The 57,671-nt window shown below is 60.7% G+C and carries 46 protein-coding genes and 3 pseudogenes (1 of these 49 running past the window's edge); 27 read left to right on the forward strand and 22 right to left on the reverse strand.

The features are described 5' to 3' along the window. Positions 1 to 136 precede the first annotated feature (136 nt). The 4 genes from ACF8EA_RS17685 to ACF8EA_RS17700 all read left to right on the forward strand — a co-directional run bounded on the left by ACF8EA_RS17685 (position 137) and on the right by ACF8EA_RS17700 (position 5,032). Positions 137 to 1,156 carry a DUF4917 family protein gene (locus tag ACF8EA_RS17685; protein ID WP_392522797.1) on the forward strand — a complete coding sequence of 340 codons (1,020 nt, stop codon included), beginning with the start codon at positions 137 to 139 and terminating at the stop codon, positions 1,154 to 1,156. An 836-nt stretch (positions 1,157 to 1,992) separates the two neighbouring features. Continuing rightward, positions 1,993 to 3,405: a saccharopine dehydrogenase C-terminal domain-containing protein gene (locus ACF8EA_RS17690; protein WP_392522799.1), complete on the forward strand. Its 1,413-nt coding sequence runs from the start codon at positions 1,993 to 1,995 to the stop codon at positions 3,403 to 3,405. Then, complete coding sequence (locus ACF8EA_RS17695) at positions 3,393 to 4,124, forward strand: hypothetical protein (RefSeq protein ID WP_021785764.1); 732 nt, start codon at positions 3,393 to 3,395, stop codon at positions 4,122 to 4,124. Before ACF8EA_RS17690 ends, ACF8EA_RS17695 begins: the two co-directional genes overlap by 13 nt. Beyond that, entirely contained in the window at positions 4,121 to 5,032 is a 912-nt protein-coding gene (locus ACF8EA_RS17700) for an EamA family transporter (protein ID WP_021785765.1), read from the forward strand. The genes ACF8EA_RS17695 and ACF8EA_RS17700 overlap by 4 nt, the downstream gene beginning before the upstream one ends. A 56-nt stretch (positions 5,033 to 5,088) precedes the next feature. Here the strand turns inward: ACF8EA_RS17700 and ACF8EA_RS17705 are convergent, their stop codons facing one another. Both ACF8EA_RS17705 and ACF8EA_RS17710 read right to left on the reverse strand, forming a co-directional pair. After that, complete coding sequence (locus tag ACF8EA_RS17705) at positions 5,089 to 6,303, reverse strand: SAM-dependent methyltransferase (RefSeq protein ID WP_021785766.1); 1,215 nt, start codon at positions 6,301 to 6,303, stop codon at positions 5,089 to 5,091. An 88-nt stretch (positions 6,304 to 6,391) separates the two neighbouring features. Further along, positions 6,392 to 7,009: a TPM domain-containing protein gene (locus ACF8EA_RS17710; protein ID WP_274119043.1), complete on the reverse strand. Its 618-nt coding sequence runs from the start codon at positions 7,007 to 7,009 to the stop codon at positions 6,392 to 6,394. A gap of 186 nt (positions 7,010 to 7,195) precedes the next feature. On the opposite strand from ACF8EA_RS17710, the gene bglX reads away from it, so the two are divergent. The 4 genes from bglX to ACF8EA_RS17730 all read left to right on the forward strand — a co-directional run bounded on the left by bglX (position 7,196) and on the right by ACF8EA_RS17730 (position 14,276). Next, positions 7,196 to 9,487: a beta-glucosidase BglX gene (gene bglX, locus ACF8EA_RS17715; protein ID WP_392522802.1), complete on the forward strand. Its 2,292-nt coding sequence runs from the start codon at positions 7,196 to 7,198 to the stop codon at positions 9,485 to 9,487. A gap of 130 nt (positions 9,488 to 9,617) precedes the next feature. Then, positions 9,618 to 11,375: an ATP-binding protein gene (locus tag ACF8EA_RS17720; RefSeq protein ID WP_392522804.1), complete on the forward strand. Its 1,758-nt coding sequence runs from the start codon at positions 9,618 to 9,620 to the stop codon at positions 11,373 to 11,375. After that, positions 11,369 to 12,703: a sigma-54 dependent transcriptional regulator gene (locus ACF8EA_RS17725; protein ID WP_103469436.1), complete on the forward strand. Its 1,335-nt coding sequence runs from the start codon at positions 11,369 to 11,371 to the stop codon at positions 12,701 to 12,703. The genes ACF8EA_RS17720 and ACF8EA_RS17725 overlap by 7 nt, the downstream gene beginning before the upstream one ends. Before the next feature lie 253 nt (positions 12,704 to 12,956). Beyond that, positions 12,957 to 14,276, forward strand: coding sequence for an MFS transporter (locus ACF8EA_RS17730; protein ID WP_028697504.1), 1,320 nt, complete (start codon positions 12,957 to 12,959; stop codon positions 14,274 to 14,276). A 128-nt stretch (positions 14,277 to 14,404) separates the two neighbouring features. Here ACF8EA_RS17730 and ACF8EA_RS17735 read toward each other — a convergent pair whose 3' ends face one another. Beyond that, positions 14,405 to 15,157, reverse strand: coding sequence for a hypothetical protein (locus tag ACF8EA_RS17735; protein ID WP_084850828.1), 753 nt, complete (start codon positions 15,155 to 15,157; stop codon positions 14,405 to 14,407). A 341-nt stretch (positions 15,158 to 15,498) separates the two neighbouring features. On the opposite strand from ACF8EA_RS17735, the pseudogene ACF8EA_RS17740 reads away from it, so the two are divergent. Both ACF8EA_RS17740 and ACF8EA_RS17745 read left to right on the forward strand, forming a co-directional pair. Next, positions 15,499 to 15,822 (forward strand): annotated as a pseudogene (locus ACF8EA_RS17740) (heme utilization protein); the annotation flags it as partial. A gap of 239 nt (positions 15,823 to 16,061) precedes the next feature. Then, positions 16,062 to 16,667 carry a flavin reductase family protein gene (locus tag ACF8EA_RS17745; RefSeq protein WP_010952506.1) on the forward strand — a complete coding sequence of 202 codons (606 nt, stop codon included), beginning with the start codon at positions 16,062 to 16,064 and terminating at the stop codon, positions 16,665 to 16,667. Here the strand turns inward: ACF8EA_RS17745 and ACF8EA_RS17750 are convergent, their stop codons facing one another. Both ACF8EA_RS17750 and ACF8EA_RS17755 read right to left on the reverse strand, forming a co-directional pair. Next, a complete protein-coding gene (locus ACF8EA_RS17750; protein ID WP_014859143.1) occupies positions 16,668 to 16,934 on the reverse strand; it encodes a hypothetical protein in 267 nt (88 codons plus the stop codon). A 16-nt stretch (positions 16,935 to 16,950) separates the two neighbouring features. Further along, positions 16,951 to 17,244, reverse strand: coding sequence for a putative quinol monooxygenase (locus tag ACF8EA_RS17755; RefSeq protein WP_021785773.1), 294 nt, complete (start codon positions 17,242 to 17,244; stop codon positions 16,951 to 16,953). A gap of 202 nt (positions 17,245 to 17,446) precedes the next feature. On the opposite strand from ACF8EA_RS17755, the gene ACF8EA_RS17760 reads away from it, so the two are divergent. Then, on the forward strand, positions 17,447 to 18,367 hold the full coding sequence (locus ACF8EA_RS17760) for an AraC family transcriptional regulator (protein WP_021785774.1): 921 nt from the start codon (positions 17,447 to 17,449) through the stop codon (positions 18,365 to 18,367). 123 nt (positions 18,368 to 18,490) lie between these two features. On the opposite strand, the gene ACF8EA_RS17765 is transcribed toward ACF8EA_RS17760, so the two are convergent. Next, positions 18,491 to 20,128, reverse strand: coding sequence for a 5-guanidino-2-oxopentanoate decarboxylase (locus ACF8EA_RS17765; RefSeq protein ID WP_392522807.1), 1,638 nt, complete (start codon positions 20,126 to 20,128; stop codon positions 18,491 to 18,493). Positions 20,129 to 20,242: 114 nt separating this feature from the next. Here ACF8EA_RS17765 and ACF8EA_RS17770 point away from each other — a divergent pair, with 114 nt between their 5' ends. Beyond that, positions 20,243 to 21,118: a LysR substrate-binding domain-containing protein gene (locus ACF8EA_RS17770; protein ID WP_021785776.1), complete on the forward strand. Its 876-nt coding sequence runs from the start codon at positions 20,243 to 20,245 to the stop codon at positions 21,116 to 21,118. Positions 21,119 to 21,272: 154 nt separating this feature from the next. On the opposite strand, the gene ACF8EA_RS17775 is transcribed toward ACF8EA_RS17770, so the two are convergent. Continuing rightward, positions 21,273 to 22,142 (reverse strand): oxaloacetate decarboxylase, encoded by an 870-nt coding sequence (locus ACF8EA_RS17775; RefSeq protein ID WP_021785777.1) that lies wholly within the window; start codon positions 22,140 to 22,142, stop codon positions 21,273 to 21,275. Between the two features lie 383 nt (positions 22,143 to 22,525). On the opposite strand from ACF8EA_RS17775, the gene ACF8EA_RS17780 reads away from it, so the two are divergent. Beyond that, a complete protein-coding gene (locus ACF8EA_RS17780; protein WP_103469439.1) occupies positions 22,526 to 23,977 on the forward strand; it encodes an MDR family MFS transporter in 1,452 nt (483 codons plus the stop codon). Positions 23,978 to 24,094: 117 nt separating this feature from the next. Here the strand turns inward: ACF8EA_RS17780 and ttgR are convergent, their stop codons facing one another. Continuing rightward, positions 24,095 to 24,727 (reverse strand): efflux transport transcriptional regulator TtgR, encoded by a 633-nt coding sequence (gene ttgR / locus ACF8EA_RS17785; protein WP_021785779.1) that lies wholly within the window; start codon positions 24,725 to 24,727, stop codon positions 24,095 to 24,097. 257 nt (positions 24,728 to 24,984) lie between these two features. Between ttgR and ttgA the strand changes: the two genes are divergently transcribed. The 5 genes from ttgA (at position 24,985) to ACF8EA_RS17810 (ending at position 33,175) form a co-directional block, all read left to right on the forward strand. Next, a complete protein-coding gene (ttgA, locus tag ACF8EA_RS17790; protein WP_176682646.1) occupies positions 24,985 to 26,139 on the forward strand; it encodes a toluene efflux RND transporter periplasmic adaptor subunit TtgA in 1,155 nt (384 codons plus the stop codon). A 3-nt stretch (positions 26,140 to 26,142) separates the two neighbouring features. Beyond that, complete coding sequence (gene ttgB, locus ACF8EA_RS17795; RefSeq protein WP_021785781.1) at positions 26,143 to 29,295, forward strand: multidrug efflux RND transporter permease subunit TtgB; 3,153 nt, start codon at positions 26,143 to 26,145, stop codon at positions 29,293 to 29,295. Next, complete coding sequence (locus tag ACF8EA_RS17800; RefSeq protein ID WP_392522810.1) at positions 29,292 to 30,746, forward strand: AdeC/AdeK/OprM family multidrug efflux complex outer membrane factor; 1,455 nt, start codon at positions 29,292 to 29,294, stop codon at positions 30,744 to 30,746. The genes ttgB and ACF8EA_RS17800 overlap by 4 nt, the downstream gene beginning before the upstream one ends. Before the next feature lie 407 nt (positions 30,747 to 31,153). Continuing rightward, a complete protein-coding gene (locus ACF8EA_RS17805; protein WP_021785783.1) occupies positions 31,154 to 32,410 on the forward strand; it encodes an OprD family porin in 1,257 nt (418 codons plus the stop codon). 240 nt (positions 32,411 to 32,650) lie between these two features. Next, on the forward strand, positions 32,651 to 33,175 hold the full coding sequence (locus ACF8EA_RS17810) for a DUF962 domain-containing protein (RefSeq protein ID WP_103463026.1): 525 nt from the start codon (positions 32,651 to 32,653) through the stop codon (positions 33,173 to 33,175). Positions 33,176 to 33,257: 82 nt separating this feature from the next. Here ACF8EA_RS17810 and pcaC read toward each other — a convergent pair whose 3' ends face one another. The 8 genes and pseudogenes from pcaC to pcaR form a co-directional block, all read right to left on the reverse strand. Further along, positions 33,258 to 33,650, reverse strand: a complete 393-nt coding sequence (gene pcaC / locus ACF8EA_RS17815; protein ID WP_010952489.1) for a 4-carboxymuconolactone decarboxylase — start codon at positions 33,648 to 33,650, stop codon at positions 33,258 to 33,260. Between the two features lie 10 nt (positions 33,651 to 33,660). Beyond that, a complete protein-coding gene (gene pcaD / locus ACF8EA_RS17820; protein WP_021785785.1) occupies positions 33,661 to 34,452 on the reverse strand; it encodes a 3-oxoadipate enol-lactonase in 792 nt (263 codons plus the stop codon). 11 nt (positions 34,453 to 34,463) lie between these two features. Next, the gene (locus ACF8EA_RS17825; RefSeq protein ID WP_392522811.1) at positions 34,464 to 35,816 is read right to left on the reverse strand and encodes a 3-carboxy-cis,cis-muconate cycloisomerase; all 1,353 of its coding nucleotides are present in this window, start codon (positions 35,814 to 35,816) and stop codon (positions 34,464 to 34,466) included. Positions 35,817 to 35,825: 9 nt separating this feature from the next. After that, positions 35,826 to 37,115, reverse strand: a complete 1,290-nt coding sequence (locus ACF8EA_RS17830; RefSeq protein WP_392522813.1) for an MFS family transporter — start codon at positions 37,113 to 37,115, stop codon at positions 35,826 to 35,828. A 187-nt stretch (positions 37,116 to 37,302) separates the two neighbouring features. After that, the gene (gene pcaF / locus ACF8EA_RS17835; RefSeq protein WP_392522822.1) at positions 37,303 to 38,508 is read right to left on the reverse strand and encodes a 3-oxoadipyl-CoA thiolase; all 1,206 of its coding nucleotides are present in this window, start codon (positions 38,506 to 38,508) and stop codon (positions 37,303 to 37,305) included. Beyond that, a pseudogene (locus tag ACF8EA_RS17840) lies at positions 38,505 to 38,600 on the reverse strand (CoA-transferase subunit beta); the annotation flags it as partial. The pseudogene ACF8EA_RS17840 and the gene pcaF, both read right to left, overlap by 4 nt. A 229-nt stretch (positions 38,601 to 38,829) precedes the next feature. After that, positions 38,830 to 40,176: an MFS transporter gene (locus tag ACF8EA_RS17845; protein ID WP_021785789.1), complete on the reverse strand. Its 1,347-nt coding sequence runs from the start codon at positions 40,174 to 40,176 to the stop codon at positions 38,830 to 38,832. A gap of 320 nt (positions 40,177 to 40,496) precedes the next feature. Further along, on the reverse strand, positions 40,497 to 41,372 hold the full coding sequence (pcaR, locus tag ACF8EA_RS17850; protein WP_021785790.1) for a pca regulon transcriptional regulator PcaR: 876 nt from the start codon (positions 41,370 to 41,372) through the stop codon (positions 40,497 to 40,499). A 478-nt stretch (positions 41,373 to 41,850) separates the two neighbouring features. Between pcaR and ACF8EA_RS17855 the strand changes: the two genes are divergently transcribed. Together ACF8EA_RS17855 and ACF8EA_RS17860 are read left to right on the forward strand one after the other, a co-directional pair. Beyond that, positions 41,851 to 42,051, forward strand: coding sequence for a hypothetical protein (locus tag ACF8EA_RS17855; protein WP_021785791.1), 201 nt, complete (start codon positions 41,851 to 41,853; stop codon positions 42,049 to 42,051). Between the two features lie 313 nt (positions 42,052 to 42,364). Beyond that, positions 42,365 to 43,837: an inorganic phosphate transporter gene (locus ACF8EA_RS17860; protein WP_028697497.1), complete on the forward strand. Its 1,473-nt coding sequence runs from the start codon at positions 42,365 to 42,367 to the stop codon at positions 43,835 to 43,837. A gap of 122 nt (positions 43,838 to 43,959) precedes the next feature. On the opposite strand, the gene ACF8EA_RS17865 is transcribed toward ACF8EA_RS17860, so the two are convergent. Then, positions 43,960 to 45,435 (reverse strand): helicase HerA-like domain-containing protein, encoded by a 1,476-nt coding sequence (locus tag ACF8EA_RS17865; RefSeq protein WP_084850839.1) that lies wholly within the window; start codon positions 45,433 to 45,435, stop codon positions 43,960 to 43,962. 169 nt (positions 45,436 to 45,604) lie between these two features. Here ACF8EA_RS17865 and ACF8EA_RS17870 point away from each other — a divergent pair. From ACF8EA_RS17870 to ACF8EA_RS17890, 5 genes and pseudogenes are all read left to right on the forward strand, one after another. Beyond that, positions 45,605 to 46,621: pseudogene (locus ACF8EA_RS17870) on the forward strand (cache domain-containing protein); the annotation flags it as partial. Between the two features lie 93 nt (positions 46,622 to 46,714). After that, positions 46,715 to 47,479: a methyl-accepting chemotaxis protein gene (locus ACF8EA_RS17875; RefSeq protein WP_373604725.1), complete on the forward strand. Its 765-nt coding sequence runs from the start codon at positions 46,715 to 46,717 to the stop codon at positions 47,477 to 47,479. Positions 47,480 to 47,641: 162 nt separating this feature from the next. After that, positions 47,642 to 48,763, forward strand: a complete 1,122-nt coding sequence (locus ACF8EA_RS17880) for a glycosyltransferase family 4 protein (protein ID WP_392522814.1) — start codon at positions 47,642 to 47,644, stop codon at positions 48,761 to 48,763. Further along, a complete protein-coding gene (locus ACF8EA_RS17885) occupies positions 48,756 to 49,520 on the forward strand; it encodes a DUF2334 domain-containing protein (protein WP_392506637.1) in 765 nt (254 codons plus the stop codon). Before ACF8EA_RS17880 ends, ACF8EA_RS17885 begins: the two co-directional genes overlap by 8 nt. Then, a complete protein-coding gene (locus ACF8EA_RS17890; protein WP_028697494.1) occupies positions 49,517 to 50,509 on the forward strand; it encodes a lysylphosphatidylglycerol synthase transmembrane domain-containing protein in 993 nt (330 codons plus the stop codon). Before ACF8EA_RS17885 ends, ACF8EA_RS17890 begins: the two co-directional genes overlap by 4 nt. 231 nt (positions 50,510 to 50,740) lie before the next feature. Here ACF8EA_RS17890 and purU read toward each other — a convergent pair whose 3' ends face one another. Further along, positions 50,741 to 51,592 (reverse strand): formyltetrahydrofolate deformylase, encoded by an 852-nt coding sequence (gene purU, locus ACF8EA_RS17895; RefSeq protein ID WP_003251921.1) that lies wholly within the window; start codon positions 51,590 to 51,592, stop codon positions 50,741 to 50,743. Positions 51,593 to 51,876: 284 nt separating this feature from the next. Here purU and mvaT point away from each other — a divergent pair, with 284 nt between their 5' ends. Further along, positions 51,877 to 52,254, forward strand: coding sequence for a histone-like nucleoid-structuring protein MvaT (gene mvaT / locus ACF8EA_RS17900; protein WP_003251920.1), 378 nt, complete (start codon positions 51,877 to 51,879; stop codon positions 52,252 to 52,254). A gap of 72 nt (positions 52,255 to 52,326) precedes the next feature. Here mvaT and sbcB read toward each other — a convergent pair whose 3' ends face one another. The 3 genes from sbcB to ACF8EA_RS17915 form a co-directional block, all read right to left on the reverse strand. Continuing rightward, a complete protein-coding gene (sbcB, locus tag ACF8EA_RS17905; protein WP_021785798.1) occupies positions 52,327 to 53,760 on the reverse strand; it encodes an exodeoxyribonuclease I in 1,434 nt (477 codons plus the stop codon). A 57-nt stretch (positions 53,761 to 53,817) separates the two neighbouring features. Next, entirely contained in the window at positions 53,818 to 54,177 is a 360-nt protein-coding gene (locus tag ACF8EA_RS17910) for a PilZ domain-containing protein (protein ID WP_012053641.1), read from the reverse strand. A gap of 123 nt (positions 54,178 to 54,300) precedes the next feature. Then, positions 54,301 to 54,687, reverse strand: coding sequence for a tol-pal system YbgF family protein (locus tag ACF8EA_RS17915; RefSeq protein ID WP_392522816.1), 387 nt, complete (start codon positions 54,685 to 54,687; stop codon positions 54,301 to 54,303). Between the two features lie 180 nt (positions 54,688 to 54,867). Between ACF8EA_RS17915 and pyk the strand changes: the two genes are divergently transcribed. After that, complete coding sequence (pyk, locus tag ACF8EA_RS17920; RefSeq protein WP_021785800.1) at positions 54,868 to 56,322, forward strand: pyruvate kinase; 1,455 nt, start codon at positions 54,868 to 54,870, stop codon at positions 56,320 to 56,322. Between the two features lie 126 nt (positions 56,323 to 56,448). Here the strand turns inward: pyk and groL are convergent, their stop codons facing one another. Further along, on the reverse strand, positions 56,449 to 57,671 hold the 3' portion of the coding sequence (gene groL / locus ACF8EA_RS17925) for a chaperonin GroEL (protein ID WP_021785801.1). It continues 418 nt past the right edge of the window; only the last 1,223 of its 1,641 coding nucleotides appear in the window; its start codon lies beyond the right edge, outside the window; its stop codon occupies positions 56,449 to 56,451.

Raw genomic sequence — 57,671 nt, forward strand, 5'->3', positions numbered from 1 at the left:
GGACCTGTAGGAGCGGGTTTACCCGCGAAAGGGCCAGCACAGACAACACAAGACCATCGCCTTGACACCAACCCTCGCACACCTCGCACGACATGCTAAAGTCGCCCCCGTTCCCGCACCACCCAACGGATCCAGCATGCCCGCACTCGATGCCACCCTTACCCCCTGGCCAGAACTCGCCGCCCGCCACCCCTGCGACGCCCTGCTGCTGGGCAATGGCGCCAGCCGCGCAGTATGGAAGCCGTTCGGCTACTTCTCGCTGTTCGAGCAAGCGCAACGCGCAGGCCGCAAGAAAGGCCTGGCGGTCAGCGACCAGGCACTGTTCAAGTCCTTGGCCACGGAACTGTTCGAGCCGGTGCTCAGCGCCCTCAACACCACGGTGCGTACCAATGCCGCCCTGGCCATCAACTCCACCGCACCGCTGAACCGCTACTACTCGATCAAGGAAGCGTTGATCCACGCCGTGCGTACGGTGCATCTGCCCTGGCAACTGCTGCCGCCGGCCACCTTGGCAACCCTCAATCAGGCGCTGCGCAGCTATCGAAGCGTCTACACCAGCAACTACGACCTGCTGCTGCCATGGGCCGTGCAGCACGCCCCGAATGGCTTCGCCGAGCTGTTCGACGAACAGGGCTATTTCGACGTGCGACGCACCGGCAGCGAAGGTACCCGGGTGATGCACCTGCATGGCGGCCTGCACTTGCTCAAGCTGCCCGACGGCACCACCCGCCAGCGCAGCGCTGAAAGTGCCGAACTGCTCGATGGGTTTGCCGTGAACATCCCGGGTGAAGTACCGCTGTTCGTCAACGAAGACCGCAGCGACGAGAAACTGCGCGCCATCCGCAACTCGGACTATCTGAGCTGGTGCCTGGGGCAACTGGCAGAGGAAAGCCAGGGGCTATGCCTGTTCGGGCAGCACCTGGACAGCAGTGACCGGCACCTGCTCGACGCTGTGCGCCAAGCACGTCCGCAACAGTTGTCCATTGCCATTCGGCCGCTGGGCGAGGCGTCGGTGATTAATCAGAAGCAGCATTTTGCAGATCGTTTCGGGGATTTGCCGGGGACGACGCTGCATTTCTTCGATGCCAGCACCCATCCGCTGGGGCAGGTAGCATTGGCTGTCGAAGTGCCGTCCAGCCTTGAACGAGGGGCTTGAGCAGAAGCTCAATAGGTTGAGTCACAAGCACCAAACACTCGCTCATACGCACTTGAGACATTTACAGCAACGCTCTGCGAGCCAGCTCCAAGGTGCCCTGAGCAAGCCAGTAGTTGCCTTAGGCTCTGTACGAAAAGCCTTTATACTTGTTCATCCTGCGTTGAAAACAGCCTTGGAATGCTCATGTACTCCAGTACACTCCGCTTCCTCGGTTGTTTTCGCCTTGCCTGACCTGCGCCCCAAGACTTTCGTACAGAGCCTAAGAGACCAGATGTCGCTTCGATGAGACGAGCGCTGGTCACAACACTGCAAACGCCTTTCAGCGCGCTCTTGATCGCTTCTTTCGCAGAGGTAGATTCGCGGATAAATACTAGCGCCAATCGAATTGGCTGTCCTAAACCGACCAGCGCAAACTACACCCGCCTTCGGCCAGATGTTCCAATATCGCATCGGTGCCTACTTTTTCGCTCAACTGATACTTGAGCGTTAACCCATATTCCATCGCTACTTCTCCTTCCCAGCATTTGGCGCAACTTTCACCGCTTTGCTGCCCAAGCCGTTATCGACCACACGCCTTAACTGGCGCGCAAAATTGCCAGGACGCAGAGGGATGCAATCAGAATACCAACTTCCAAACTCCGAGCAAGACCAGAAATATCCTACAAGCCATTAGGATCGCTCCGTAGTACTTACTTTAAAATGCAACTGCACCTGCAAAAAATCTTGACCGCTCATACGTCTGATGATTCTATCAAGTGCGTCTTATATGTACCGCGCACCATCGCGCCGGGCCTTGACCTGATTCATCAACAGATAAAATAACAGGAAGTTACCCGATGAAATTTATAATTATAGGGTACGGAGCGACTGCAACCGCACTTCTCCCCATACTCTTCGATGAGTTTGGCGACCAGATATCTTCACTTACTGTCATTGACCCACTCCCAAAAGACGACAACAGTCACCCCACCGTTTCCCCCAAAACTTTTGTTTGCACGCGCCTGACGATCGAAAACTACAAAGACATCCTGATAGACCCGAATGACAATACATTCTTGATAAATCTATCCGTCGACGTCTCAAGCCTAGACTTGGTCGCCTATTGCCAAGAGCGGGGAGCAAAATATTTAGACACCTGTATCGAGCCGTGGGCAGGATACTATACAAACACCACCATAGACCTCAAGTACAGGACCAACTACCATCTACGAGAAAGTATGCTCGCCCTTAAACGAGCGTGCAAAGGTGGCCCCACAGCCGTTATCGCACATGGGGCAAACCCTGGGTTGGCATCCCACTTTGTCAAACAAGCACTACTTCACCTTCGGCATGATCTGTACGGCGCGAACGACCACGTACCAACCACACGCCAAGAATGGGCGCAGCTAGCATGCGACCTGCACATCAAAACCATTCACATCGCTGAACATGACACTCAAATAGCTAAAACACCTAAAACAATCGGGGAGTTCATCAACACTTGGTCAGTCGACGGTTTTATCGCTGAAGGATGCCAGCCTTCGGAATTAGGCTGGGGGACTCATGAGCTAAAACTACCAATTGGAGCACATTTTCATGAGTCCGGCTGCAAGAGTTCAATATATTTGACTCAGCCGGGCGCATCGGTTCGAATAAAAACGTGGACACCTGCTGCCGGCCCTTGCTTGGGATTCTTGATCACTCACAACGAATCCATATCCCTGTCGGATTACTTGACAGTTCATGATGAGAACGGCGTCTCCTATAGGCCAACCGTCAATTACGCCTATCATCCTTGCAATGACGCCATTCTCTCACTTCATGAACTAATCGGAAATTCATGGCAGCCACAGCAGCGAAAACGTGTCATTAGTGGCAATGATATCCTTGAGGGCGCTGACTATCTCGGCGTTCTCTTGATGGGGCATGAGAAGAATGCATATTGGTACGGCTCTGCCCTTAAAAACTGTGCAGCTCAAGCTTTGAACCCCCAAAGTTCTGCCACCACCTTACAAGTAGTTGCAGGTGTAATAGCTGGCATCAGATGGGCCTTAGAAAACCCAAGACATGGAATTGTGGAGGCGGAGGAAATCGATTTCCAGTTCATACTCGGCATTGCACAACCCTATTTGGGAGAGCTGGTCGGCGCATACACAAACTGGTCACCTGATTACAACGCAAAGGATAGCCTTTATCCCTCAACCTACCTCTCATGGCAGTTTGAGAAATTCCTTGAACACGTACAGGACGTACAAACATGGGCTATATAAAGACGGCAATCGGCCTGAAGTGCCATGACTGGTCATCAGTCGAACTATTGAAAGAACTTTCACCTGCTACCATTACCAAAAATAAGAAAGACATCAAGCGTCGCCAAGAAAATTTATGGCACGACATGAGTTCCGAGTTCGATTCGAAGCACTTTCTTCTCTATCTCCTGAAACGTAAAGACCTTAATCTAAGCGATGAATTTCTGGAGTTTACATGCCTTTGGCATCTCGACGAACAAAACCACTACAGAGGCCTGCGCAAGATAAACAGCGTTCTTTACGGACAAAGCGAAGAGCTCATCGAACGCCAGTTGAATGCCAGAGAGCCAGACTTTGGGGCCATTGAAAAATTTCTGACTGATGAATTCACCATTCTGCTCTCTATTGCATTCGATGAAATAACAAGCACAAGAGCCTACAAGCAAGACTTTGATTTTTTTGATAGCTTGGGACCTTCATGCCTGTCAACCTGGATACGTAACGCCGCTAGGGATGAAGCTGCACACTATGGAAACACAATAACAATCTTGAAACTTCGCCACTCATCAAGATTAAAGGAGGCGCCAACTATACTGGACAACATTTTGGCACATGAAACCTCACAATCATTCACCTACAACAATACATTCCTTTTTGATCATAACACTGACGATTTTTCCCATGAACTATTACAACATAGCAAAAGCACGATCATCGGTGCCCTGGAGCGTCACCCATGACTTGGATATACTTATCTCTAATGGCACCATTACTATGGAGCCTATCCAACATACTAGACAAATTCGCCATTGAGCATATAACATCAAATTATATACCCTTTATTTTTCTTCTCAGCATAGGTAATATATTTTTTGCCGCAGCCATACTTACTTTTCTTGATGTCTCTGAAATCGACCCCTTATTCGCCAGCCTTAATATACTTTCTGGGCTTGCTATATTCCTTCAGTATTTCGCATATAGCTACTCCCTGGAGGACATGGATGTTTCGGTAGTGATACCTATCCATCAGTCAGAGCCACTATTTGTTCTGGCGGCATCCATATTAATATTTCACGCTTTCCCCACGCACGAGCAGTTTTTAGGATTTTTCTTGATCACCGGGGGTATTTTATCGCTCTGCCTGTCAAAAAAAACAATTCTTGGGCTAGGAGAAAGAAGGCATGTTGCGATGGTATTTGTATCCGCATTTTTTGGCGCTATATCAACCATCATTTCCGACGAAATACTAAAAAGCAAAAACCTTGAGTTCGTTCTGCTTTTCAACTTTTCAGGGTATGCATTCGGTGGGCTTCTACTGCTGCTTAACCCTGCCTGGAGAAGGCTAATAATTCAGGACCTGAAAGTTCTTAACGCCAGGCAATTTAGCATTTTCGCCGCCACCAATCTATTCGATGTAGGAGGCTACGTATTTTTCATGGCCGCATTGGCAGTAGGCGGCGGCGCGGCCTTGGTCTCAGTCGTTGTTAGTATTCACCCTGTGTTTGTACTTATTTTTGGAATCATCGCCACCCGGTTCTTTCCGAACTTCATTAGCGAAGATATCGCACCCTCTGGCATCCTGAGGAAGTCCATCTCAATCCTGATCATCATATCAGGCATATCGATAGCGGCATTTAATGACATGTAAAAAGCATGAAACTGCAAGAGCCTGGGGGCGCGCCAACATTCACGCAAAGATGACCATCAAAGCAATCCATCCGCGCGCAACAATGTTTCCAGGCAATGCTCCTGCACCCCATAGAACGCCTTGAGCTGGGCAATTTTCTCCAGCAACGCCCCGTTATCCCCCGCCTGGCGCCGCTTCACCGCAAGAATCATCTTGTTCTTGTTGGTGTGCTCCAGCGAGATGAACTCGAACACCTTGGTTTCATAGCCACAGGCTTCCAGATACAGCGCGCGCAGGCTGTCGGTGAGCATTTCGGCCTGCTGGCCCAGGTGCAGGCCGTACTGCAGCATGGGTTGCAGCAACCCCGGGCTGTGCAGTTGCGGGCGGATCTGTTTGTGGCAGCACGGCGAGCACATGATGATTGCGGCGTTGCAGCGGATGCCGGTGTGGATGGCGTAGTCGGTGGCGATGTCACAGGCATGCAAGGCGATCATCACCTCGATGGCCTCAGGCACCACGCTGCGTACATCACCACACTGGAACTCCAGGCCCGGGTGGTCCAGGCGTGCGGCTGCGGTGTTGCACAGGTCGACCATGTCCTGGCGCAGTTCCACGCCAGTCACCTGTGCGTCGCGGCCCAGGCTGTTGCGCAGGTAATCGTGCATGGCAAAGGTCAGGTAGCCCTTGCCCGAACCGAAGTCGGCCACCCGCAGCGCCTGTTCCGCCGACACCGGTGCATTGGCGAGGGCGTGATCGAAGACCTCGATGAATTTGTTGATCTGCTTCCACTTGCGCGACATGGACGGGATCAGTGCGCCTTGTGCGTCGGTCACACCGAGGTCGCGCAGAAATGGCCGCGACAGTTCCAGATAACGCTTCTTCTCGCGGTCATGCCCGCTGCCCGCGTCGGCCACACGCGGCGCCTGGGCACCGTGGCGCTGGAGCATCGGTTTGCCCTTCTTGCTGAAGGTCAGCTGCACTTCGCCGTCAGCATCGAACAGGTGAGCATTGCGGAAGCTGTCCGGCAGCAACTCGGCAACCAGCACCTGGGCCTGGTCCAGCGGCAGGTTGCGGGTGATGTCGCGGGTCTGGTGGCGGTAGACCAGCGACAGGCACGGCTGGCCCTTGACCTGCAGCGGCTTGGCAATGATCCGTTGCAAGGTCTGGTCGGCACCGACATGGCGCGCCAGCACCAGCTTGACCAGGGTTTCGCCGTGCAGGGCGGCGTTCAGCAGGTCGAGAAACTGAGCGCGCGCATCCGGCGCGCAAGAGGCAGAAGTACTGGCGGACATGAAAAAGGGGGCCTTGGGTAGCGGAACGCCTATTCTAACGTGCCCCAAGCACCCTGTGGGAGCGCTCTCCAGAAACGCTGGTGCTCCTTCAGTCGAGAATCACCAAACGGTTGGGCAATTCGTTGCGGGCATGGGTTGGCGGCACGTGCTGGCTAAGCAGCTCGCCACACGCCTCGATGCACTCGACAAAGCCCTGGAACGTTCGCCCCTGGCGCACCTGCTCGGCAAAGCGGGCACCGATGGCCGCGCGGGCTTCGGCATCCAGGCAGTGTTCAATACCCCGATCGACCAGTATTTCCACATGCCGCTCCGCCTCGCTGACAAAAATCAGCACGCCCGTGGCGCCTGCTGTGCGCTGCAGGTTCTGCTCGCGAAACTGCTGGCGGGCCAGGCGCGAGGCGCGCCAGCGGCGCAAGGCACGGGGGATCAACCAATCGGCCAGGCGCGGGTTGCGCAGAAGCAGGCACAGGCCGACGAACAACAGCACGTTGCCCATCAGCACACCGCGCACGCTGGGCCAAGCCAGCAGCCAGTGCAACAGACCGGGTACGGCCAGCGCCAGCACGGCGGCCCAGAGCAACGGCCAATAGGCATAATCGTCTGCACGGCGGGCCAGCACCGTCACCAGTTCGGCATCGGTACGCCGTTCGGCACGGGCAATGGCTTCGGCAATCTGCCGCTGATGGTATTCGTCGATGGGGGTCATGCCGTCGGTCTCTTGAGCGTTCTTATAGTTGTTATCCCGGCATTCGGGGCTTCATCCGCAGGCGATATATTCAGGCATAATCCGCCGCTGGAAGAATTGCCCGCAAATCGTACAACAATAGCCGCCTGAAAACTTCGGTCGCGCACCTATCACCGTGGATACGGCAGCGGCCCCATAACGGAATTGATGATGAAACTGTCTTTGCTGGGCCTGGCCATGGGCCTTGCCAGTCAGGCGGCCCTCGCCGCCCCCTCCGCCCCGCCCCTGCAGGACAAGCAGGCATTCATCGAGCATCTGATCAGCCAGATGACCGAAGCCGAAAAAATCGGCCAGTTGCGCCTGATCAGCATCGGCCCGGAAATGCCCCGCGACAAGATCCGCGAGGAGATCGCCGCCGGCCGCATCGGCGGCACCTTCAACTCACGCACTGCCCCCGAAAACCGGCCAATGCAGGACGCGGCCATGCGCAGCCGCCTGAAGATCCCGATGTTCTTCGCCTACGATACCGTCCACGGCGAGCGCACCATCTTCCCGATCGGCCTGGGCATGGCCGCTACCTGGGACATGGAGGCCGTCGCCAAGGTCGGCCGCACCGCCGCGATCGAAGCCTCGGCCGACGCCCTGGACATGACGTTCGCGCCAATGGTGGATATCGCCCGTGACCCGCGCTGGGGCCGCACCAGTGAAGGTTTCGGCGAAGACACCTACCTGACCTCGAAAATCGGCCAGGTAATGGTGCGCTCGTTCCAGGGCAGCAGCCCGGCCAACCCCGACAGCATCATGGCCATCGTCAAGCATTTCGCCTTGTATGGCGCCGTGGAAGGCGGGCGCGACTACAACACGGTCGATATGAGCCTGCCGAAAATGTACAACGACTACCTGCCACCCTATCGCGCCGCGCTCGATGCAGGTGCCGGTGGCGTGATGGTCGCGCTGAACTCGATCAACGGCGTACCGGCCACCTCCAACACCTGGCTGATGAACGACCTGCTGCGCAAGGAGTGGGGCTTCAAGGGCGTGACCATCAGCGACCACGGTGCCATCCAGGAACTGATTCGCCACGGCGTCGCCCGTGATGGCCGTGAAGCTGCCAAGCTGGCGATCAAGGCCGGCATCGACATGAGCATGAACGATACCCTGTACGGCGAAGAGCTACCGGGCTTGCTGAAGTCCGGCGAGGTGACCCAGCGCGAACTGGACCAGGCGGTACGTGAGGTGCTTGGTGCCAAGTACGACATGGGCCTGTTCAAAGACCCATACGTGCGTATCGGCAAGGCTGAAACCGACCTGAAAGACTACTACAGCAACGACCGCCTGCACCGCGAAGCTGCGCGTGACGTGGCACGCCGCAGCCTGGTGCTGCTGGAAAACCGCAACCAGACCCTGCCGCTGAAAAAGGCCGGCACCATTGCCGTGGTCGGCCCGCTGGCCGATGCCCCGATCGACATGATGGGCAGCTGGGCCGCCGACGGTAAACCCGTCCACTCGGTGACCGTGCGCGAAGGCTTGCGCCGCGCCGTGGACGGCAAGGCCAAGCTGGTCTACGCCAAAGGCTCCAACGTCACGGGTGACAAGGCGATACTCGACTACCTGAACTTCCTCAACTTCGATGCCCCGGAAATCGTCGACGACCCACGCCCGCCTGCCGTGCTGATCGATGAAGCAGTCAAGGCGGCGAAGCAATCCGACGTCGTGGTCGCCGTGGTCGGCGAGTCCCGCGGCATGTCCCACGAGTCGTCAAGCCGTACCACCCTGGAGATCCCGGCCAGCCAGCGCGAGCTGATCAAGGCGCTCAAGGCCACCGGCAAACCGCTGGTGCTGGTGTTGATGAACGGCCGGCCGCTGTCGATCAGCTGGGAGCGCGAGCAGGCCGACGCCATCCTGGAAACATGGTTCGCCGGCACCGAAGGCGGCAATGCCATCGCCGACGTGCTGTTTGGCGACTACAACCCCTCCGGCAAGCTGGCCATTACCTTCCCACGGTCTGTGGGCCAGATCCCGATGTACTACAACCACACCCGCATCGGCCGGCCGTTCACGCCGGGCAAGCCGGGCAACTACACCTCGCAATACTTCGAAGAACCCAACGGGCCGCTTTACCCGTTCGGCTATGGCTTGAGCTACAGCAGCTTCGAGCTGTCGGGCCTGAACCTGTCGGGCAAGGATCTCAAGCGCGGCGATACGCTGGAAGCCAAGGTAACGGTCAAGAACACCGGCAAGGTTGCAGGCGAGACGGTGGTGCAGTTGTACCTGCAGGATGTGTCGGCGTCGATGAGCCGCCCGGTGAAAGAGCTGAAAAACTTCCAGAAGCTGATGCTTGAACCGGGCGAAACCCGCACGTTGACCTTCCGCATCAGCGAGGACGACCTGAAGTTCTACAATGGCCAGTTGCAGCGGGTTGCCGAACCAGGGGAGTTCAATGTCCAGGTAGGTCTGGACTCCCAGGCGGTGCAGCAGCAGAGCTTTGAATTGCTTTGACTGAAAAAGGCCGCCTGTTCCGGCCTCTTCGCGGGTAAACCCGCTCCTACAGGTGCTGCAGAGTACCTGTAGGAGCGGGTTTACCCGCGAAGAGGCCGGCCCCGATATCCCACCACCGGATCCGCCCCCAATGCCCTTTTCCTTTCGCGCCCTGCGTCTGGGGCTGATCACCCTGCTGATCGTGCTGGGTACCGCACTCAGCGCCGGCTGGGCCATGCACCAGGCCAAGCGCCAGGCCATGGAAGACGACGCCAAGCGTGCCAGCCAGCAACTGGGCCTGTACGCCAACGCACTGCACACCCTGATCGACCGCTACCGTGCCCTCCCCGCCGTGCTGGCGCTCGACCCGGAACTGATCGCAGCCTTGCGCGGCCCGGTCGACGAAGGCGTTCAGAACGCCCTGAACCACAAGCTCGAACGTATCAATGGCGCCGCCAATTCCTCCACCCTCGAACTGCTCGACCGCACCGGCCTGGCCATTGCCGCCAGCAATTGGCGGCTGCCCAGCAGCTACGTCGGCTCCAACTACGGTTTCCGTCCCTACTTCAAGCAAACCCGCAGCCAGGGCAGTGGCCGCTTCTATGCCGTGGGCGTGACCAGTGGCGTGCCGGGCTACTTCCTCGCCAGCGCGGTGAACGACGAGCACGGCCGATTCCTTGGTGCCATGGTGGTGAAGCTGGAATTCCCCGAGCTGGAACGCGAATGGCGACAGGGCAACGATATCCTGCTGGTCAGCGACGCCCGCGGCATTACGTTCATCGCAAACCAGGATGGCTGGCGCTACCGCGAGCTTCAGCCGCTCAGTGGCGCCGACCGAGCCGAGCTGGCCGAAACCCGTCAGTACGACAAGCAACCGCTGGTGCCGCTACAGCATCAGGTACTGACGCGGTTTGCCCCCTACAGCACCCTTAGCCGCGTGCAAGGCCCCGAGGGTAGCACCGAGTACTTGTGGGAAAGCCTGCCGCTGGAAGGCGAAAACTGGACCTTGCACCTGCTGCGCAAACCGCAGGTCGCTGCAGACGGCCTTAATGCAGCGCTTGGCGCCGCCGCCGTCTGGCTGAGCCTGGTGTTCGCCGCCCTTTTCGTCAGTCAACGCCTGCGCCTGGCACGCCTGCGCCAGCGCAGCCGGCAAGAACTCAAACGCCAGGTCGAGGAGCGCACCCGCGAGCTGCGCACTGCCCAGGAAGGCCTGGTGCAATCAGCCAAACTGGCCGCACTCGGGCAAATGTCAGCGGCCATGGCCCATGAAATCAACCAGCCGCTGACCACCCAACGTATGCAACTGGAAACCCTGCGCCTGCTGCTTGACCATGGTCGCCATGACGAAGCGCGGCAAGCGCTGGAGCCGCTGGAACAGATGCTCACGCGCATGGCAGCACTTACCAGCCACCTGAAAACCTTTGCCCGCAACAGCCCGATGGGCCTACGCGAACGCCTCGACCTGGCAACCGTGGTCGACCAGGCCTTGCACCTGCTGGAAGCGCGCATTCGCAGCGAGGAAGTGGAGGTGGCTCTGTACCTGGCACGCCCGGCCTGGGTACGCGGCGATGCCATCCGCCTGGAGCAGGTGCTGATAAACCTCCTGCACAACGCGCTCGACGCCATGATCGACAAGCGGTACAAACGCCTGGAGATCCGCATCGAACCCGACGGGGAGCTATGGCGCCTGAGTGTGCTCGACTCGGGTGGCGGCATTGCCGAAGCCGACCTGGCCAAGGTCTTCGACCCGTTCTTCACCACCAAACCGGTGGGGGAAGGGCTAGGGCTGGGCCTGGCCATCTCTTACGGCATCGTCCATGAGGCCGGCGGCCAGTTGCGGGCCGAAAACCTGCCTGGCGGCGCGCGCCTGAGCCTTACCCTGCCCCGCGACCTGGAGCCTGTATGTTGAATTCGGTGATCGTCGTCGATGATGAAGCCAGTATCCGCACTGCTGTAGAGCAATGGCTGAGCCTGTCCGGCTTCAGCGTGCAGTTGTTCGCTCGCGCCGAAGAGTGCCTGGCACACCTGCCGCAGCACTTCCCTGGGGTGATCATCAGCGATGTACGCATGCCGGGTATGGATGGCCTGCAATTGCTCGAACGCCTGCAAGCGAACGACCCCGACCTGCCCGTGATTTTGCTGACCGGTCACGGTGATGTACCGATGGCGGTAGAAGCCATGCGCAGCGGGGCCTATGACTTCCTGGAAAAACCCTTCACGCCGCAAGACTTGCTGGGCAGCCTGCGTCGCGCCCTGGAAAAGCGCCAGCTGGTGCTGGAGAACCGCCGGCTCCACGAGCAGGCCGACCTCAAGTCACGCCTGGAAGTCACGCTGCTGGGCATGTCCCAGGGCCTGCAACAGCTGCGCCGGCAAGTCCTGGACCTGGCCAGCCTGCCGGTAAACGTGCTGATCCGCGGTGAAACCGGCAGTGGCAAGGAGCGGGTGGCCCGCTGTCTGCACGACTTTGGCCCCCGTGCCGCCAAGCCCTTTGTAGCCCTTAACTGCGCGGCCATCCCCGAGTCGTTGTTCGAGGCCGAACTGTTCGGCCATGAGAGCGGCGCCTTCACGGGCGCCCAGGGTAAACGGATCGGCAAGCTGGAGTATGCCAACGGTGGCACCGTGTTCCTCGACGAAATCGAGAGCATGCCACTGGCCCAACAGGCCAAGCTGTTGCGGGTGATTCAGGAGCAGAAGTTGGAGCGCCTGGGGGCCAACCAGAGCATCAGCGTCGACCTGCGCATCATTGCTGCGACCAAGCCCGACCTGCTCGAGGAGGCGCGTGCCGGGCGCTTCCGAGAAGACCTGGCCTACCGCCTGAACGTCGCCGAATTGCGCCTGGCACCGCTGCGCGAGCGGCGAGAGGACATTCCGCTGCTGTTCGAACACTTTGCCCGTGCTGCCGGTGAAAAGCTTGGTCGCGCGGCCCCGCCGCTATCGGGTGCACAGCTGGCGCAGCTGCTGTCACATGACTGGCCTGGCAACGTGCGTGAGCTGGCCAATGCGGCGGAGCGGCATGCGCTGGGGCTGGGTTCGCCAAACATCGAGGTGGCACCTGCCGGGCAGTCGCTGGGCGAGCAGATGGAAGCATTCGAGGCGCAATGCCTGCGTGCGGCCTTGCGTCAGCATGGGGGCGAGATCAAGTCGGTGATGGAGGCTTTGCAACTGCCGCGGCGCACGCTTAACGAGAAGATGCAACGGCATGGGCTGGTGCGCGAGGATTTTATTGGGCAGGCATGAGCGGAAATCCGCTTATGACCAGGACCGGGTAGGCGAAAAACCGCTCATCTCGTCGAGATTTCAGACTGCTTTGCAGCCCTTCGCGGTCAGGCCCGCTCCTGCAGAGGGCGGCGCAACACCCACTACTGTGCCGGCTTGGGATATTTGACGCCCTCAAATGAATCAGCCTGCACCCATTTGGCACACCTTCTGCAATTGCCTTGGCAAGCTGCGCCACGGCGCGCTCCACAAAAACAACGAGAAGGTATCCCTGATGGATAACGCCACCTCCCTGCCCGCCGGGGCGGCCACCGCGCCTGCCGCAGAAAAAACCACCGCCAGCCGCTTGAAGTCGATTTTCAGCGGGTCCATCGGCAACATGGTCGAATGGTACGACTGGTACGTCTACGCCGCATTCTCGCTGTACTTCGCCAAGGCCTTCTTCCCGGCCGGCGACTCCACCGCACAACTGCTCAATACCGCCGCGATCTTCGCCGTGGGCTTCCTCATGCGCCCGATCGGTGGCTGGCTGATGGGCCTGTACGCCGACCGCAAGGGCCGCAAGGCCGCGCTGATGGCGTCGGTACTGCTCATGTGCGCGGGCTCGCTGGTCATCGCCCTGACCCCCGGTTATGAAACCATCGGCGTCGCCGCGCCAGTCCTGCTGGTCATCGCACGCCTGCTGCAAGGCCTGTCGGTGGGTGGTGAATACGGCACCTCGGCCACCTACCTCAGCGAAATGGCCAGCAAGGAGCGCCGTGGTTTCTTCTCCAGCTTCCAGTACGTGACCCTGATCTCCGGCCAGCTCATCGCCCTGGCGGTGCTGATCGTCCTGCAACAGACCCTGACCACCGAGCAATTGTACGCCTGGGGCTGGCGCGTGCCGTTCGTGATCGGTGCGCTGTGCGCCGTGGTGGCCCTGTACCTGCGTCGCGGCATGGAAGAAACCGCCTCGTTCACCAAGAAGGAAAAGGCCAAGGAAAGCCTGATGCGCACGCTGCTGCGTCACCCCAAGGAGCTGATGACCGTCGTCGGTCTGACCATGGGCGGTACCCTGGCCTTCTACACCTACACCACCTACATGCAGAAGTACCTGGTCAACTCCGTAGGTATGAGCATCAGTGACTCGACCACCATCTCGGCCGCCACGCTGTTCCTGTTCATGTGCCTGCAGCCGGTGATCGGTGGTCTGTCCGACAAAATCGGCCGCCGTCCGATCCTGATCGCCTTCGGTGTGCTCGGCACCCTGTTCACCGTCCCAATCCTCAGCACCCTGCACACCATCCAGAGCTGGTGGGGGGCGTTCTTCCTGATCATGGCAGCGCTGATCATCGTAAGCGGCTATACCTCGATCAACGCCGTGGTCAAAGCCGAGCTGTTCCCTACCGAGATTCGCGCCCTGGGCGTGGGCCTGCCGTATGCCCTGACCGTGTCGATCTTCGGTGGCACCGCCGAATACGTGGCCCTGTGGTTCAAGAGCGCTGGGATGGAGAGCGGCTTTTACTGGTACGTCACCGCCTGTATCGCCTGCTCGCTGCTGGTTTACGCGACCATGAAGGACACCAAGCAGCACTCGCGGATTACCACTGAGTGAATGTGAAGCTGCCGAAATGAAAAGGGCGCACCGTCTCAGGTGCGCCCTTTTCATTTGTTCGATCAGCACTCATCTCGCTGAGAACCGACTAAACATTCCATTCGGATCACTCGTACCTGAAAGCAGGATCAGGACATCTCAAGTGCCTGTCGCGGATCACGACGCTGGTACCGGTTGGCCAGCAGCACCAGCACCAGCAGCACCCCGCCCAGCACAGCCGAAGAACCGACCGTGCCGAAGTCCAGGCCACCCTTTTCATAGGGTTTGGTGAGGAAGTCGCCCAAGGTGGCGCCAAACGGCCGAGTGAGCACGAACGCGACCCAGAACAACATCACGCTGGGAATACGCGTCCAGTAGCGGGCGACCACCACCAGCGCAATGGCACTGCCAATCAACAGCGCGCCGCCGGCAAAGCCCAGCCCCGAGTCATCGGCCAGGTAGTCGCCCAGCGCGGTGCCGAGGGTGTTGGAAAACAGAATTGCCACCCAGTAGAACAGCTCGCCCGTTCGGTTCTTGATGCGGTTGACATCCAGCGGGTTGCCGCTGAGGCGCCAGGCCAGGAAGGTCACCAGCAGGATGCCGATCAGGAGGGCCGAACCCGCGGCATAACCCAGGCCCAGGGTGCGGTCCATGAAGTCGGAGATGGTGGTACCAGCGGTACTGGTGGAAAGAATCACCAGCCAATACAGCATCGGGTGGTAGCGGCGCGAGTAGAGCTGGCCGACCAAGGTCAGCAGGAACACGCTGATCAGCATCAACGAGCTGAGTGCATAGCCGATGTTCAACGTCATCGACAGCAAGTCGCCTGCCGTTTCGCCAAGAGTGGTTGCGCAGATCTTCATGACCCAGAAGGCCAAGGTGATTTGCGGGAGTTTGTTCATTGTTGTGCCGCTCCAGTCTGAGGTGCGGCGATGTTGCTGAGCAGCATCTGAAAAAACGGTTGGTGGTACATGAAAAAAGCGTCGATCGAACTTTGAAACAAGAAATTTCATTCTTAACGCCCCATTAATTCGCGCCCGTCAAGCTGCAGTGGCTGACAAAACGACTACGTGAGTGCTCGCGGCTAGTGGATGACACCACTGCCTGACTCACGCGAAGCACGCACAAACACATCTATTAATTCGATTTTTAAGCGCTATTTTTTGCGCTTTTTAATCAATTTATTAGGCGTAGGATTAAACCCATAGAAACAAACAACTCACAAACCCCTGGAGCAACCATCATGAAAAACAAACTGATCCTTACCCTGGCCCTCTCGGTTTTCGCAGCGGGCGCCTTCGCCGAAGATGGCTTCGACCGGACCGACGCTCACACCTTTGCCGCGGCTCAAACCCAGCCCGCCAGCTACGCTGAAGACGGCTTCGATCGCACCAACGGCCAGCGCTTCGCCGAAGACGGCTTCGATCGCACCAACGGCCAACGCTTCGCCGAAGACGGCTTCGATCGCACCAACGGCCAACGCTTCGCCGAAGACGGCTTCGATCGCACCAACGGCCAACGCTTCGCCGAAGACGGCTTCGATCGCACCAACGGCCAGCGCTTCGCCGAAGACGGCTTCGATCGCACCAACGGCCAGCGCTTCGCCGAAGACGGTTTCGACCGCACCGGCGGCCAGCACTTTGCCGAAGATGGCTTCAACCGCACCAACGCGCACCGCATCAGCTGATACCTGATTGCGAGCACCCAGCCCGGCTTCGGCCGGGCTTGATCATTTGCAGGCGAGCTCAGGCTTGGCACACTAGGCACCTTGTCCACCAGGAGGTAGGGCCAACAAGCCCAGCACAGATGTATTACTACGAACCCGCCAAAGGCCACGGCCTGCCGCACGACCCGTTCAATGCCATCGTCGGTCCCCGCCCTATCGGCTGGATCTCCTCTCAGGACCGCGAAGGCCGCCTGAACCTGGCGCCTTACAGCTTCTTCAATGCGTTCAACTACATCCCGCCGATCATCGGTTTCTGCAGCGTCGGGCGCAAAGACAGCCTGAACAACATCGAGCAGACCGGTGAGTTCGTCTGGAACCTGGCCACCCGCCCTCTGGCCGAGCAAATGAACCTGAGCTGCGCACCGGTTGCTGCCGAAGTAAACGAATTCGAATTGAGCGGCCTCACTGCCGCACCCTCGAGCATCGTCAAGGTGCCGCGCGTGGGTGAAACGCCGGTAGCCTTCGAGTGCAAGGTCAGCCAGATCGTCCAGCTCAAGCGGGCCGACCAGGAACAGGTGCCCAGCTGGCTGATCCTTGGGGAAGTGGTGGCGGTGCACATTGCCGAGCACCTGCTGAACAACGGCATCTACGATACCGCTGCCGCCGAGCCTATCCTGCGGGGGGGTGGCCCGGCGGACTATTTCGAGCTGGGCAACCTGTTCAAGATGGCCCGGCCGCCGGCCTGATCACCAGACCAGCTCACCCTCTTCGCTGACGCCCTGCAGGCGTTGCAGCTCAGCGGTGGCCGCTTCGTCGGCGGCCACGGCGCCCTTGAACACCTGCCCGTCGAGAACCTTGTGAAAGCGCGGCGCGCCGCCCATGCCCAAGGCTTTGACCGCGATGGCGGCGTTGTAGCCGCCACCTTCCACCGGCACCATCGCCGATACCGCTTCGAAATGAGTGAATTCCCTACGTGCCATATTGCTGTCCGCGTGATTGAACAAAGGCGTCACTTTACCTCATCAACACTCAATCGAAGGTATGCAAGTCCAGGCTGCTGACCACCTGGGCCTGCACCAGCTCACCAAACACCTCCAGTGTCGGCGAAGCAAAGTAACCACTCATCGCCTGCTGGTCCTGCCAGCTTCCGCTGAGCAACCACAGGTCAGCATCAGCCTGCGAACGCTGCACGGTAAAACTCAGGCAACCCGGTGTACGCAGCGAAGGCTCAAGCATGTCACGCAGGCGCGCGCCCAGCTCTGCCGAGCGCCCGCTGCTGGCACGGATGAAAGCAAGGTGGGTGACCGGTTGTTTAAGGGTCATTGCACAATCTCCTTGAAGCAGGCGGACGGAAAAGCCAGGCTGCCAAGGTTAGGCGCTCACCCGCGCGGCGCGTTAGGCCATTACTGCACGCCGATTGCCTGATCCTGCAGCGCGGCAGGATCAGGCAATCGGCGTGCAGCTTTCGACTAGCGCCCGTCTTTGCCCAAACCTATGCTGCGTCGGTCAGCAGAGGAAAGCCATCATGACCACCGCCACGTCCACCGAACCGACCCTGGAACTGCAGCGCCTGGAGCTGGCCGAGCTGATCAACCGCCACGCGGGCGAGCCCTATGGCCCAGCATCGGCCATCGATGACCTGTACCTGGTGCGTCACACCGAAAATGTGCGTTCTGTACCCACCCTGGCGCAACCTGCCCTGTGCATCCTTGCCCAGGGCAGCAAAAGCCTGTTCCTGGGTGACGAGCAGTACGCCTACGACCCACTGCATTACATGGTCGTTTCGGTGACCTTGCCACTCAGTGCCGTGAGGCTGGATGCCAGCCCCGAGAACCCAAGCCTGGGCCTGCGCATGGACCTGGACCCAGCCGAGATCAGCCAGCTGATCGCCGAGAGCGGGCCGATGCTGGTACCCAATCGACCTTCCGGCCGTGGTTTGTATGTGGAAAGGACAGATGCCGCATTACTCGATGCCCTGCTGCGGCTACTGCGCCTGCTGGACACCCCCCGCGACATCGCAATGCTGGCGCCGCTGTTCCGCCGCGAGATTCTCTACCGCCTACTGCGTGGTCCGCAGGGTTACCGGCTGTATGAAATTGCCTTGGCCAACAGCCAGACCCACCGGGTGTGCCAGGCCATCACCTGGCTCAACAACAACTACCAACAGCCGCTGCGGATCGAGGACCTGGCCCGTGAGGTCAACCTCAGCACCTCGACCTTGCACCACCGCTTCAAGGCCGTGACCTCGATGAGCCCGCTTCAGTACCAGAAGCAACTGCGCCTGCAGGAAGCGCGGCGGCTGATGTTGAACGACGGGCTGGAGGCGGCGGTGGCGGCTTATCGGGTGGGTTATGAAAGCCCGTCGCAGTTCAGCCGTGAATACAGCCGGCTTTACGGCGCGCCGCCGATTCGCGATGTGGCTCGGTTGAGGGCTACTGCGGTCTGAAGCTCAACATTCGCCTGCAGCGGCGCTTTCGCGGGTAAACCCGCTCCTACAGGTTTTTGCACAGATGCGAAAATTGCGCGCTGCCTGCAGGCGCGAGAGGCCGATACAGGCAATCGCAATGCTTCAACCCAACACCGCGGCCTGCCACTGATTCTGGTCCACCTGAATCAAGGTCGGCCCCTTGCGCTCCGCCGCTTGCCCGAGCACGGCCTGCAATTGGGCGATATCGGCCACGTTCTCTGCTGCCGCGCCCAACGCCCGCGCCACGCCGATGAAATCCGGGGTATGGATATCCACCCCGACCGGCTCGATCGCCCGATTGACCATGTATTTCTTGATTTCCTCGTACCCCTGGTTATTCCACAGCAGTACGATCAGCGGGACCTGCGCCTCCACTGCACTGGCCAGTTCCGGCAGGGTGAACTGCAAACCTCCATCACCAATCAGGCACACCGCCGGGGCGCGTTCGACGGCCTGCTCGGCACTGCCCAACCAAGCGCCCATGGCTGCTGGCAACGCGTAACCCAAGGTACCGTAGCCGGTCGAGGCGTTGAACCAGCGGCGTGGCTGCTCCATGTCGAGTGTCAGGTTGCCGGTGTACACAGGTTGGGTCGAGTCGCCCACCAGAATCGCATTCGGCAGGCGCTCCAGTATGGCGCTCAGCAAACGCGTCTGGCTCAGGGTGGGCTGGTCCCAGTCTGCCGCCAGGACCTTGCGCAGATTGGCCACGCGGGCCACGCCCCAAGTGCTTTCGTGCACTGGCTGCGGCTGGGCTTGCAGGGCACCGAGCAGCGCTTCGGCAGCCAGCTCGGCATCGGCTACCAGCGCCAGCTCCGGCAGATAATTGCGCACGGTCTGGTCCGGGTCGATGTCAATACGCAACAGCCTGCCCGGGATCTCGAAACCACCCTTGAAGGTCACGTCATAATCGGTTTCGGCCAGTTCGGTGCCGATCGCCAGCACCACGTCGGCCTCGGCAACCAGCGCCCGTGTGGCGGGTAACGACTGGGTCGAGCCGATCTGCAATGGGTGGCTGGCAGGCAGCAAGCCTTTGGCATTGATGGTCAGCGCCACCGGGGCCTGAAGGTGTTCGGCCAGGCGCGCCAGCGCAGCGCCCGCAGCCAACGCCCCGCCACCGGCCAGAATCAGCGGCCGACGTGCACTGGCCAGTCGCTCAGCCATCTGCGCCACGGCCTGCGGTGCAGCCCCTGCCCGACTACCACGTACGGGGCGGCCCGGCAGCAGGAAGTCGGCCGGCTCAACCAGCACATCAAGCGGGATTTCGATATGCACCGGGCGTGGCCGGGCACTGTCGAACACGGCAAATGCCCGGGCCAGCACCTGCGGCAAGTCGGCTGCACTCATCAAGGTGTGGGAAAACGCCGCCACACCCGATACCAGCGCGGCCTGGTTGGGTAGCTCGTGCAGCTTGCCACGGCCACCGCCCAGCTGGTCACGGGACTGCACGCTGGAAATCACCAGCATCGGGATCGAGTCGGCATAGGCCTGGCCCATGGCAGTGGTGATATTGGTCATGCCCGGGCCGGTGATTATGAAGCACACCCCGGGTTTGCCGCGGGTGCGCGCATAGCCGTCAGCCATGAACCCGGCACCTTGCTCATGACGTGGGGTGATGTGGCGAATGGAAGAGCCCGCAAGGCCACGATAGAGCTCCACGGTATGTACACCGGGAATGCCGAAGACATGATCGACGCCATAGCCTTCAAGGAGTTTGACCAGTACTTCGCCGCAGGTTGCCATCAGGGATCACCATGAATCTTGTTGGGGTATGCCCTTATTGGACCCAAGCCACGGCTATCGCCACAATGTAAAAAAACACATACTAGCCATGTCCTGTGATCATGGCTTACTGCAATGAAACGCCTCCCACCCCTGCCTGCCCTGCACACATTTTTGGTCACCGCCCAGCACTGCAACTTCACCCGCGCAGGGCAGCAGTTGCACATCACCCAAGGCGCTGTCAGCCGCCAGATTGCAGCTCTCGAAGAACACCTGGGTTATGCCCTGTTCAAGCGCGAGGCCCGCGGATTGAGCCTGACCCGTGAAGGCCTGGACTGGCTGCCGCGGGTGCAGCAGGTGTTCGCGCTGATCGAACAGGGGGTGCGCGAAGTGGGTGAGCACAGCACTACCTTGCAGCTCAAGGCACCCACCTGCGTGATGCGTTGGCTGCTACCGCGCCTGATGGAATGGCAGGCACTGCGCCCGGACGTACCGGTGGAGCTGACCACGACCGTGCAGCACGGGGTGGATTTGCGTCGCGAGGGCTTCGATGCAGCGGTGGTCTATGGCAATGCACCAAACCACGGGCTACATGTGCGCAAACTGTTCGATGAGCAACTGACCCCAGTGTGCGCGCCATCACTGCGTGAAGGGCCAGTGCCGTTGCAGCAGGTGGAAGACCTGGCCAGGCACATGCTGCTGCACCCCTCGCGAGATGAACACGACTGGCGGTTGTGGTTGCAGGCGGCTGGAGTGACGCTGGCCACACATGGACCCAAACAGCATTTCGAGACACTGGACATGGCGATGGCCATGGCTTCGCAGGGCACAGGGGTGGCGATCGGTGACTGGTCGCTGATTGGCGATGACCTGCGCGGTGGGCGGTTGTGCATGCCGTTTGCGCTGAAGGTGCTGACGGGCAAGGGGTATTACCTGGTGAGCCAGGCCAGAAGCTTGCCGCCGGGGTTGCTCGAATTACTGGACTGGCTGGAAGGCCAGGCCAGCCTGTGACAGCCCTTTCTCGGGGTCGCCCACAGGTATGCACATGCCTTGGGATCTGCGCGGTCCCAGTGGGAGCGGGCATGCCCGCGAAGCAGGCGACTCAATGGCCGACTGTGGAGTGCAAACTTGAGCGCCGTCCGTTGAATGGACGGCGCTCTGCCGATCACTCCTCGACGCTCATGTATTCCTTGGCCCAGCGAATGTAGTCTTCAGGCTGGGTGTAGGTGTGCGACAGCTCGGTGGCACTGAGGTTTTCCGACTTGTTCTGCCGACCACGCTGCAGCCGCAGGCAGTCGTAAGTGGCCTTGATTGCGGCAAAGTAAGCCGCATGGCCATCGACTACGATGCGCACGCCCAGACGCGCCAGGCGTTCGTCATCGCGCAGGTTCGGGTTGCCATAGGTGACCAGCATCAGCGGCACCGTCAGGTGCTCGGCAATCTGCTCGAGCTGCTCGAAGTCTTTGACCCCGACCATGCAAATGCCATCAGCGCCCGCTTTCTGGTAGCTCTGCGTACGCACGATGATTTCTTCGGTGCTGAGTACGCCCGCGTTGGTTCGGGCAATGATCGACAGGGACGAGTCGACCCGTGCCTCCAGCGCCGCACGGATCTTGCCAACACCCTCATCGACCGGAATCAGGTCGGTGGACTTGCGCCCGAACTGGGCGGGCAGCAGGGTGTCCTCGATGGTCAGTGCGGCCACACCGGCGCGCTCCAGTTCGATCACCGTACGCATCACGTTCAGTGCGTTGCCATAGCCGTGGTCGGCGTCCGCCAGTACCGGCAGTTGCGCAACCCGACCAATGCGGGTGGCCTGCTCGACGAACTCGCTGAGGGTGATCAGAGCGAAGTCCGGAGCAGCCAGCACCTGCAACGAAGCGACCGAACCGCCGAGGATACCGACTTCGAAGCCCAGGTCTGCGGCAATGCGTGCCGACATCGGGTCGAACACCGAGGCAGTGTGGAAACAGGAACCTGAAGCGAGCAGCTCGCGGAAGGCAAAACGCAGATCTTGGTGGGAAGCCTTGGGCATGATCACTCCGCAAAAAAAGTTGAAATTTGAACGGTAACTACCGACCCCTGTAATCGGGTCTACCTGACCTGTTCCAACCGTCGCCATCTGGGCGGTCATGCTCGACATGCAGGCAGAGGAATAAAAGGTGTGGGAGACAGCGGACTGAAAAACCTGCGGCAAAATGTTGCACCAAGCTGGTGCAAGCCCCGAATTTCAGCCTCTGTGGCATACCAACGATATCACGCAGCCATGCCTCGCTGGATGAATGCGCCAATGCCGATCTTGCATAGGGGATGCAGATAGTACATAGGAAGCTACCTAACTCAGGGTACAATTCGGGGGCTTCTCTGAGAGCAGGCTTGCCCGCGAAGGGGCTGCCGTAGACAAAACAAGGTATTCCCGTGACCGCCGCCCTGCCCCCTACCTCCCTGCGCAACGTGCTCACCGCCCTCATGCTGGCCATCTTCCTTGGCGCTCTGGACCAGACCATCGTCGCCGTCTCGCTGCCCGCCATCTCGGCACAGTTCAGCGATGTCGGCATGCTGGCCTGGGTCATTTCCGGGTACATGGTGGCAATGACCGTGGCTGTGCCGATCTACGGCAAACTGGGCGACCTTTACGGCCGGCGCCGGATGATCCTCACCGGCATCAGCCTGTTCACCCTGGCTTCCATTGCCTGTGCAATGGCCCAGGACATGCAGCAACTGTTGCTGGCCCGGGTACTGCAGGGTATTGGCGCAGGCGGCATGGTCTCGGTGAGCCAGGCAATCATTGGCGACTTCGTACCCCCACGCGAACGCGGCCGCTACCAGGGCTACTTCAGCAGCATGTACGCCGCGGCCAGCGTGGCCGGGCCAGTGCTGGGCGGCTGGTTGACCGAGTACCTGTCGTGGCGCTGGGTGTTCTGGATCAACCTGCCGCTGGGGCTGGTCGCCTTGTGGTTCATACACCGAGCCCTCAGTGGCATGCCGCTGCAGCGTCGCGAGGCACGGGTAGACTACCTTGGCGCCGTGCTGTTGATCCTTGGCCTTGGCAGCCTGCTACTGGGCATCACCTTGGTGGGCCAGGGCCACGCCTGGGCCGACCCGGCCGTGCTGGCGCTGTTCGGCTGCGCCCTGCTGGGCCTGACGCTTTTCATCGCCCACGAACGCCGCTGCACAGAGCCGCTGCTGCCGCTCAGCCTGTTCAGCAACCGGGTGGCGGTGCTGTGCTGGGCAGTGATCTTCTTCGCCAGTTTCCAGTCCATTTCCCTGACCATGCTCATGCCCTTGCGCTACCAAGGCATCACCGGCGCAGGTGCCGACAGCGCCGCCCTGCACCTGCTGCCGCTGGCCATGGGGCTGCCCTTGGGTGCCTTCACAGGTGGCCGCATGACCAGCCGGACCGGGCGCTACAAGCCGCAGATCCTGGCCGGTGCACTGCTGATGCCAGTGGCCATTTTCGCGATGGCACTGACTCCGCCGCAATCAGCGTTGCTCGGTGCGCTGTTCATGCTGCTTACCGGTATTGCCTGTGGGCTGCAATTTCCGACCTCGCTGGTGGGCACACAAAGCGCGGTGGCCAGCAAGGACATCGGCGTGGCCACCAGCACCACCAACCTGTTCCGCTCGCTGGGCGGAGCCATGGGCGTGGCGTGCATGTCCAGCCTGTTGCTGGCCCTGCTGCATCAGGGTGGTTTCGAACTGTCGGGTAATCCGTTGCTGGGGAGCTTGAAGGCCGCGGAGGTGGACCTGGTGACTCAGGGGCGGTTGCTGGACACGTTCAGGCAGTTGCTGATGGGGAGTGCACTTGTCGCGGTGCTGGGGCTGTTTGCGGCATTGGCTTTGCCCGACCGGCAATTGCGCGGCCGCTGAAGGCTACGCAGTCGCTGCAAGAGCCGCCTTGTGCTGCGCACAGCCGCAAGGCAGCCGCGCCCTTAATCCCCCCTTAACACAAAGGGGAAACACTCCCTCACAATCCTTAACAAAGTGTTATTTGCGCAGAGCCGGGCTCAAGCGCAGCATATCCAGCCCGGTGTCGACCCATTTTTCGACATCACCCAACAGATCGACACTGTCAGGCAGCAAGAGCCAGCGCCCGATCAGGCCATCGACATAGGCAAACATGGCCACCGCCGCGCGCTCGACATCCAGCTCGCCAGGCAACTGGCCCCGGCGCACGGCATTGGCCAGCGCCAGGGTGATGCCCTTGTGGCAATCCAGCACCGCACCCTGGCGCTGCTGGCGAATTTCACACATGTCATCGGTGAACTCGCACTTGTGATGCAGGATTTCATTGATACGGCGGGTTCGGGCATCGAGCACCAGCTCGTTGAACACCTGCAACAGCAGCTTGCGCATGCAGCCAAGCGGGTCGACTTCATCCTCGCTTTCGCTCGCGCGCGCCAAATGGTCATGGGTCTCGTGCAGGCTGTCGAGCAACGCCTGCACCAGCTCGGCCTTGTTGTTGAAGTGCCAGTAGATCGCCCCCCGCGTCACACCCGCCAGTTCGGCGATGTCGGCCAGGGTGGTTCGCGCAACCCCGCGCTTGTAGAAGGCCTTTTCCGCCGCCTCGATGATCTGGGCGCGGGTTTCCTGGGCTTCTTCTTTGGTTCGACGGACCATGGCAGTACAACCTCATCTGGCCCGAACGCGCAGCGCGTGCGGGGAACGCTCCGGGGAACCTCTGCTGGGGGCCTCTCGGATGAACTAATCAAGCGCTGAGGCAGTACCTGAGTACAGCCCAGCAGTATTTACAAACAACCATGAATGTAAGTATATTCCTTAGCAAGCTATTTATCCACCGGATAGCATTTTTTCCAGATCAAGATCTCTTCCATTACTCTTGAGCGTCTCCCTGCTCCAGCGACCCGAGGATCCTCATGCAATTCAAGCCAGCCGTTACCGCTCTGGTTTCCGCCGTCGCCCTGGCAACCTTGCTCAGTGGCTGTAAGAAAGAAGAAGCAGCGCCAGCGGCGCAGGCTCCTCAGGTCGGCGTCGTGACCATCCAGCCGCAAGCCTTCACCCTCACCTCGGAATTACCGGGGCGTACCAGTGCCTACCGCGTCGCCGAAGTGCGCCCGCAGGTCAACGGCATCATCCTCAAACGCCTGTTCAAGGAAGGCAGTGAGGTCAAGGAAGGCCAGCAGCTGTATCAGATCGACCCTGCCGTATACGAAGCCACCCTGGCCAATGCCAAGGCCAACCTGCTGGCTACACGCTCACTGGCCGAACGCTACAAGCAACTGATTGACGAGCAGGCCGTCTCCAAACAGGAATATGACGACGCCAATGCCAAACGATTGCAGGCCGAGGCTTCGCTCAAGAGCGCACAGATCGACCTGCGCTACACCAAGGTTCTGGCGCCGATCAGCGGCCGTATAGGCCGTTCTTCGTTCACCGAAGGTGCACTGGTAAGCAATGGTCAGACCGATGCCATGGCCACCATCCAGCAGCTCGACCCTATTTATGTCGACGTTACCCAGTCCACCGCCGAGCTGCTCAAGCTGCGCCGCGACCTGGAAAGCGGTCAGTTGCAGAAGGCTGGCGACAACGCCGCCTCGGTTCAGTTGGTGCTGGAGGACGGCAGCCTGTTCAAACAGGAAGGCCGCCTGGAATTCTCCGAAGTCGCGGTCGACGAGACCACAGGCTCTGTGACCCTGCGCGCCCTGTTCCCCAACCCCGATCACACCCTGCTGCCAGGCATGTTCGTGCATGCGCGGCTTAAGGCCGGTGTCAACGCCAACGCCATCCTGGCACCGCAACAAGGCGTGACCCGCGACCTCAAGGGCGCACCAACCGCCCTGGTGGTCAACCAGGAGAACAAGGTCGAACTGCGCCAGCTCAAGGCGAGCCGCACCTTGGGTAGCGACTGGCTGATCGAGGAAGGCCTCAACCCGGGTGACCGCCTGATCACCGAAGGGCTGCAGTACGTGCGCCCGGGCGTCGAGGTGAAGGTCAGCGAAGCCACCAACGTCAAGAAGCCGGCCGGCCCTGTTCAGGCCAACGCGGCGAAAGCAGACGCCAAAGCGGAGTAAACCATGTCGAAGTTCTTTATCGATCGCCCGATCTTCGCCTGGGTGATCGCGTTGGTGATCATGCTGGTCGGGGCCTTGTCGATCCTGAAGCTGCCGATCAACCAGTACCCCAGTATCGCGCCGCCGGCCATCGCCATCGCCGTAACCTACCCGGGCGCCTCGGCGCAAACCGTGCAGGACACCGTGGTGCAGGTGATCGAGCAGCAGCTCAACGGTATCGACAACCTGCGTTATGTGTCGTCGGAAAGTAACTCCGACGGCAGCATGACCATTACCGCCACCTTCGAACAGGGCACCAACCCCGACACCGCGCAGGTACAGGTACAGAACAAGCTGAACCTGGCTACCCCGCTGCTGCCGCAGGAAGTGCAGCAACAAGGTATCCGCGTCACCAAAGCAGTGAAGAACTTCCTGCTGGTGATCGGCCTGGTCTCCGAAGACGGCAGCATGACCAAGGACGACCTGGCCAACTACATCGTCTCGAACATGCAGGACCCGATCTCGCGCACTGCGGGTGTGGGTGACTTCCAGGTGTTCGGTGCGCAGTACGCCATGCGTATCTGGCTCGATCCGGCCAAGCTGAACAAGTTCCAGCTGACCCCGGTCGACGTCAAGACAGCTGTGGCCGCACAGAACGTGCAGGTGTCTTCCGGCCAGCTCGGCGGCCTGCCAGCCCTGCCGGGCACCCAGCTGAACGCCACCATCATCGGCAAGACCCGCCTGCAAACCGCCGAGCAGTTCGAGAACATTCTGCTCAAGGTCAACAAAGACGGTTCACAGGTACGTCTGGGTGACGTCGCCCAAGTGGGCCTGGGGGGTGAAAACTACGCAGTCAGCGCCCAGTTCAACGGCAAGCCGGCTTCCGGCCTGGCGGTAAAACTGGCAACCGGCGCCAACGCCCTGGACACCGCCAAGGCACTGCGCGAGACCATCAAAAGCCTGGAACCGTTCTTCCCGCCGGGGGTCAAGGCGGTATTCCCGTATGACACCACCCCAGTGGTCACCGAATCGATCAGCGGTGTGATCCACACCCTGATCGAAGCCGTGGTGCTGGTGTTCCTGGTGATGTACCTGTTCCTGCAGAACTTCCGCGCTACCATCATCACCACCATGACCGTACCGGTCGTATTGCTGGGTACCTTCGGTATCCTTGCCGCCGCGGGCTTCAGCATCAACACCCTGACCATGTTCGCCATGGTATTGGCCATCGGCTTGCTGGTGGACGACGCCATCGTCGTGGTGGAGAACGTCGAGCGGGTAATGTCCGAGGAAGGCCTGCCGCCCAAGGAAGCTACCAAGCGCTCGATGGAACAGATCCAGGGCGCCCTGGTGGGTATCGCCCTGGTGCTCTCGGCCGTACTGCTGCCCATGGCGTTCTTCGGCGGTTCCACGGGTGTCATCTACCGGCAGTTCTCCATCACCATCGTCTCGGCCATGGGCCTGTCGGTGCTGGTTGCGCTTATCTTCACCCCGGCGCTTTGCGCAACCATGCTCAAGCCGCTGAAGAAGGGCGAGCACCACACCGCCAAAGGCGGGTTCTTCGGCTGGTTCAACCGCAACTTCGACCGCAGCGTCAATGGCTACGAGCGCAGTGTCGGCACCATCCTGCGCAACAAGGTGCCATTCCTGCTTGCCTATGCACTGATCGTGGTCGGCATGATCTGGCTGTTCGCCCGCATCCCTACCGCGTTCCTCCCGGAAGAAGACCAGGGCGTACTCTTCGCCCAGGTGCAGACCCCGGCCGGCTCCAGTGCCGAACGCACGCAGGCCGTGGTCGATCAGATGCGTGAATACCTGCTCAAGGACGAAGCCGATACCGTATCGTCGGTATTCACCGTCAACGGCTTCAACTTCGCAGGCCGCGGCCAGAGCTCGGGCATGGCATTCATCATGCTCAAACCATGGGATGAGCGCTCGAAGGAGAACAGCGTGTTCGCCCTGGCACAGCGTGCCCAGCAGCACTTCTTCACCTTCCGTGATGCAATGGTGTTCGCCTTCGCCCCGCCAGCGGTGCTTGAACTGGGTAACGCCACCGGCTTCGACGTGTTCCTTCAGGACCGCGGCGGTGTCGGCCACGAGAAGTTGATGGAGGCGCGCAACCAGTTCCTGGCCAAAGCCGCGCAGAGCAAGATCCTCAGCGCCGTGCGACCGAACGGCCTGAACGATGAACCGCAGTACCAGCTGACCATCGATGACGAACGTGCCAGCGCCTTGGGCGTGACCATTGCCGACATCAACAACACCCTGTCGATTGCCTTGGGTGCCAGCTACGTCAACGACTTCATCGACCGTGGCCGGGTCAAGAAGGTGTACATCCAGGGCGAACCCAGCGCGCGGATGAGCCCGGAAGACCTGCAAAAATGGTACGTGCGCAACGGCGCAGGCGAGATGGTGCCGTTCTCCTCCTTCGCCAAAGGCGAATGGACCTACGGTTCGCCGAAGCTGTCGCGTTACAACGGTGTCGAAGCGATGGAAATCCTCGGTGCACCGGCGCCTGGCTACAGTACCGGTGAAGCCATGGCCGAGGTCGAACGCATTGCTGGCGAGCTGCCAAGCGGTATCGGCTTCTCCTGGACCGGCATGTCCTACGAGGAAAAACTCTCCGGCTCGCAGATGCCGGCGCTGTTCGCCCTCTCGGTACTGTTCGTGTTCCTGTGCCTGGCAGCCCTGTACGAAAGCTGGTCGATCCCGATCGCTGTGGTGCTGGTAGTACCGCTGGGTATCATCGGTGCACTGATCGCCACCAGCCTGCGCGGCCTGTCCAACGACGTGTACTTCCTGGTTGGTCTGTTGACCACCATCGGTCTTGCGGCGAAAAACGCCATTCTGATCGTCGAGTTCGCCAAGGAGCTGCACGAACAAGGCCGTAGCCTGTACGACTCAGCGATCGAAGCGTGCCGCATGCGTCTTCGCCCGATCATCATGACCTCGCTGGCGTTCATCCTGGGCGTGGTACCGTTGACGATCGCCAGCGGCGCCGGCGCCGGCAGCCAGCACGCCATCGGTACTGGCGTGATCGGCGGCATGATCAGTGCGACCGTGCTGGCTATCTTCTGGGTACCACTGTTCTTCGTCGCAGTGTCGTCACTGTTCGGCAGCAAAGAGCCGGAAAAAGACGTCACCCCTGAAAATCCACGTTATGAGGCTGGGCAATGACCAAGTCTTTGTTGTCCCTGGCGGTAACCGCTTTCATTCTTGGCGGCTGCTCGCTGATCCCTGATTACCAGACCCCGGAGGCGCCGGTGGCTGCGCAGTGGCCGCAAGGCCCTGCCTATTCGCCGACGCAATCGGCGGATGTTGCCGCTGCTGAACAGGGCTGGCGCCAGTTCTTCCACGACCCGGCGCTGCAACAGCTGATCCAGACCTCGCTGGTCAATAACCGCGACCTGCGGGTCGCGGCGCTGAACCTCGACGCCTACCGTGCGCAATACCGCATTCAGCGCGCCGACCTGTTCCCGGCGGTTTCGGCCACCGGCAGCGGCAGCCGCCAGCGTGTCCCGGCAAACATGTCGCAAACAGGCGAATCTGGCATTACCAGCCAGTACTCGGCCACTTTGGGTGTCAGCGCCTACGAGCTGGACCTGTTCGGCCGTGTGCGCAGCCTGACCGAGCAGGCCCTGGAAACCTACCTCTCCAGCGAGCAGGCGCGTCGTTCCACGCAAATCGCCCTGGTAGCCAGCGTGGCAAACGCCTACTACACCTGGCAGGCCGATCAGGCCCTGTTCAAGCTGACCGAAGAAACGCTGAAGACCTACGAGGAAAGCTACAACCTCACCCGTCGCAGCAATGAAGTCGGCGTGGCCTCGGCCCTGGACGTCAGCCAGGCGCGCACCGCCGTGGAAGGCGCCCGGGTCAAGTACTCGCAGTACCAGCGCCTGGTCGCCCAGGACGTCAACAGCCTGACTGTGCTGCTGGGTACCGGCATTCCTGCCGACCTGGCCAAACCGCTGGCGCTCGATGACGACCAACTGGCCGAAGTACCGGCCGGGCTGCCATCGGATATCCTCCAGCGTCGCCCGGACATCCAGGAAGCCGAGCACCTGCTCAAGGCCGCCAACGCCAACATTGGCGCAGCCCGCGCAGCGTTCTTCCCAAGCATCAGCCTGACCGCCAACGCCGGCAGCCTGAGCCCCGACATGGGCCACCTGTTCTCGGGCGGCCAGGGCACCTGGCTGTTCCAGCCGCAGATCAACCTGCCGATCTTCAACGCCGGCAGCCTGAAAGCCAGCCTGGACTACTCGAAGATCCAGAAGGACATCAACGTCGCCAAGTACGAAAAAACCATCCAGACGGCCTTCCAGGAAGTCTCCGATGGCCTGGCGGCACGCAAGACCTTCGAAGAGCAGTTGCAGGCCCAGCGCGACCTGGTGCAGGCGAACCAGGACTACTACCGCTTGGCCGAACGCCGTTACCGCATCGGGATTGACAGCAACCTGACCTTCCTCGATGCCCAACGCAACCTGTTCAGTGCCCAGCAAGCGCTGATCGGAGACCGCCTGTCGCAGCTGACCAGCGAGGTCAACCTGTACAAGGCGCTTGGCGGTGGCTGGTACGAGCAGACCGGGCAGGCCAACCAGCAGGCATCGGTGGAAACACCGAAAGGCTGATCGGCCTTGTTACAAAAGTAGAAAGCCCACCCTTAGAGGTGGGCTTTGCTTTTTTACTGCCTGTGCTGGCCAGTATCCCCTGGCGATTCAGCGTCGCAGCCACCACCGTATTCGCGGGTGAACCCGCTCCTACACGGATCGTGTGGCGGACACATACGGTGGTTGGGCGCAAGCCGTCGTAGGAGCGGGTTCACCCGCGAAGAGGCCGCCCCAGGAGAGTTATTAACCAACCGGAACATTCCGTTCGATTATCGCCCCGTTCCGTTTGCGGCGAATTGCCTCACCCCCGCACTACCCCGCACCATCCCCCCACGCAACGTTACCCAAGTTCATCAAAAACACCCGCACCTGCAGGCCCGATCCTGCAGTGCACTGGCTCGACCATAAAAACAAGAGATCCACGACAGATGAGCATTTCGCTACCCGCACGCCAGCTGCTGCCCGGCCTGTTGGCCATGTCCTGCGCCCTCCCCGTGTTCGCCGCCAACGAAGGTGGTTTCATCGAGGACGCCAAGGCCACCCTCAACCTGCGCAACTTCTACATCAACCGCAACTTCGTTGACCCGGCCCACCCACAGGGCAAGGCCGAGGAATGGACGCAAAGTTTCATCCTCGATGCCCGTTCCGGTTTCACCCAGGGCACGGTCGGCTTCGGCGTGGACGTACTGGGGCTCTACTCGGTCAAGCTCGACGGCGGCAGAGGCACCACCAACACTCACTTGCTACCTGTGCATGACGACGGGCGCCCGGCCGATGACTTCGGCAGGCTGGGTGTGGCGCTGAAAGCCAAGCTGTCCGAAACCGAGCTGAAAGTCGGTGAATGGATGCCGGTACTGCCAATCCTGCGTTCAGACGATGGTCGCTCGTTGCCGCAAACCTTCCGCGGTGGTCAACTGACCTCCAGGGAAATCGCCGGTCTGACCCTGTATGCCGGCCAGTTCCGCGGCAACAGCCCGCGCAACGATGCCAGCATGGAAGACATGTCGCTCAACGGCAAAGCTGCCTTCACCTCCGACCGTTTCAATTTCGGCGGCGGTGAGTACAGCTTCAACGACAAGCGCACCATGATCGGCCTGTGGGATGCCCAGCTCAAGGACATCTACCGCCAGCAGTACCTCAACCTGACGCACAGCCAGCCGCTGGGCGACTGGACGCTGGGCGCCAACCTGGGCTACTTCATCGGCAAGGAAGATGGTGCCGAACGGGCCGGCAAGCTGGACAACCGCACCGCCTCCGCCTTGCTTTCGGCGCGCTACCAAGGCCACACCTTTTACGTTGGCCTGCAGAAGGTCAGCGGCGACGATGCCTGGATGCGGGTCAATGGCACCAGTGGCGGTACCCTGGCCAACGACAGCTACAATTCAAGCTTCGACAATGCCAAGGAGCGTTCCTGGCAGGTTCGCCATGACTTCAACTTCGCCACCGTCGGCGTACCCGGCCTGACCCTGATGAACCGCTATATCAAGGGTGAAAACGTCACCGTGGGCAGCGTGGACGATGGCAAGGAATGGGCGCGGGAAACAGAGCTGGCCTATGTGGTGCAGTCGGGCAGTTTCAAGGACCTGTCGGTGAAATGGCGCAACTCGACAATGCGTCGCGACTTCAGCACCAACGCGTTCGATGAGAACCGCTTGATTGTGAGTTATCCGCTGAATCTTCTGTGAATCAGATGGCCTCTTCGCGGATAAACTCGCGAAGAGGCCAGTCTCCCCTCAAGTGACCTAACGCTATAAACATTCATGCACCTTCTTCGGGGCATGATTTGCTGCAGCTGAATAAAACCCTGCCATGAATTTGCCAGTGCGAACTGCCGCCATTCGCTGAGCTGATGATGGTGGTGACGGCGGACTATCCTGATCACTATCGGGTACAGGTGAAACCAAGCAGAACAGGGAGGCACAACAATGAAAACCCTCGTCGACCACCTGAGCCAATACGCCAACTACCACCGCGACCCGCGCAACATCGCCACCCACTTCGTCGGTATTCCCATGATCGTACTGGCAGTCACCATCCTGCTTTCACGCCCAGGCTGGGAGATGGCTGGCATGTGGCTGTCCCCTGCCCTGGTGGCAGCGGCGGCGTCGGTGTGGTTCTACCTGCGCCTGGACCTGCGCTTCGGGCTGGTGATGGGGCTGTTGCTGGGCCTGTGCCTGTGGGTCGGTGAGGCGCTGGCAGTGCAGTCGACAACACTGTGGCTCGGCGCCGGGCTGGGGGCGTTCGTGGTGGGCTGGATCATCCAGTTCATCGGCCATTACTACGAAGGCCGCAAACCGGCATTTGTCGATGACGTGAGTGGCCTGATCATCGGGCCATTGTTCGTGGTGGCGGAAGCTGCGTTCATGTTGGGCCTGTGCCCGACACTGAAGCATGCCGTAGAAACCAAAGCCGGCCCGGTTGCCATGCGGGAGAAAAAGGCATCGGTGTAAGGGCCATCGCGGGCAAGCTCCCGGCCACAGGTCTGCAGGGTTATGCAGGACCTGTGGCCGGGAGCTTGCCCGTGAACACGATTTACTGGCGCGACTCTACGCCAAGCTCATCCCACACCGACTCAGCCAAGTGGAACGTGGCATTGGCCGCCGGAATGCCGCAGTAGATCGCGCTCTGCATCAGCACTTCCTTGATCTCGTCGCGGGTCACGCCGTTGTTGGCTGCGGCGCGCAGGTGCAGCTTCAGTTCGTCGTTGCGGTTCATGCCGATCAGCATGGCGATGGTGATCAGGCTGCGGGTATGGCGCGGCAGCCCCGGGCGGGTCCAGATGTCACCCCAGGCGTGGCGGGTGATCATTTCCTGAAACTCGCCATTGAAGTCGTTGAGTTTCTCCAGGCTGCGGTCCACGTGGGCATCGCCCAGCACTGCGCGGCGCACTTGCATGCCAGCGTCGTAACGTTGTTTCTCGTCCATGGCGTTGTCCTCAGTGAGCCAGCAGGAAATCGAGCACGCGGCGGCTGAAGGCTTCGCCAATCTCGACATTGGACAGGTGCGCCGCCGGGAAGTCGACGTACTCGGCACCTTGGATACCGGCCTGCATGAAGCGGCCATGCTCAGGGGTGGTCACTACGTCTTCAGTACCGGCAACGATCAGCGCAGGCACCTGGATGCGGCCCAGTTGCTCACGATAATCAGCGTCACGTACCGCTGCGCAGTTGCCGGCATAGCCTTGCGGGCTGGTTTGCGCCAGCATCTGACAGATACGCTGAGCCTGCTCCGGCTGTGCCTGGGCAAAACCTGGGGTGAACCAGCGGGCGATGGAGGCATCGCGCAGGTCGACCATGGCCTGCTGGCCACCTTTGAGCACAGTGTCGATACGGGTGTTCCACACCTCGTCGTTGGCGATCTTGGCGGCCGTGTTGCACAGGGTCAGGCTGCGCAGGCGCTCACCTGCATTGATGCCCAGCCACTGGCCGATCAGCCCGCCCATCGACAGGCCGACGAAGTGAGCCTTCTGGATGTCCAGGCCGTCGAGCAGAGCCAGCACGTCGCGGCCCAGCTGTTCGATGCTGTAAGGGCCTTCAGTGACCAGCGATGCACCGTGACCGCGGGTGTCGTAACGCAGCACCCTGAAGTGCTGGCTCCACAACGGAATCTGGGTGTCCCACATGCCCAGGTCGGTACCCAGCGAGTTGGACAGGACCAGCACCGGGGCGTCTTCCGGGCCATCGATCTGGTAATTCAAAACGCCATCGGCCAGTTGCAAGTGCGCCACAGCGGTCTCCTTCAGGCAGTGAAACGTTGATGTTCGGACACGGCGCGCGCCACCCAGACGCGGGCCTGGCCCAGGTAATGGGCAGGGTCGAGCAGGCGATCGAGTTCTTCGCCAGACAGCTCGGTGCTGACCTGCGGCTCCTCCCCCAGTACGGCACGCAGGTGCCGCTGTTCAGCCACCGCGCGCTGGCAGCATTGTTCCAGTAGGTGGTGGGCACGGTCGCGCCCCAGGCGCTGGGCAAGGACAATGCTCACCGCTTCGGCCAGCACCAGGCCTTGTGTCAGGTCGAGGTTATGGCGCATGCGCGCGGCATCCACCTCCATACCCTCGGCAATCATTTGAGCCTGGCGCAGGGCGCCAGAGACCAGGCAGCAGATATCCGGCAAGGTTTCCCACTCGGCATGCCACAGGCCCAGGCTGCGTTCGTGCTCCTGGGGCATGGCCGCGAACAGCGTCGACAGCAGGCCCGGCACGCGGGTTGCGGCACCGATCAACACGGCAGCCCCCACCGGGTTGCGCTTGTGTGGCATGGTCGAAGACCCACCCTTGCCCGGCGCAGAAGGCTCAAACACCTCCCCCGCCTCGGTTTGCATCAGCAAGCTGATATCGCGGCCGAACTTGCCCAGGCTGCCGGCAACCAGGCCCAGTACCGAGGCAAACTCCACCAGGCGGTCACGCTGGGTGTGCCAGGGCTGTTCGGGCAGGGACAGTTTGAGCTGTTCGGCCAGCGCTTCGGCCACCGGCATCGCCTTGCTGCCCAAGGCCGCCAGGCTGCCCGAGGCTCCGCCGAACTGCAGGACCAGCAGGCGCGGGCGCAGTTCATGCAGGCGCTGACGGTGGCGGGTCAAAGCACCCAGTACACCGGCCAGCTTCATGCCCAGGGTCACCGGGGTAGCATGCTGCAACCAGGTACGCCCCACCAATGGCGTATCGGCATGCTTCAACGCCTGCTGCGACAGGGTATCAGCCAGCTTGCCAAGGTCAGCCTCGATCAAGTCCAGGGCATCGCGCAACTGCAGAACCAGACCGGTGTCCATCGCATCCTGGCTGGTCGCCCCAAGGTGCACATAGCGCTCAGCTTCAGGCACGCCAGTGGCAATCACTTTGCCCAACGCTTTCACCAACGGAATTGCCGAGTTGCCAGCGATGGCAATGGCATTGGCCAGCGCGCCGACGTCATAGCGCTCGGCCTGGCATGCCGCCTCGATGGCCGCCACCGCGCTGTGCGGGACCAAACCGGTAGAGGCTTCGGCACGGGCAAGCGCTGCTTCGAAATCCAGCATGCCCTGCAGGCGGCCACGGTCGGAGAAAATCTCGCGCATGGCCGGCGCGGTGAAATAGGCGTCGAACAGTTGGTTGCTCATGCAGCGTCCTTAATCATCATGGTGCAGGTACACCGCCTGCTTCGGCAGGCGCAGGCTGAACAGGAAAGCAATCGCCATCATCGCCGTCACGTACCAGTAGAAAGTGTTTTCCATCCCCAGGGTTTTCAGGCCCAGGGCCACATATTCGGCCGAACCGCCGAATGCTGCGTTGGCCACCGCATAGGCCAGGCCCACCCCCAGTGCACGCACCTGTGGCGGGAACATTTCGGCTTTCACCAGGCCGCTGATCGAGGTGTAGAAGCTGACGATACACAGGGCCAGGCTGATCAGCACAAAGGCCATGAGCGGGCTGGTCACGGTTTTCAGTGCCATCAGCAGCGGCACGGTGAACAGGGTACCGAGCGCGCCGAACAGCAGCATCGAATTGCGCCGACCGATACGGTCGGACAGCATGCCGAAGAACGGCTGTACCACCATGAACAGGAACAATGCCCCGGTCATCACGTAGCTGGCGTTCTTGGCTGACATGCCCGCAGTGTTGACCAGGTATTTCTGCATATAAGTGGTGAAAGTATAGAAAATCAGCGAGCCACCAGCGGTGTAACCCAATACTGTGATGAACGCCGCTGCGTGATTGCGGAACAGGCCACCGATCGAACCTGCATCCTTGTCATTGCGGGCTTCGGCGCTACTGGTCTCGTGCAGCGAACGGCGCAGCATCAACGAGATCAGGGCGGCGATGGCCCCCACCACGAAAGGAATGCGCCAGCCCCAGGCCCGCAGTTCATCTTCAGTCAGCAGCTGTTGCAGGATCACCACGACCAGTACCGCCAGCAACTGGCCGCCAATCAGGGTGACGTACTGGAACGAAGCAAAGAAGCCGCGCTGCCCACGCAGGGCCACTTCACTCATGTAGGTGGCCGTGGTGCCGTATTCGCCCCCAACCGACAGGCCCTGGATCAGGCGAGCCAGCAATAGCAGCGCCGGTGCCCAGGTGCCGATGCTGGCATAGGTGGGCAGGCAAGCGATCATCAGGGAGCCGAAGCACATCATCAGCACCGAGATCATCAGGGAATTCTTGCGACCATGGCGGTCGGCGAGGCGGCCGAAGATCCAGCCACCGATTGGGCGCATCAGGAAACCTGCGGCGAATACACCAGCCGTGTTCAACAACTGCACGGTGGGATCGTCCGAGGGGAAGAAGGCCGGGGCGAAGTAGATCGCACAGAAGGCGTAGACGTAGAAGTCGAACCATTCCACCAGGTTGCCTGACGAGGCACCGACGATAGCGAAGATGCGCTTGCTGCGTTCTTCGCCAGTGTAATAGGTTGAAGTCATGACGGTTTTACTCCTGGAGGGTACTAGGTAAATCTAGACATACCTGGTAACACACTCGTTCCGCTATCTGGCTGGCAATTGGCCTTATGTCTCACAGGACAGGCCTCTTCGCGGGCAAGCCCGCTCCCACAGGTGATTGCGTGGATCCCTGTGGGAGCTGGCTTGCCCGCGAAGAGGCCGGTACAGGTCAAACCCGCTCGATGGCCAGTGCCAGACCTTGGCCAACGCCCACACACATGGTCGCCAGGCCTTTACGCCCACCACTCTTCTCCAGCTGGTGCAGCGCAGTCAGCACCAGGCGCGCACCGCTCATGCCCAGCGGGTGGCCCAGGGCAATGGCGCCGCCATTAGGGTTTACCTGTGGCGCATCGTCAGCGACACCCAGCTCACGCAGCACTGCCAGGCCTTGGCTGGCAAACGCCTCGTTAAGCTCGATCACGTCGAAATCAGTTACCGCCACCCCCAGACGCTCAGTCAGCTTGCGCACCGCCGGCACCGGGCCAATGCCCATGACACGTGGAGCAACGCCGCCGCTGGCCATGCCCAAAACGCGGGCGCGCGGGGTCAGGCCGTGCTTCTTCACCGCAGCGGCCGAGGCCAGGATCATCGCCGCGGCACCGTCGTTCACGCCCGAGGCGTTGCCGGCGGTGACCGTCTTGTCCGGACCGTTGACCGGTTTGAGCTTGGTCAGCGCCTCCAGCGTGGTTTCCGGGCGCAGGTGTTCGTCACGTTCGACGATGATTTCGCCCTTCTTGTGAGCGATACGCACCGGCACAATTTCTTCGGCGAAGAAGCCGGCAGCCTGCGCAGCAGCAGCCTTTTGCTGACTGCGCAGGGCGAACGCGTCCTGGTCAGCACGCGAAACCTGATAGTCATCAGCCACGTTGTCGGCGGTTTCCGGCATGGAATCCACACCATACTGGCTCTTCATCAGCGGGTTGATGAAACGCCAGCCAATGGTGGTGTCTTCCAGCTTCATGTTGCGCGAATAGGCGCTTTCAGCCTTGCCCATGACGAACGGAGCGCGCGACATCGACTCGACGCCACCGGCAATCACCAGTTCCATCTCGCCGCTGGCGATGGCGCGGAAAGCAGTGCCGATGGCATCCATGCCCGACGCACACAGGCGGTTCAGGGTGACACCCGGAATGCTTTCCGGCAGGCCGGCCAGCAGCAGTGCCATGCGGGCCACGTTGCGGTTGTCTTCACCGGCCTGGTTGGCGCAGCCGAAGAACACTTCGTCTACCTGGTCCCACTGCACGCCTGGGTTGCGCTCTACCAGCGCCTTCAGCGGCACCGCTGCCAGGTCGTCGGCCCGCACGCTGGCCAGGGCGCCGCCGAAGCGGCCGATGGGGGTACGGATGGCGTCACAGATGAATACGTCGTGCATCAGGCTTCTCCTGCCAGCTGGCCATGGGCCGCGGCGGTACGGGCGTCGAGGTCACACATGGTGGACAGCTCGATTTGGGTGGGTTCGGAAATGGTCTGCGCGTGGCATTTGGAGGCTCCTGGTCAGGGTGCTTCGATAAACCCAGATTAAGGAGACTGGTGGGCACCTTACAATCCGATAATCGACTATTCGTGCGATTATCGAACCATTTGTTCTACAACTATTCCCCCACCACCAGGCAGTTGTGCGCCCTGATCGCAGCACAACACCGCTCCTGCCGGAGCAGCCTTGTGCTGCGAATGGGCCGCGACGCGGCCCTCGCCCTCAGGTTGCGTCGGAGTGGCTGACCAGCCCCTTGACGACCACACCCACGGTCGCCAGCGCCGCCGGTACGAGCAAGGCCGTCAGCACCTGCTCGAAGTTCCAGCCCAGGCCCAACAGCGTTGCGCCACTCCAGGCCCCTAGAATCGCACCAAAGCGGCCAATACCCAGCATCCACGATACACCTGTGGCCCGGCCCTGGGTGGGATAGAAGCGGGCCGCCAGCGATGGCATTGCCGACTGCGCACCGTTCACACACATACCGGCGACGAGTACCAGCGTGGCTAGCACAGTGATGTTACCCAGGCTCTGCCCCACTGCGTAGGCGAACACCCCGGCCAGCAGATAGAAAATGCCGATCACCTTGTGCGGATTGAAACGGTCCATGGCCCAACCCACGCCGACTGCGCTTAGCACTCCACCAAACTGGAACAGCGCGCCGATGAACGCGGCCTGCTCCATGCTCGCGCCGCTGTCACGCATCAGGGTTGGCAGCCAGCTGGTCAGGAGGTAGACGATCACCAGGCCCATGAAATAGGTCAGCCACAGCAGCACGGTGCCCAAGCCGTAGGTGCCAGAAAAGATCACCGCAAACACGTTGCGCGCAGCCACCGCCTTTTGCTCCGGCACGCTGAAACTACCTGCCTCGGCCACCACTTGCGGCGCGATTGGCGACAAGGTCTTGCGCACCTTGTCGGTGCCGCGGTTGCGCACCACCAGGAACCGCGCCGACTCCGGCAGCCAGACCATCAGTACCAGCGCCAGCAGCAACGGCAGCACGCCACCGATGACCAGCAGGCTGTGCCAGCCGTAGGCCGGGATCATCTTGGCGGAAATGAAGCCACCACCGGCCATGCCCAGGTTGAAGCCACAGAACATGCTGGTCACCAGCAGCGACTTGAGGCGCTCCGGGGTGTATTCGGACAACAGCGTGGTGGCGTTGGGCATGCCAGCCCCCAGCCCCAGACCAGTCAGAAAACGCAGTACCAGCAACTGGTCGACGTTGGAGGCATAGGCCGAGGCCAGACTGAAGCCACCGAATACCAGCACCGCCCCCACCAGCACGCCTTTGCGGCCGAAACGGTCAGCCAGCGGCCCGGACCCCAGCGCGCCGAATACCATGCCGATCAATGCAGCACTCATGACCGGCCCAAGGCTCGCGCGGTCGATCCCCCACTCTTGCGACAGTGCCGGGGCGATGAAACCCATGGCAGCGGTGTCCAGGCCATCGAGGAAGACGATCAGGAAGCACAGCAGCACAACCCGCCACTGATACCGGGATAGCGGCTGCTGATTGATGAAAGATTGAACGTCGAGGCTTTTGCCGACGTTGGTTTGCGCTTGGTTCATTATTGTTATCCAGAATGTAGGGCACAGTCAGGCCGTTGCACACGGGTAACCGGTACAAGGGCGATGATTGGGGTAAATGGCCTGGGTCAGCCTGGATATAACGTTACTGCATGCGGGTGCGGCCGCAGCAGCGAGGTGACAGTATTCATGAGTAAGTGCCTCTTATGTTTTTCTTGTTCGGTCGGCTGGCCGACCGTTGCGAGAGACATTAATCAGCGTGCCGAGGTGAAGCAATTCACTCGGCACGACACTGTGCGTTTATCGCACAAGAAACGGTTTTGCCTGTTCCGATCCGGGGCCGCAAAGTGCTCCCTGCGGTCTCAACCGAACAACTGATGGCAAAGGTCCCGGCTGGCCGCCAGCAAAATCGGCAAGAACCGCTGCTCCAGCTCACTGCGGGTCACCCGCCCGACATGGGTACTTACATTCAACGCAGCCAATACCTGCCCCGAGGCGTCATACACCGGCACCGCAATCGATCGCAGCCCCTGTTCCAATTCCTGGTCGACCACGCACCAGCCCTGGGCGCGCACCTGCTGGATGCAGGCGAACAACGATTCAGGGTCATTCAGGGTACGGCTGGTGCGCGCCTTGAGGTCGGCACGTTCCAGGTACTCACGCAGGCTGGTGTCGTCCATGGCCGCTAGCAGAATGCGGCCCATCGACGTGCAATAGGCCGGCAGGCGCCCGCCCACTGACAGATCGACCGAGATCAACCGCTCGACCGTGGCCGAACGGGCTATATAAAGAATGTCGTCACCTTCAAGGGTGGCCATGTTGGCCGCCTCATGTAACTGGTCGCTGATGCGATCCAGGTACGGCTGGGCAGAAATTGCCAGTGGCGTGGACGACAGGTAAGCATGCCCCAGCGTCAACACTTTGGGCAGCAGCGAATAGGTACGCCCGTCAGTGGTGGCGTAACCCAGCTTGATCAGCGTGTGCAGGCAGCGGCGCACCGCTGCGCGAGGGATTTCGGTACGGTGGCTGATCTGGGCGATGGTCAGGTGCCGCTTGCGCTCCTGGAAGGCCTGGATCACGGCCAGGCCACGTGCCAGAGAGGTCATGAAGTCAGGGTCACCGGTAAAGGCCTGGATGCGCTTGGCCGGGGAAGCCACGATCGGCGGCGCCATGGCAGCCGAAGCAGGTCGCGCCACCTCCGCATTGCCGGAATCGTTGTCCAGGGTTTCGTCACTCATCGCACACCTCAAAAAAAACACCGGTTCGTGCGATTATCGAACAAACGGCCGATAATCGCAATTGACCGCCGACACGTTTGCTTATACCTTTCCTCTGCCACTTGTGGCTTCTTTGGAGAGACTGGTCAGGTACCCACCGTAAGAAGTCCCCAGGCAACGGCCTCGCCTTTCGGCGAGGCCGTTTTTCGTTACGGCCCGCCCTGACATTGCAGCGAACTTCTATCCTTCATTCCTTTCAAACTTGTACGAAAGGTCCAAACTGTTGGTGAACAGATCCTGCTACTTGCGCCAGATGATGTCAGTGCTGAGTAAATAACGATGTTCGGCGAATTATCGGTTGCTATAATCGACTGCGCAGGCCCTCCGCTTACCGTGGTGATGGAACCTTCCGCTTTAACAAGCCGTTGCGGCCAGCAAGGCAATATGCATGTGGCACAATGCATGACAACAGTCATTACACTTATTTCAGGTACTGCATGTGACGAAAGATGAACTGCGCGCGGAACTCGAGCGCCAGGCTGAACGTTACAAGGAAGTTTATGGTGGCGAAGTCACCACCTACGCCGCACAACCGGATCCGGAACGCAAACCTTGGCGCAAGCGTGCCAGCGTTCGCGACCAGGCCTTCAGCCAGGAACTGGAACGCATCGAAAAAGAACTGCGCAGCGACAATCCCTGAGCCTCGGGGGTCCTCTGCGCGTCGTCGCCCGGTCAACCCGGGCGAGGTCGATCTTTACTGTCTGGCCGATGATGAAATGGAATTACACAAATTTCATACGGCCGTTTGAAATTTTGCGAAATGGACATTTCACAATATTTAGACCATTTTTCGCCATTATTTTCGACTTTTAGCCGCAATTTACCCCACTGAACGCCCCCCTCTGCACGACACGCTTGCACCATGAAGACTGTCATCTGTCTGTTGCAGGTGCATCGATTGCCAAGGTTTTCTGGCATAATCCCGCCCCCCTATGACCCGCCAGACAACCTTCATGATCGATTTATTCAGCGGACTGGATGCCTGGGTATTGGTGAGCCTACTGCTCGCCTTGACCTTCGTACTCGCCTTCGAGTTCATCAATGGCTTTCATGACACCGCCAACGCGGTAGCTACCGTCATCTATACCAAAGCCATGCCACCGCACCTCGCCGTGTTCTTCTCCGGCGTGTTCAACTTCCTTGGCGTTCTGCTCGGCGGTGTAGGGGTGGCCTATGCCATCGTGCACCTGTTGCCGGTAGAGCTGCTGATCAATGTGAACACCGGACATGGCCTGGCCATGGTCTTCTCGTTGCTGGCCGCGGCCATCACCTGGAACCTGGGCACTTGGTACTTTGGCATTCCCGCCTCCAGTTCGCATACGCTGATCGGCTCCATTCTCGGTGTCGGCCTGGCCAACGCCCTGATCAACGACATTCCGCTGGGCGACGGTGTCAACTGGCAGAAAGCGATCGATATCGCCATGTCACTGGTGGTCTCGCCAATGGCCGGCTTCGCCGTTGCTGCGCTGGTGCTGATCGGCCTGAAATGGTGGCGCCCGCTGTCGAAGATGCACAAAACGCCGGAACAACGCCGCAAGCTCGACGACAAAAAGCACCCGCCCTTCTGGAACCGTCTGGTCCTGGTGGTTTCCGCCATGGGTGTGAGCTTCGTGCACGGTTCCAACGACGGCCAGAAAGGCATCGGCCTGATCATGCTGGTGCTGATCGGTATTGTGCCGGCCAAGTTCGTACTCGACCTGAACAGCACCACCTACCAGATCGAGCGTACGCGCGACGCTACCCTGCACATGAGCCAGTTCTACCAGCGTAACGCCGCCACCCTGGGCGAGTTCCTGGCACTGGGCAAGGCCAAGGCCAGCGACCTGCCGGAGCAGTTCAGCTGCAACCCTCAGCAGACCGAGCCGACCATCGCTGCGCTGCAGACCTCGCTGAAGGGCGTGACGGACTACCACAGCCTCGATGCCGATAAGCGCGTTGAAGTACGCCGCTACCTGTTGTGCCTGGATGACACCGCGAAGAAGGTTGGCAAGCTGCCAGGCCTGGACGCCCGTGAAAAATCCGACCTTGAAAAGCTGCGCAAAGACCTCACCGCCACTACCGAATACGCCCCGTTCTGGGTGATCGTGGCCGTCGCCCTGGCCCTTGGCCTGGGCACCATGGTTGGCTGGAAGCGCGTAGTGTTGACCGTAGGCGAGAAGATCGGCAAACAAGGCATGACCTATGCCCAAGGCATGTCGGCACAGATCACTGCAGCCTGCGCCATCGGCATGGCCAACGTATTCGCCCTGCCGGTGTCGACCACCCATGTGCTGTCATCCGGCGTGGCCGGCACCATGGTCGCCAACAAAAGTGGCCTGCAAGGCGGCACTGTGAAGACCATCCTGCTGGCATGGGTCCTGACCCTGCCTGCCTCGATGGGCCTGGCGGCCGGCCTGTTCTGGCTGGCGTCCAAAGCCATTGGCTGAGTGACACCGCAATGAATGAAGGCGCCCCCAGGGCGCCTTTTTCATAGCCGTCATTCCTGTGCTGCCCTGTTCTTTGCCGGGGCAGCCTTGTGCTACCGAGGGTATGGGCCTGCGCAGGAAGACTACCTTTTCTTGCTCCCTAACAACGACCCCATCAACCCGCGCACCAACTGCCGCCCCAACTGGTTAGCTGCCTGGCGCACTGCCGACTTGATCGCCTGCCCCGCTGCACTCTGCAAGAACTCGCCAGCCTTGTCGGCAAAGCTCTCTTCATCCGCCTTCGGTTGTGGCGCCGGTTCTACCGGTTCGCCCTTGCGCTGGGTCAGCATTTCATAGGCAGATTCACGGTCCACCGGCTTGTCATAGCGCCCAGCCAATGGCGAAGCGGCAATCAGCGCGCTGCGCTCAACCGCGCTCAGTGGCCCGATACGCGACTGCGGCGGTGCAACCAGCACCCTCTGCACGATGGCCGGCGTGCCCTTTTCTTCCAACGTGCCCACCAGCGCTTCGCCAATACCCAGTTCGGTCAGCACTGCCAAGGTGTCGAACGCGGGGTTGGGGCGGAAACCATCGGCTACCGCCCGCAGCGACTTCTGCTCCTTGGCCGTGAACGCCCGCAAGCCGTGCTGAATGCGCAAGCCCAACTGGGCCAGCACCGCGTCGGGCAAGTCCCCTGGCGACTGGGTAACAAAATAGACACCCACCCCCTTGGAGCGGATCAGCCGGACCACTTGCTCAAGACGCTCCTGCAACGCCTTGGGCGTGCCGTTGAACAACAAGTGTGCTTCATCGAAGAACAGCGCCAGCACCGGCTTGTCAGCATCACCGCGCTCGGGCAACTGCTCGAACAATTCGGCCAGCAGCCACAACAGGAACGTCGCGTACACCTTGGGAGCCTCGTGCACCAATCGGCTGGCATCGAGCAGGTGGATACGCCCACGGCCATCCGAATCAGGGCGCAGCAGGTCCTCCAGCTGCAATGCCGGCTCGCCGAACAGTGCCTCGGCGCCCTGCTGCTCCAAGGTAGCGAGCCGGCGCAGCAAGGCCTGGGTAGAAGCCGTGGTCATCAGCGCGCTGTCTTCGCCGAGCAGCTGCGGGTTATCCTTCAGATGCGCCAGCAGGGCCTTGAGGTCTTTGAGGTCCAGCAGCAGCAGGCCTTCGCGGTCGGCCACCTTGAATGCTGCGTACAACGCCGCCTGCTGACTGTCGGTCAGTTCCAGCAAATTGCCCAGCAGCAGCGGCCCCATTTCACTGAGGGTGGTGCGCAGCGGGTGGCCAGACTGCCCGGCGATATCCCACAGGCTCACCGGATAGGCCCGGGGCGTATGCCCCAGCCACGGCATGCCAGCGATGCGCTCAGCCACCTTGCCTTGCGGCGCACCGGCAGCGCCCAAACCACAAAGGTCGCCTTTGACATCGGCGGCGAACACCGCCACCCCCGCGTCGCTGAACACCTCCGCCAGATGCTGCAGAGTGACGGTCTTGCCGGTACCCGTTGCGCCAGCCACCAGACCGTGCCGGTTGGCCAGGCGCATTGCTTGACCGACTGGCTGGCCATCCGGGCCCGCACCTACAACGATGGTCGAAAATTCCGACATCTTTTTAATCCTCTGCTCAAGCTTTAGCTTAATTCGGCCGATACCTGTGGGTGATATTCGCCTTAATAGAGAGGAACAACCGAAAAGGGACTTCTCGGGATGTTGCACAACCTACGGCTCCACTCGTGCGAACGCCTGATATAGAACCTTAGCGGAACCGATTACGCCCATGAACAAAAGCCTTCGTTTCAGCCACAAGATTCTTTTGGCGGCATCACTGATCGTGATACTCGCCTTCAGCCTTTTCACCCTCTACAACGATTACCTCCAGCGTAATGCGATCCGCGAGGACCTGGAAAACTATCTGGCTGAAATGGGCGCCTCCACGTCAACCAACATTCGCAACCTGTTCGAGGGCCGGATAAAACTGGTGGAAAACCTGGCGCAGAACATTGCCCAGAACCCGGCCAGCGCCGAAACCCTGATGGGTCAGAATGCGCTGACCTCCAGCTTCCTCACAGTCTACCTGGGCAAGGTCGACGGCAGTTTCAGCGTGCGCCCTGACGCGAAGATGCCCGACGGCTACGACCCGCGTACCCGCCCTTGGTACAAGGACGGCATGAACGCCAGCGGCGCCACCCTGACCGAACCGTACATCGACATGACCACCAACAAGATGGTCATAGGCATCCTCAACAAGGTCTCCAGCAGCGTTGGCGTGGTCGGCGGCGACCTGGCCCTGGACGGCCTGGTGCAGATCATCAACTCGCTGAACTTCGGCGGCATGGGATACGCCTTCCTGGTCAACGACCAGGGCAAGATCCTGGTGCACCCGGATAAAGACCTGGTCATGAAGTCGCTGTCGGACTTGTTCCCGCAGCACACGCCGAAACTGACCGGTGAGCTGACCGAAGTGCAAAGCGATGGCCAGACTCGCCTGCTGACCTTCAGCCCGATTACCGGCCTGCCGTCGGCAAACTGGTACATCGGCCTGTCGGTGGACAAGGACAAAGCCTTCTCGATGCTCAGCACCTTCCGCACCTCTGCGGTGATCGCCACGTTAGTGGCAGTGGTGATCATCATCGGCCTGCTCGGCTTGCTAATCCGCGTGTTGATGCAGCCGTTGCACACCATGACCCGCGCCATGGAAGACATTGCCGAAGGTGAAGGCGACCTGACCAAGCGCCTGCATATCCACAACCACGACGAATTCGGTGTCCTAGGCAACGCCTTCAACCGCTTCGTCGAACGTATTCACAGCAGCATTCGCGAAGTGTCCTCGGCCACCGAGCAGGTCAACGAAGTGGCCCTGCGGGTGATCAGTGCTTCGAACTCGTCGATGACCAACTCCGACGAGCAGTCCAACCGCACCAACAGTGTCGCAGCCGCCATCAACGAACTGGGAGCAGCTGCCCAGGAAATTGCCGGCAACGCCGCCCAGGCTTCGCAGCACGCAAGCTCCGCGCGCCTGCTGGCCGAAGAAGGCCAGCAAGTGGTCGAGCGCAACATTGCCGCAATGAACCGCCTGTCCGACCTGATCGTCACGTCCAGCGCGCACATCGAAACACTGAACAGCAAGACCGTGAATATCGGCCAGATCCTCGAAGTGATCACCAGCATTTCCCAGCAGACCAACCTGCTGGCACTAAACGCCGCCATCGAAGCGGCCCGCGCCGGTGAGGCCGGGCGTGGCTTTGCCGTGGTCGCCGACGAGGTGCGCAACCTGGCGCACCGCACCCAGGAATCGGCGCAGCAAGTGCAGACCATGATCGAAGAGCTGCAGGTCGGGGCCCGCGAGTCGGTCGATACCATGGACCAGAGCCAGCGCCACAGCCAGGACAGCATGCAGATCGCCAACCAGGCGGGTGAGCGACTGGACAGCGTTACCGTGCGCATTGGCGAGATCGATGGCATGAACCAGTCAGTGGCCACTGCCACCGAGGAGCAGACCGCCGTGGTCGAGGCGATCAACATGGACATCAGCGAGATCAACATGCTCAACCAGGAAGGCGTGGAGAACCTGCAAGCGACCCTGCGCGCGTGCTCCGACCTCGAGCAACAGGCTGGCCGCCTGAAGCACCTGGTGGGCAGCTTCCGTATCTGATAGCTGCTACACCTTCGCCTGGCGCAGCCTTTGTGCTGCTCCAGGCATTGCGCCCCCTCTCAAACTGATCGAACAAACTATCCTTCTGATAGGTCCACCTTTAGGCGTGTCATCGCCGGCAATTCAACGCCGGATGACAGACCCGAAGACGATCCCGGAGGGATGCTGATCGTGCACATCGCCGACATCACCATGTTCTACGCCCCGGCCAGCGGTGGCGTACGTACCTATCTTGATGCCAAACATCACCGTCTCGACGCCATTCACGGCGTACGCCATAGCCTGTTGATTCCTGGGGCCAGTGCCCAACACGCCGATGGTATCTATCAGGTACCTGCGCCGCCCTTGCCGTTTGGCAAAGGCTACCGCTTTCCGGTACGCCTGGCCCCCTGGTGCAACACACTGCGCATGCTCAAGCCCGACCTGATCGAAGTTGGCGACCCCTACCTGACCGCCTGGGCGGCGCTGGAAGCACGGCGCCAGCTCGACGTGCCAGTGATCGGCTTCTACCATTCCGACCTGCCGTTACTGGTCAGCAACCGCATGGGCAACTGGTTCGCCCCCAATGTCGAGGCCTACGTCAGCAAGTTATACGGCAATTTTGACCGGGTACTGGCCCCCAGCCAGGTGATGGCCGAAAAATTACGCCGTTTGGGCGTGCGCGATGTCCATGTGCAGCCGCTGGGCGTTGACCTTGCCACTTTCCACCCCGCCCGGCGCGACCCACATGTACGTGCCGAACTGGGCATTGCCGATACCAGCCGCCTGTTGATCTATGCCGGCCGAGGCTCGCGGGAAAAGAACCTGCCGGTGCTGCTTGACTGCATGCGGCAACTCGGCCACCCCTACCACCTGTTACTGGTAGGCTCGAGCATGCCGGCCAACGTGCCGCACAACGTCAGCGTCATCGATCACTTCTGCCCGGCTGCAGAGGTGGCCCGGCTGATGGCCAGCGCCGACTTGTTGGTGCATGCTGGCGACCAGGAAACATTCGGCCTGGTCATTCTCGAAGCGATGGCCAGCGCCACGCCCGTGGTGGCCGTGCGCGCCGGTGCCTTCCCTGAAATCATCAACGAACAGTGCGGCCGCCTGTGCATGCCCAACGATGGTCGGGCCATGGCGTCAGCCGTGCGCGAGGCGTTCGAGGCAGGTATACGCGAGCTCGGTGTGCAGGCCCGTCACCATGTAGAGCAACATTATTCGTGGGATAACGTGGTGGCTGGCCTGCTGCAGCACTACCAGGCCGTGCTCGGCCACCAGCCACAGGTGCGCGCCCATGCTTGAGCCCTCCGCGAGCCAGCGCAGCCTCATGCTGGTGCTGCATGATGTTGCCCCGGAAACCTGGCCGGACTATGAACCGTTCGTAGAGGCCGTGGACGCGCTGGGCAACGTGCCAATGACATGGCTGGTTGTCCCGGACTTCCATCGGCGTAATCCGCTGCACCGGGCACCTACGTTCTGCCGCCTTCTGGACGCACGCCTGGCCAAAGGCGACGAACTGGCGCTTCACGGCTATGCCCATGCAGACGAAGGACCCGCACCGCGCAACCCCGTCGACTACTTCATGCGGCGCATCTATACACATGAAGGCGAGTTCTACAGCCTTGATGAGAGCGAAGCACTTACCCGCCTACAGGAGGGCCTGGCACTGTTCGAGGGCCAAGGGTGGCCTGTGGCAGGGTTTGTCGCACCTGCCTGGCTCATGAGCCAAGGCACGCGGCAAGCGCTGTGCCGCCTGCCACTGAAATACACCAGCACACCGCAGCATTTGTACCGTTTGCCGGACTTTACGGCCATTGATGCGCCAGGCCTGGTCTGGAGCGCCCGAAGCGCATGGCGTCGCAAACTGTCCCGCACGCTGTGCGACTGGCAATGCCAGCGCTGGCGGGACGCAAGCACAATACGCATGGGGTTGCACCCTGTAGACATGCGCCATCGCTCATCCCGTGATTATTGGCTGCGAACACTGGAGAAACTGTTGAAGGATGGTCGCGAACCATTGACCAAATCTGCCTGGCTGGAGCGCCAGGGGGCAGCATGAAGCGTTGGGCCTGGTTGGCGCTGGCATTGCTGGGTGCAGCGCTGGTGCCAGCGTTGCTGGGTGGTAGCGAGCTGCTGCCGCGACTGAGCCGGTTCGACCCGCACTTGCTGCTCATGCTGCTAGGCATGATTCTGTTGTGCTGGGTCATCAATGCGCTGCGCCTGCGCCTGTTGCTGGGTGAGCAGGCAAAACAGTTGAGCCATGCTCGCAGCCTGGGCGTGGTCATGGCCACTGAATTTGCCATCTGCACCACCCCTGGCGGCAGTGGTGGGCCGCTGACCCTGATGGCCCTGCTGGCGCGAGACCGCATCAGCCCGGCACGCAGCGGCGCCGTTTTTGCCATGGACCAGTTGAACGACCTGGTGTTCTTCTTCTGCGCAATGCTGGCGATTGCCGGCTACGCGCTGTTCCACAGCCTGGGCCACAGCCAGGAAAGCATGTTGCTGGGCAGTGCGTTACTGCTGTGCACAGCGTTGGCCGGGGTGATCGGGCTGTCGCGCTATCGGCGTCCGATAATGCGCATGAACGGCAGGTTGCTGCAGCGCATGGGGATGGGTCAGCCGCGCAAACGCCGCTGGGCGCGCAAACTGCTGCACTTTGTCGCAGCACTGGCGCAGACCTGGCGCCTGCCCAAGCGCACGTTGAGCCTGGTATTCACCCTGACTTGCGCCCACTGGGGGCTGCGCTACAGCGTGTTGTACCTGGTGCTGCGGGGCTTGGGGGTGGACCTGCAGTGGATTCCCAGCTTCCTGGTGCAGATGCTGTCGCTCAGCGCCGGCCAATTCAGCCTGCTGCCTGGCGGAGCCGGGGCCGCCGAGCTGACGTCGGCCAGCCTGTTGACGCCATTGGTGGGCAGTTCGACCGCGGCTGCGGCAATCCTGATATGGCGGGCGGTTACTTACTACTTTTATCTGCTGGCTGGTGGGCCGGTGTTTGTGTGCCTGCTTGGGCGTCCGCTGCTGGAGCGCTGGCGGCGTCAGGCGGGTTGAGCTGTTGCCAGAGCTCGGCGGCGCCGGGGAATTCGGTGCCATCCGTGTCATCCAGGGCTTCAGGGTCGTAGCGGGCCAGGCAGCCTTCGCCAAGGGTCGGTGGAGGTGAGGCGGCGGGGTTGTTGCGTTGCCTGGCCATTGGCGTTTCACCCAAGATTGCCGGGGCGCTGTGCACCCCTGTCGCGACAGGGCTGCACCGCAGCCCAGAATCTCACAGCAAACCAAGTGGTGTCAGTCGAACACCACAGTCTTGTTACCATGCACCAGCACGCGGTCTTCCAGGTGATAACGCAGGCCACGGGCCAGCACCATCTTCTCCACATCACGGCCAAAGCGGACCATGTCCTCGATGCTGTCAGCATGGCTGACACGTACCACATCCTGTTCGATGATCGGGCCGGCGTCCAGCTCTTCGGTGACGTAGTGGCAAGTCGCGCCAATCAGCTTCACGCCCCGCAGGGCGGCCTGATGGTAAGGCTTGGCGCCGACGAACGACGGCAGGAAGCTGTGATGGATGTTGATCACCTTCTCGGCATAGTCCCGGCACAGTTGTGGCGGCAGGATCTGCATGTAGCGGGCCAGTACCACGACGTCGGCGGCATGCTCCTGCACCAGGCGCGACACTTCGGCAAAGGCCGGGGCCTTGTCCTTGGGGTCGACCGGAACATGGAAGAACGGAATACCGTGCCACTCGACCATGCTGCGCAGGTCGTTGTGGTTGGAAATCACGCAAGGGATCTCGCAGTCCAGCTCATCGGTGTGCCAGCGGTGCAGCAAGTCTGCCAGGCAGTGCGACTCACGGCTGGCCATCAATACCACGCGTTTTTTCTGAGCCGAGTCGGTAATGCGCCAGGTCATGGAGAACTCTTCCGCGATCGGCGCAAACGCTTCACGGAAAGCTTCGATACCGAACGGCAGCGATTCAGCGCGGATTTCATGACGCATGAAGAACCAACCGCTCTGCTCATCGGAGTGGTGGCTGGCTTCGTTGATCCAGCCATTGTACAAGGCCAGGAAATTACTGACTTTCGCCACGATGCCTACACGGTCGGGGCAGGCGATCACCAGACGATAGGTGCGCATGAATGAGACTCCAGAACTTCGCAAAGGCGCCTATTCTAGCGGCCCGCCAGAAAAAACGCAGTATTGATCGCTGCCACGATGGCATATGCAGGCGCGAAAACGCAGCAGGGGCTCTGTCTGACAGACATGACGAATCGTCTGGGCCGTATGTAAAATTTTGTTCACGTAGAGAAATGCTGTCACAGCTTAATTAACAGTTAATTGCCCATTCTTATGTTTACTTGCGAGTATTGCCTGTCTATTATTGGCCCACACATTTCTGAACACGCATTAAGGAACACTCCATGTCCCTGATCAACGAGTACCGCGCTACCGAAGAAGCCATCAAGGAACTTCAGGCCCGCCTGGCCAATCTGTCGCAGGATGACAAGCTGAAGAAAGAACTGGAGTTCGAAGGCAAACTGCGCACACTGATGGGCGAATACTCCAAGTCGCTGCGCGACGTGATTGCCCTGCTCGACCCAGAGTCGAAACTGAGCAAGGCACCTCGTGGTTCGGTCAAGACTACCGCCACCAAGCGCGCACGCAAGGTCAAGCAATACAAGAACCCGCACAACGGTGAAGTGATCGAAACCAAAGGCGGCAACCACAAGACCCTGAAAGAGTGGAAAGCCACTTGGGGCGGCGATGTGGTTGAAAGCTGGGCAACCCTGCTGGACTGATTATCCGCATACGCCTCTTGCTTCGCACAACAAAAACGCCGGCACACTGCCGGCGTTTTTGTTTACCTGCCATCAGCCGATTGAATAGTTTTCCTGCAATTGTCGAGCATGCATTTGCCAGGCCTCCAACACCCGCCTGCCCGCCTCGTCGGCGCCCTCCCAGGCTTGCTGGCGTGCCTGTTCGAAGTCGCCCAAGGTATTCGGCGCGCCCCACTGCGGGTCGCTCAGGCGTTGCTGGCAGAAGCCATACCAACGTTGCCGCTCTTCGCCGGTCAAGGTTTCAGGGAAGTTACGTGCCCGGTAGCGGAACAACAGCTCTGGCAAACGCGGATCATCGAACATCCAGTGGCCATGGCTCAACTGCGCCGGTTCCAGCGCACGAACTTGCTCGCATAAGCGCCGGTCGCGGTCACCTATAAAACCCTCATACAACTGCTGTTCCGGGTCCTCACTCGGGGCGAACTCGTCCTTGCCATAGATGTGCTCCAGCTTTTCTTGCCATTGCGCCTGTTGATTGGCCAATTGTTCGCCGCGCGATTGTAACAACGTCAAGTCCAGGCCCAATCGCTGTTGATCGACCGGGCGCAATACCGACAGCGGCGCCACTACCGGGCAACGATTGATCTGCACCAATTTGAGCGGTACCGGCAATTCACCTTCAGCCAATTCATCATGCCGGGTGTACAAACGCTGACGCAAAACTTCAGCACTTTCCCGTAGTAACGGTAGGGTTTCCTGATGCAGGTCGCAGACAATCAGTGCATTGCGATTACGCGGGTGCCAGGCCAGTGGCAATACGACACCCAGGTAATTGCGCGCCGCCGAAAAACGTCCGGATATATGCACCAGTGGCTGCAACAAACGGATCTGCTCCATCACTTTATGCTTGCTGCGCAGCTGAAACAGCCAGTCATACAACTTGGGTTGTTTCTGCCGAATCAGGCGAGCCAAGGCAATGGTTGCCCGCACGTCGGAAAGCGCTTCGTGGGCATGCCCATGGTCAATGCCATTGGCCTTGCTCAGCAGTTCAAGACGCAGACTGGTGCGCCCGTCCTGTTGTGGCCATTGAATACCCTCCGGGCGCAGGGCATAGGCGGTACGCACAATATCGATCAGGTCCCAGCGGCTATTGCCTCCCTGCCATTCACGGGCGTACGGATCGAAAAAGTTGCGGTAAAGGCTGTAGCGGGTCACCTCATCGTCGAAGCGCAGGGTGTTGTAGCCGGCACCACAGGTGCCCGGTTGCGCCAGTTGGGCATGCACACGGGTCATGAACTCGGCTTCGCACAAGCCCTGCTCCGCCAGCAGTTGCGGCGTGATGCCAGTCACCAGGCAGGCCGCCGGGTGCGGCAGGATATCGTCCGACGGCCGGCAATAGAGACTGATCGGCTCGTCGATCTCGTTGAGGTCGAAGTCAGTGCGCACGCCGGCCACCTGCAGCGGCCGATCGCAGCGCGGGTTGATGCCGGTGGTTTCATAGTCGTGCCAGAAAATGCTGGAGGTCACGGGGTCGTCCTGTATCGAGGTCGACCCGATTCTAGCGCGATTCTGAAAAATGAACGTTCAGACGGGCGCGTTGGCGGGGCGGAAACTGAAATAGTCGCGCAATGAACGAACGAAATCATCGTACTCGCGCGGAGACTGCAGCAGCATGAAGCCCGAATCGTAATGCCCAGGCGTCTGGTCCTCACGGCACCACAGGCAACTGGCAGTGAGGTTGACGAACTGGTGCCCGCCGCCAGGCAGGGGCATACGCAGTTGCAGCTCGTAATCGGGCCCGACCAACACAGGTAGCTGGCTGATGACCATCAGCCCATTTTCAGAGGCATTGCCTAGCTGACCGATCTCCTGACCGGTAAAGCGGTTGAATACCTTGAGGACACAAGGTAGCTGATGACGTTCGATGTGGCGCTTGTTGAACATGATCGCGAGTGTATTCCGTACCTGATGCCAGGAATACAAAGTACTGGCGGTTGTTGTAACAACTGAGTTACAGATTAGCGCAGCACGCGCAGCAAATCTCGTGAAATTAACCACACCTTTGTGTTAGCGCCAAGGTACGCTCGTCACCGGGTTGGCCACGGCTGTTTCCGCACCGCGCAAATGGCCGAGTTTTTCCAGGGTCTGCAGGCGCGCCCGGGCGCGATAGGCATACTCGTTGCCCGGGTACTGCTGGATCAGGTACTGATAGGTCTGCGCCGCATCCACGTACAACGCCTGGCGCTCCAGGCACTGGCCGCGCAGCAATGACACTTCGGGGTGGATGAACGGCCGGGCACGGCTGGTGCGATCAACCTGCGACAGTTCGAGCATGACCCGCGCGCAATCGCCGCGGTCGTAGGCGCGGTAGGCATTGTTCAGGTGGTGGTCCATGGACCAGCGGGTGCAGCCGACGGTGCTGGCGGCCAGGGCTAAAACGATCAGGGCTCGCATGGGGATCTCCTTTGATGCCAGTGTATCGGCGTTTGCCTGCAAATCTTCACACCCTTTTGCAAGGATACCCTGCCCCGTTCAAATGCCACCCTGCCCTGGGCGTAGGTAGTGCAACGGAACAATGACTACAGCGAGATTCAGGAGTAGCCTTTCGCTGCGCTTCACTATAGGAGTCTGTGCATGAGCATCCGCCGCACCAAAATCGTCGCCACCCTTGGCCCCGCCAGCAACTCGCCGGAAGTGATCGAACAACTGATCCTCGCCGGCCTGGACGTGGCACGTCTGAACTTCTCCCACGGCACGCCGGACGAGCACAAGGCCCGCGCGCGCCTGATTCGTGACATCGCCGCCAAGAACGGCCGCCATGTTGCACTGCTGGGCGACCTGCAGGGTCCGAAGATCCGCATCGCCAAGTTCGCCAACAAGCGCATCGAACTGAAGATCGGTGACAAGTTCACCTTCTCCACCGCCCACCCGCTGACCGAAGGCAACCAGGACATCGTCGGTATCGACTACCCCGACCTGGTCAAGGACTGCGGCGTTGGTGACGAACTGCTGCTCGACGATGGCCGTGTGGTCATGCGCGTCGAAACCGCCACGGCAGACGCCCTGCACTGCGTGGTGATCATCGGTGGCCCGCTGTCGGACCACAAAGGCATCAACCGTAAAGGGGGTGGCCTGACCGCACCGGCCCTGACCGAAAAGGACAAGGCCGACATCAAGCTGGCTGCGGAAATGGACCTGGACTACCTGGCCGTGTCCTTCCCGCGTGACGCCAGCGACATGGAATACGCCCGCAAGCTGCGTGACGAAGCCGGCGGCAGCGCCTGGCTGGTGGCCAAGATCGAACGCGCCGAAGCAGTTGCCGATGACGAGACCCTCGACAAGCTGATCGCCGCCTCCGACGCGGTGATGGTTGCCCGTGGTGACCTCGGCGTGGAAATCGGCGACGCCGAGCTGATCGCCATCCAGAAGAAGATCATCCAGCACGCCCGCCGCAACAACAAGGCAGTGATCGTGGCGACCCAGATGATGGAGTCGATGATCCAGAACCCGATGCCGACCCGCGCTGAGGTGTCCGACGTGGCCAACGCCGTGCTGGACAACACCGATGCGGTGATGCTGTCGGCCGAAAGCGCCGCCGGTTCCTACCCGATCGAAGCGGTCCAGGCCATGGCACGCATCTGCCTGGGTGCCGAAAAGCACCCGACCAGCCAGAAGTCCAGCCATCGCCTGCACACCACCTTCGAGCGCTGCGACGAAAGCATCGCCTTGGCGGCCATGTACACTGCCAACCACTTCCCGGGCGTAAAGGCGATCATCGCCCTGACCGAAAGCGGCTACACCCCGCTGATCATGTCGCGCCTGCGTTCGCATGTACCGATCTTCGCCCTGTCGCCGCGTCGCGCTACCCAGGCGCGCGCCTCGATGTTCCGTGGTGTGTACCCGATTGCCTTCGACCCGGCCGCGCTGCCGGCCGACAAGGTGAGCCAGGCAGCGGTCGACGAGCTGCTCAAACGTGGCCTGGTGGAGCAAGGTGACTGGGTGATCCTGACCAAGGGTGACAGCTACCACACCATCGGTGGCACCAACGGCATGAAGATCCTGCACGTCGGTGATCCGCTGGTCGGTTGATCCACTCTTTTCACAGCACAAGGCTCAAGAGCAGCCTTGTGCTGTGAAGAGGCCCCGACAGGAACAACAAAAAGCCCCGGTTCTCGCGAACCGGGGCTTTTTGATGGTGCAGGGGGTAAGGCTGGCTTACATCATGCCGCCCATGCCACCCATACCGCCCATATCAGGCATGCCAGCAGCTGGCTTGTCTTCCGGCAGGTCGGCAACCATGGCTTCGGTGGTGATCATCAGACCGCCGATCGAAGCAGCAGCTTGCAGCGCCGAGCGAGTAACCTTGGCTGGGTCCAGGATGCCCATCTCGATCATGTCGCCGTATTCACCGGTAGCAGCGTTGTAGCCGTAGTTGCCCGAACCTTGCTTGACCTTGTCAGCAACCACGCTTGGCTCATCACCGGCGTTGGCTGTGATCTGGCGCAGCGGGGATTCAACAGCGCGACGCAGCAGCGCGATACCGACGTTCTGGTCTTCGTTGTCGCCTTTCAGGTCGACGATGGCTGCCAGGGCGCGAACCAGGGCAACACCACCGCCAGGCACCACGCCTTCTTCAACGGCTGCACGGGTAGCGTGCAGGGCGTCTTCAACGCGGGCTTTCTTCTCTTTCATTTCAACTTCAGTGCCGGCACCCACCTTGATTACGGCAACACCGCCAGCCAGCTTGGCCAGACGCTCTTGCAGCTTCTCACGGTCGTAGTCCGAGGAAGTTTCTTCGATCTGGGCACGGATCTGCTTGACGCGTGCTTCGATCTCGGTGTCAGCACCAGCACCGTCGATGATGGTGGTGTTTTCCTTGGACAGGATGACGCGCTTGGCGTTACCCAGGTGCTCCAGGGTAGCGGTTTCCAGGGACAGGCCGATTTCTTCGGAGATGACCTGGCCGCCAGTCAGGACGGCGATGTCCTGCAGCATGGCCTTGCGGCGATCGCCGAAGCCCGGAGCCTTGACTGCAGCAACCTTGACGATGCCGCGCATGTTGTTGACTACCAGGGTAGCCAGCGCTTCACCTTCAACGTCCTCGGCAACGATCAGCAGTGGGCGGCCGGCCTTGGCAACGGCTTCCAGAACTGGCAGCAGCTCACGGATGTTGGAGATTTTCTTGTCGACCAGCAGCAGCAGCGGGCTTTCCAGCTCGGCAACCATGGTGTCCGGCTTGTTGACGAAGTACGGCGACAGGTAGCCACGGTCGAACTGCATGCCTTCTACGACGGACAGTTCGTTTTCCAGGCCCGAGCCTTCTTCAACGGTGATCACGCCTTCTTTACCGACTTTTTCCATGGCTTCGGCGATGATTTCACCGATGGAGTTGTCGGAGTTGGCAGAGATGGTACCAACCTGGGCGATGGCCTTGGAGT

Source organism: Pseudomonas sp. YQ_5 (assembly GCF_043103305.1).
Taxonomy (GTDB): domain Bacteria; phylum Pseudomonadota; class Gammaproteobacteria; order Pseudomonadales; family Pseudomonadaceae; genus Aquipseudomonas; species Aquipseudomonas putida_Y.

Excerpts from the sequence above, each read along its gene's own strand:
- ACF8EA_RS17745 (WP_010952506.1), top strand. The coding sequence starts at position 16,062 with ATGTATTACTACGAACCCGCCAAAGGCCACGGCCTGCCGCACGACCCG.
- ACF8EA_RS17885 (WP_392506637.1), top strand. The coding sequence starts at position 48,756 with ATGCTTGAGCCCTCCGCGAGCCAGCGCAGCCTCATGCTGGTGCTGCAT.
- ACF8EA_RS17825 (WP_392522811.1), bottom strand. The coding sequence starts at position 35,816 with ATGAGCAACCAACTGTTCGACGCCTATTTCACCGCGCCGGCCATGCGC.
- ACF8EA_RS17760 (WP_021785774.1), top strand. The coding sequence starts at position 17,447 with ATGACCACCGCCACGTCCACCGAACCGACCCTGGAACTGCAGCGCCTG.
- mvaT (WP_003251920.1), top strand. The coding sequence starts at position 51,877 with ATGTCCCTGATCAACGAGTACCGCGCTACCGAAGAAGCCATCAAGGAA.
- ACF8EA_RS17695 (WP_021785764.1), top strand. The coding sequence starts at position 3,393 with ATGGGCTATATAAAGACGGCAATCGGCCTGAAGTGCCATGACTGGTCA.
- ACF8EA_RS17805 (WP_021785783.1), top strand. The coding sequence starts at position 31,154 with ATGAGCATTTCGCTACCCGCACGCCAGCTGCTGCCCGGCCTGTTGGCC.
- pyk (WP_021785800.1), top strand. The coding sequence starts at position 54,868 with ATGAGCATCCGCCGCACCAAAATCGTCGCCACCCTTGGCCCCGCCAGC.
- ACF8EA_RS17830 (WP_392522813.1), bottom strand. The coding sequence starts at position 37,115 with ATGACTTCAACCTATTACACTGGCGAAGAACGCAGCAAGCGCATCTTC.
- ACF8EA_RS17800 (WP_392522810.1), top strand. The coding sequence starts at position 29,292 with ATGACCAAGTCTTTGTTGTCCCTGGCGGTAACCGCTTTCATTCTTGGC.
- pcaR (WP_021785790.1), bottom strand. The coding sequence starts at position 41,372 with ATGAGTGACGAAACCCTGGACAACGATTCCGGCAATGCGGAGGTGGCG.
- purU (WP_003251921.1), bottom strand. The coding sequence starts at position 51,592 with ATGCGCACCTATCGTCTGGTGATCGCCTGCCCCGACCGTGTAGGCATC.
- ACF8EA_RS17710 (WP_274119043.1), bottom strand. The coding sequence starts at position 7,009 with ATGACCCCCATCGACGAATACCATCAGCGGCAGATTGCCGAAGCCATT.
- ACF8EA_RS17775 (WP_021785777.1), bottom strand. The coding sequence starts at position 22,142 with ATGCCCAAGGCTTCCCACCAAGATCTGCGTTTTGCCTTCCGCGAGCTG.
- ttgR (WP_021785779.1), bottom strand. The coding sequence starts at position 24,727 with ATGGTCCGTCGAACCAAAGAAGAAGCCCAGGAAACCCGCGCCCAGATC.
- ACF8EA_RS17755 (WP_021785773.1), bottom strand. The coding sequence starts at position 17,244 with ATGACCCTTAAACAACCGGTCACCCACCTTGCTTTCATCCGTGCCAGC.
- ACF8EA_RS17705 (WP_021785766.1), bottom strand. The coding sequence starts at position 6,303 with ATGTCCGCCAGTACTTCTGCCTCTTGCGCGCCGGATGCGCGCGCTCAG.
- ACF8EA_RS17915 (WP_392522816.1), bottom strand. The coding sequence starts at position 54,687 with ATGCGAGCCCTGATCGTTTTAGCCCTGGCCGCCAGCACCGTCGGCTGC.
- ACF8EA_RS17770 (WP_021785776.1), top strand. The coding sequence starts at position 20,243 with ATGAAACGCCTCCCACCCCTGCCTGCCCTGCACACATTTTTGGTCACC.
- ACF8EA_RS17720 (WP_392522804.1), top strand. The coding sequence starts at position 9,618 with ATGCCCTTTTCCTTTCGCGCCCTGCGTCTGGGGCTGATCACCCTGCTG.
- ACF8EA_RS17845 (WP_021785789.1), bottom strand. The coding sequence starts at position 40,176 with ATGAACCAAGCGCAAACCAACGTCGGCAAAAGCCTCGACGTTCAATCT.
- ACF8EA_RS17685 (WP_392522797.1), top strand. The coding sequence starts at position 137 with ATGCCCGCACTCGATGCCACCCTTACCCCCTGGCCAGAACTCGCCGCC.
- ACF8EA_RS17880 (WP_392522814.1), top strand. The coding sequence starts at position 47,642 with ATGCTGATCGTGCACATCGCCGACATCACCATGTTCTACGCCCCGGCC.
- ACF8EA_RS17765 (WP_392522807.1), bottom strand. The coding sequence starts at position 20,128 with ATGGCAACCTGCGGCGAAGTACTGGTCAAACTCCTTGAAGGCTATGGC.
- bglX (WP_392522802.1), top strand. The coding sequence starts at position 7,196 with ATGATGAAACTGTCTTTGCTGGGCCTGGCCATGGGCCTTGCCAGTCAG.
- ACF8EA_RS17690 (WP_392522799.1), top strand. The coding sequence starts at position 1,993 with ATGAAATTTATAATTATAGGGTACGGAGCGACTGCAACCGCACTTCTC.
- pcaC (WP_010952489.1), bottom strand. The coding sequence starts at position 33,650 with ATGGACGAGAAACAACGTTACGACGCTGGCATGCAAGTGCGCCGCGCA.
- ACF8EA_RS17890 (WP_028697494.1), top strand. The coding sequence starts at position 49,517 with ATGAAGCGTTGGGCCTGGTTGGCGCTGGCATTGCTGGGTGCAGCGCTG.
- ACF8EA_RS17810 (WP_103463026.1), top strand. The coding sequence starts at position 32,651 with ATGAAAACCCTCGTCGACCACCTGAGCCAATACGCCAACTACCACCGC.
- ACF8EA_RS17865 (WP_084850839.1), bottom strand. The coding sequence starts at position 45,435 with ATGTCGGAATTTTCGACCATCGTTGTAGGTGCGGGCCCGGATGGCCAG.
- ACF8EA_RS17910 (WP_012053641.1), bottom strand. The coding sequence starts at position 54,177 with ATGTTCAACAAGCGCCACATCGAACGTCATCAGCTACCTTGTGTCCTC.
- ACF8EA_RS17700 (WP_021785765.1), top strand. The coding sequence starts at position 4,121 with ATGACTTGGATATACTTATCTCTAATGGCACCATTACTATGGAGCCTA.
- ACF8EA_RS17860 (WP_028697497.1), top strand. The coding sequence starts at position 42,365 with ATGATCGATTTATTCAGCGGACTGGATGCCTGGGTATTGGTGAGCCTA.
- ttgA (WP_176682646.1), top strand. The coding sequence starts at position 24,985 with ATGCAATTCAAGCCAGCCGTTACCGCTCTGGTTTCCGCCGTCGCCCTG.
- ACF8EA_RS17725 (WP_103469436.1), top strand. The coding sequence starts at position 11,369 with ATGTTGAATTCGGTGATCGTCGTCGATGATGAAGCCAGTATCCGCACT.
- ttgB (WP_021785781.1), top strand. The coding sequence starts at position 26,143 with ATGTCGAAGTTCTTTATCGATCGCCCGATCTTCGCCTGGGTGATCGCG.
- ACF8EA_RS17875 (WP_373604725.1), top strand. The coding sequence starts at position 46,715 with ATGACCAACTCCGACGAGCAGTCCAACCGCACCAACAGTGTCGCAGCC.
- ACF8EA_RS17735 (WP_084850828.1), bottom strand. The coding sequence starts at position 15,157 with ATGAACAAACTCCCGCAAATCACCTTGGCCTTCTGGGTCATGAAGATC.
- ACF8EA_RS17730 (WP_028697504.1), top strand. The coding sequence starts at position 12,957 with ATGGATAACGCCACCTCCCTGCCCGCCGGGGCGGCCACCGCGCCTGCC.